The organism is Rhizobium sp. C4 (genome assembly GCF_021026315.1).
Taxonomy (GTDB): domain Bacteria; phylum Pseudomonadota; class Alphaproteobacteria; order Rhizobiales; family Rhizobiaceae; genus Ensifer_A.
In genome coordinates this window covers 1-56,828 of sequence record NZ_JAJNCX010000005.1, presented here as the reverse complement: position 1 = coordinate 56,828, position 56,828 = coordinate 1, and the positions used below count along the sequence as shown (strand labels likewise).

Annotated in this window: 52 protein-coding genes, 2 pseudogenes and 2 riboswitches (1 of these 56 running past the window's edge); of the genes and pseudogenes, 33 read left to right on the top strand and 21 right to left on the bottom strand. The window is 63.9% G+C overall.

The features are described 5' to 3' along the window. The 6 genes from LQK84_RS10655 to LQK84_RS10630 form a co-directional block, all read left to right on the top strand. Nucleotides 1-485 carry the 3' portion of an ABC transporter ATP-binding protein gene (locus tag LQK84_RS10655; RefSeq protein ID WP_330166406.1) on the top strand. 343 nt of this gene lie to the left of the window's left edge, so only the last 485 of its 828 coding nucleotides appear in the window; its start codon lies off the left edge, out of view; the stop codon is at nt 483-485. After that, nucleotides 482-1,243, top strand: coding sequence for an ABC transporter permease (locus LQK84_RS10650; protein WP_230828697.1), 762 nt, complete (start codon nt 482-484; stop codon nt 1,241-1,243). The genes LQK84_RS10655 and LQK84_RS10650 overlap by 4 nt, the downstream gene beginning before the upstream one ends. After that, nucleotides 1,240-2,013, top strand: coding sequence for an ABC transporter permease (locus LQK84_RS10645; RefSeq protein ID WP_230828696.1), 774 nt, complete (start codon nt 1,240-1,242; stop codon nt 2,011-2,013). The genes LQK84_RS10650 and LQK84_RS10645 overlap by 4 nt, the downstream gene beginning before the upstream one ends. Nucleotides 2,014-2,050: 37 nt before the next feature. Further along, the gene (locus tag LQK84_RS10640; protein WP_230828695.1) at nt 2,051-2,995 is read left to right on the top strand and encodes an ABC transporter substrate-binding protein; all 945 of its coding nucleotides are present in this window, start codon (nt 2,051-2,053) and stop codon (nt 2,993-2,995) included. 69 nt (nt 2,996-3,064) lie between these two features. Continuing rightward, nucleotides 3,065-3,838: a cyclase family protein gene (locus tag LQK84_RS10635; RefSeq protein WP_230828694.1), complete on the top strand. Its 774-nt coding sequence runs from the start codon at nt 3,065-3,067 to the stop codon at nt 3,836-3,838. Between the two features lie 51 nt (nt 3,839-3,889). Then, complete coding sequence (locus LQK84_RS10630; RefSeq protein ID WP_230828693.1) at nt 3,890-4,873, top strand: fumarylacetoacetate hydrolase family protein; 984 nt, start codon at nt 3,890-3,892, stop codon at nt 4,871-4,873. A 1,000-nt stretch (nt 4,874-5,873) separates the two neighbouring features. Here LQK84_RS10630 and LQK84_RS10625 read toward each other — a convergent pair. Continuing rightward, the gene (locus LQK84_RS10625; protein WP_230828692.1) at nt 5,874-6,278 is read right to left on the bottom strand and encodes a type II toxin-antitoxin system VapC family toxin; all 405 of its coding nucleotides are present in this window, start codon (nt 6,276-6,278) and stop codon (nt 5,874-5,876) included. Beyond that, nucleotides 6,275-6,508, bottom strand: coding sequence for an AbrB/MazE/SpoVT family DNA-binding domain-containing protein (locus tag LQK84_RS10620; RefSeq protein WP_230828691.1), 234 nt, complete (start codon nt 6,506-6,508; stop codon nt 6,275-6,277). The genes LQK84_RS10625 and LQK84_RS10620 overlap by 4 nt, the downstream gene beginning before the upstream one ends. Before the next feature lie 124 nt (nt 6,509-6,632). Beyond that, nucleotides 6,633-6,763: riboswitch (TPP riboswitch) on the top strand. Between the two features lie 88 nt (nt 6,764-6,851). Here LQK84_RS10620 and thiC point away from each other — a divergent pair. The 6 genes from thiC to LQK84_RS10590 all read left to right on the top strand — a co-directional run bounded on the left by thiC (nt 6,852) and on the right by LQK84_RS10590 (nt 12,679). Beyond that, entirely contained in the window at nt 6,852-8,660 is a 1,809-nt protein-coding gene (gene thiC / locus LQK84_RS10615; RefSeq protein ID WP_230828690.1) for a phosphomethylpyrimidine synthase ThiC, read from the top strand. Between the two features lie 544 nt (nt 8,661-9,204). Next, nucleotides 9,205-10,173 (top strand): glycine oxidase ThiO, encoded by a 969-nt coding sequence (thiO, locus tag LQK84_RS10610; protein ID WP_230828689.1) that lies wholly within the window; start codon nt 9,205-9,207, stop codon nt 10,171-10,173. Further along, complete coding sequence (gene thiS / locus LQK84_RS10605) at nt 10,170-10,367, top strand: sulfur carrier protein ThiS (protein ID WP_230828688.1); 198 nt, start codon at nt 10,170-10,172, stop codon at nt 10,365-10,367. Before thiO ends, thiS begins: the two co-directional genes overlap by 4 nt. A gap of 1 nt (nt 10,368) precedes the next feature. Next, a complete protein-coding gene (locus tag LQK84_RS10600; protein ID WP_230828687.1) occupies nt 10,369-11,142 on the top strand; it encodes a thiazole synthase in 774 nt (257 codons plus the stop codon). After that, nucleotides 11,139-11,744 (top strand): thiamine phosphate synthase, encoded by a 606-nt coding sequence (locus LQK84_RS10595; RefSeq protein ID WP_230828686.1) that lies wholly within the window; start codon nt 11,139-11,141, stop codon nt 11,742-11,744. Before LQK84_RS10600 ends, LQK84_RS10595 begins: the two co-directional genes overlap by 4 nt. Further along, complete coding sequence (locus tag LQK84_RS10590) at nt 11,714-12,679, top strand: hydroxymethylpyrimidine/phosphomethylpyrimidine kinase (RefSeq protein WP_230828685.1); 966 nt, start codon at nt 11,714-11,716, stop codon at nt 12,677-12,679. The genes LQK84_RS10595 and LQK84_RS10590 overlap by 31 nt, the downstream gene beginning before the upstream one ends. Here the strand turns inward: LQK84_RS10590 and LQK84_RS10585 are convergent. Both LQK84_RS10585 and LQK84_RS10580 read right to left on the bottom strand, forming a co-directional pair. Then, nucleotides 12,667-13,176, bottom strand: coding sequence for a gluconokinase (locus tag LQK84_RS10585; RefSeq protein WP_230828684.1), 510 nt, complete (start codon nt 13,174-13,176; stop codon nt 12,667-12,669). The genes LQK84_RS10590 and LQK84_RS10585 overlap by 13 nt on opposite strands. Before the next feature lies 1 nt (nt 13,177). After that, a complete protein-coding gene (locus tag LQK84_RS10580) occupies nt 13,178-13,942 on the bottom strand; it encodes an SDR family oxidoreductase (RefSeq protein WP_230828683.1) in 765 nt (254 codons plus the stop codon). A 139-nt stretch (nt 13,943-14,081) separates the two neighbouring features. Here LQK84_RS10580 and LQK84_RS10575 point away from each other — a divergent pair, with 139 nt between their 5' ends. From LQK84_RS10575 to LQK84_RS10555, 5 genes are all read left to right on the top strand, one after another. Further along, nucleotides 14,082-15,008 (top strand): SMP-30/gluconolactonase/LRE family protein, encoded by a 927-nt coding sequence (locus tag LQK84_RS10575; RefSeq protein ID WP_230828682.1) that lies wholly within the window; start codon nt 14,082-14,084, stop codon nt 15,006-15,008. A gap of 148 nt (nt 15,009-15,156) precedes the next feature. Further along, nucleotides 15,157-16,908, top strand: a complete 1,752-nt coding sequence (locus LQK84_RS10570) for an alkaline phosphatase (protein ID WP_230828681.1) — start codon at nt 15,157-15,159, stop codon at nt 16,906-16,908. A 79-nt stretch (nt 16,909-16,987) separates the two neighbouring features. Further along, the gene (locus LQK84_RS10565; protein ID WP_230828680.1) at nt 16,988-17,455 is read left to right on the top strand and encodes a hypothetical protein; all 468 of its coding nucleotides are present in this window, start codon (nt 16,988-16,990) and stop codon (nt 17,453-17,455) included. A gap of 6 nt (nt 17,456-17,461) precedes the next feature. Continuing rightward, on the top strand, nt 17,462-18,145 hold the full coding sequence (locus tag LQK84_RS10560; protein ID WP_230828679.1) for an ABC transporter ATP-binding protein: 684 nt from the start codon (nt 17,462-17,464) through the stop codon (nt 18,143-18,145). Then, nucleotides 18,142-19,464 (top strand): ABC transporter permease, encoded by a 1,323-nt coding sequence (locus tag LQK84_RS10555; RefSeq protein WP_230828678.1) that lies wholly within the window; start codon nt 18,142-18,144, stop codon nt 19,462-19,464. Before LQK84_RS10560 ends, LQK84_RS10555 begins: the two co-directional genes overlap by 4 nt. Nucleotides 19,465-19,524: 60 nt before the next feature. Here the strand turns inward: LQK84_RS10555 and LQK84_RS10550 are convergent, their stop codons facing one another. The 8 genes from LQK84_RS10550 to amaB form a co-directional block, all read right to left on the bottom strand. Continuing rightward, nucleotides 19,525-21,039 carry a bifunctional aminoglycoside phosphotransferase/ATP-binding protein gene (locus tag LQK84_RS10550; protein ID WP_230828677.1) on the bottom strand — a complete coding sequence of 505 codons (1,515 nt, stop codon included), beginning with the start codon at nt 21,037-21,039 and terminating at the stop codon, nt 19,525-19,527. 90 nt (nt 21,040-21,129) lie between these two features. Further along, nucleotides 21,130-21,612 carry a nucleoside deaminase gene (locus tag LQK84_RS10545; protein ID WP_230828676.1) on the bottom strand — a complete coding sequence of 161 codons (483 nt, stop codon included), beginning with the start codon at nt 21,610-21,612 and terminating at the stop codon, nt 21,130-21,132. Continuing rightward, the gene (locus tag LQK84_RS10540; protein WP_230828675.1) at nt 21,609-22,874 is read right to left on the bottom strand and encodes an amidohydrolase family protein; all 1,266 of its coding nucleotides are present in this window, start codon (nt 22,872-22,874) and stop codon (nt 21,609-21,611) included. Before LQK84_RS10540 ends, LQK84_RS10545 begins: the two co-directional genes overlap by 4 nt. Beyond that, nucleotides 22,871-24,448 (bottom strand): gamma-glutamyltransferase family protein, encoded by a 1,578-nt coding sequence (locus tag LQK84_RS10535; protein WP_230828674.1) that lies wholly within the window; start codon nt 24,446-24,448, stop codon nt 22,871-22,873. Before LQK84_RS10535 ends, LQK84_RS10540 begins: the two co-directional genes overlap by 4 nt. Further along, nucleotides 24,448-25,644 carry an amidohydrolase family protein gene (locus LQK84_RS10530; protein ID WP_230828673.1) on the bottom strand — a complete coding sequence of 399 codons (1,197 nt, stop codon included), beginning with the start codon at nt 25,642-25,644 and terminating at the stop codon, nt 24,448-24,450. Before LQK84_RS10530 ends, LQK84_RS10535 begins: the two co-directional genes overlap by 1 nt. A 206-nt stretch (nt 25,645-25,850) precedes the next feature. Continuing rightward, complete coding sequence (ribB, locus tag LQK84_RS10525; protein ID WP_230828672.1) at nt 25,851-26,507, bottom strand: 3,4-dihydroxy-2-butanone-4-phosphate synthase; 657 nt, start codon at nt 26,505-26,507, stop codon at nt 25,851-25,853. Nucleotides 26,508-26,635: 128 nt separating this feature from the next. After that, nucleotides 26,636-26,797: riboswitch (FMN riboswitch) on the bottom strand. A 118-nt stretch (nt 26,798-26,915) separates the two neighbouring features. Next, on the bottom strand, nt 26,916-28,202 hold the full coding sequence (locus tag LQK84_RS10520; RefSeq protein ID WP_230828671.1) for an NAD(P)/FAD-dependent oxidoreductase: 1,287 nt from the start codon (nt 28,200-28,202) through the stop codon (nt 26,916-26,918). Then, nucleotides 28,192-29,691, bottom strand: coding sequence for an L-piperidine-6-carboxylate dehydrogenase (gene amaB / locus LQK84_RS10515; RefSeq protein ID WP_230828670.1), 1,500 nt, complete (start codon nt 29,689-29,691; stop codon nt 28,192-28,194). The genes LQK84_RS10520 and amaB overlap by 11 nt, the downstream gene beginning before the upstream one ends. A 143-nt stretch (nt 29,692-29,834) precedes the next feature. Here amaB and LQK84_RS10510 point away from each other — a divergent pair, with 143 nt between their 5' ends. Continuing rightward, nucleotides 29,835-30,716: a LysR substrate-binding domain-containing protein gene (locus LQK84_RS10510; protein WP_230828669.1), complete on the top strand. Its 882-nt coding sequence runs from the start codon at nt 29,835-29,837 to the stop codon at nt 30,714-30,716. Nucleotides 30,717-30,722: 6 nt separating this feature from the next. Here the strand turns inward: LQK84_RS10510 and LQK84_RS10505 are convergent, their stop codons facing one another. Both LQK84_RS10505 and LQK84_RS10500 read right to left on the bottom strand, forming a co-directional pair. Next, complete coding sequence (locus LQK84_RS10505) at nt 30,723-31,160, bottom strand: response regulator (RefSeq protein WP_230828668.1); 438 nt, start codon at nt 31,158-31,160, stop codon at nt 30,723-30,725. Then, a complete protein-coding gene (locus tag LQK84_RS10500) occupies nt 31,157-32,647 on the bottom strand; it encodes a sensor histidine kinase (RefSeq protein ID WP_230828667.1) in 1,491 nt (496 codons plus the stop codon). Before LQK84_RS10500 ends, LQK84_RS10505 begins: the two co-directional genes overlap by 4 nt. A 364-nt stretch (nt 32,648-33,011) precedes the next feature. Here LQK84_RS10500 and LQK84_RS10495 point away from each other — a divergent pair, with 364 nt between their 5' ends. The 7 genes from LQK84_RS10495 to LQK84_RS10465 all read left to right on the top strand — a co-directional run bounded on the left by LQK84_RS10495 (nt 33,012) and on the right by LQK84_RS10465 (nt 37,488). Further along, nucleotides 33,012-33,350, top strand: coding sequence for a DUF883 family protein (locus LQK84_RS10495; RefSeq protein ID WP_230828666.1), 339 nt, complete (start codon nt 33,012-33,014; stop codon nt 33,348-33,350). Between the two features lie 4 nt (nt 33,351-33,354). After that, nucleotides 33,355-33,786 carry a hypothetical protein gene (locus tag LQK84_RS10490; RefSeq protein ID WP_230828665.1) on the top strand — a complete coding sequence of 144 codons (432 nt, stop codon included), beginning with the start codon at nt 33,355-33,357 and terminating at the stop codon, nt 33,784-33,786. Between the two features lie 150 nt (nt 33,787-33,936). Then, nucleotides 33,937-34,734: a response regulator gene (locus LQK84_RS10485; protein ID WP_230828664.1), complete on the top strand. Its 798-nt coding sequence runs from the start codon at nt 33,937-33,939 to the stop codon at nt 34,732-34,734. Between the two features lie 90 nt (nt 34,735-34,824). After that, nucleotides 34,825-35,814 carry a sensor histidine kinase gene (locus tag LQK84_RS10480; RefSeq protein ID WP_230828663.1) on the top strand — a complete coding sequence of 330 codons (990 nt, stop codon included), beginning with the start codon at nt 34,825-34,827 and terminating at the stop codon, nt 35,812-35,814. A gap of 97 nt (nt 35,815-35,911) precedes the next feature. Next, a complete protein-coding gene (locus LQK84_RS10475; protein ID WP_230828662.1) occupies nt 35,912-36,910 on the top strand; it encodes a zinc-binding metallopeptidase family protein in 999 nt (332 codons plus the stop codon). 57 nt (nt 36,911-36,967) lie between these two features. Next, complete coding sequence (locus LQK84_RS10470; protein ID WP_230828661.1) at nt 36,968-37,270, top strand: hypothetical protein; 303 nt, start codon at nt 36,968-36,970, stop codon at nt 37,268-37,270. Then, nucleotides 37,267-37,488, top strand: coding sequence for a hypothetical protein (locus LQK84_RS10465; protein WP_230828660.1), 222 nt, complete (start codon nt 37,267-37,269; stop codon nt 37,486-37,488). Before LQK84_RS10470 ends, LQK84_RS10465 begins: the two co-directional genes overlap by 4 nt. A gap of 252 nt (nt 37,489-37,740) precedes the next feature. Here LQK84_RS10465 and LQK84_RS10460 read toward each other — a convergent pair whose 3' ends face one another. After that, the gene (locus LQK84_RS10460; RefSeq protein WP_230828659.1) at nt 37,741-37,908 is read right to left on the bottom strand and encodes a DUF1328 domain-containing protein; all 168 of its coding nucleotides are present in this window, start codon (nt 37,906-37,908) and stop codon (nt 37,741-37,743) included. 166 nt (nt 37,909-38,074) lie between these two features. Here LQK84_RS10460 and LQK84_RS10455 point away from each other — a divergent pair, with 166 nt between their 5' ends. Then, nucleotides 38,075-38,287, top strand: a complete 213-nt coding sequence (locus LQK84_RS10455) for a NepR family anti-sigma factor (RefSeq protein ID WP_230828658.1) — start codon at nt 38,075-38,077, stop codon at nt 38,285-38,287. A gap of 3 nt (nt 38,288-38,290) precedes the next feature. Further along, a complete protein-coding gene (locus tag LQK84_RS10450; RefSeq protein WP_230828657.1) occupies nt 38,291-38,854 on the top strand; it encodes a sigma-70 family RNA polymerase sigma factor in 564 nt (187 codons plus the stop codon). Between the two features lie 3 nt (nt 38,855-38,857). Here the strand turns inward: LQK84_RS10450 and LQK84_RS10445 are convergent, their stop codons facing one another. Further along, a complete protein-coding gene (locus tag LQK84_RS10445) occupies nt 38,858-39,229 on the bottom strand; it encodes a hypothetical protein (RefSeq protein WP_230828656.1) in 372 nt (123 codons plus the stop codon). A gap of 234 nt (nt 39,230-39,463) precedes the next feature. Between LQK84_RS10445 and LQK84_RS10440 the strand changes: the two genes are divergently transcribed. Both LQK84_RS10440 and LQK84_RS10435 read left to right on the top strand, forming a co-directional pair. Next, the gene (locus LQK84_RS10440) at nt 39,464-40,189 is read left to right on the top strand and encodes a Crp/Fnr family transcriptional regulator (RefSeq protein WP_230828655.1); all 726 of its coding nucleotides are present in this window, start codon (nt 39,464-39,466) and stop codon (nt 40,187-40,189) included. Between the two features lie 130 nt (nt 40,190-40,319). After that, nucleotides 40,320-40,862 (top strand): PRC-barrel domain-containing protein, encoded by a 543-nt coding sequence (locus LQK84_RS10435; protein WP_230828654.1) that lies wholly within the window; start codon nt 40,320-40,322, stop codon nt 40,860-40,862. A 62-nt stretch (nt 40,863-40,924) separates the two neighbouring features. On the opposite strand, the gene LQK84_RS10430 is transcribed toward LQK84_RS10435, so the two are convergent. Beyond that, nucleotides 40,925-41,899: a sensor histidine kinase gene (locus LQK84_RS10430; RefSeq protein ID WP_230828653.1), complete on the bottom strand. Its 975-nt coding sequence runs from the start codon at nt 41,897-41,899 to the stop codon at nt 40,925-40,927. On the opposite strand from LQK84_RS10430, the gene LQK84_RS10425 reads away from it, so the two are divergent. Both LQK84_RS10425 and LQK84_RS10420 read left to right on the top strand, forming a co-directional pair. Continuing rightward, nucleotides 41,879-42,196, top strand: coding sequence for a hypothetical protein (locus LQK84_RS10425; protein WP_230828652.1), 318 nt, complete (start codon nt 41,879-41,881; stop codon nt 42,194-42,196). The genes LQK84_RS10430 and LQK84_RS10425 overlap by 21 nt on opposite strands. A 63-nt stretch (nt 42,197-42,259) precedes the next feature. Then, nucleotides 42,260-49,993, top strand: coding sequence for a beta strand repeat-containing protein (locus LQK84_RS10420; protein WP_230828651.1), 7,734 nt, complete (start codon nt 42,260-42,262; stop codon nt 49,991-49,993). Nucleotides 49,994-50,093: 100 nt separating this feature from the next. Here LQK84_RS10420 and putA read toward each other — a convergent pair whose 3' ends face one another. Further along, nucleotides 50,094-53,765, bottom strand: coding sequence for a trifunctional transcriptional regulator/proline dehydrogenase/L-glutamate gamma-semialdehyde dehydrogenase (putA, locus tag LQK84_RS10415; RefSeq protein WP_230828650.1), 3,672 nt, complete (start codon nt 53,763-53,765; stop codon nt 50,094-50,096). Nucleotides 53,766-53,967: 202 nt separating this feature from the next. Here putA and LQK84_RS10410 point away from each other — a divergent pair, with 202 nt between their 5' ends. Then, nucleotides 53,968-54,441 (top strand): Lrp/AsnC family transcriptional regulator, encoded by a 474-nt coding sequence (locus LQK84_RS10410; RefSeq protein ID WP_230828649.1) that lies wholly within the window; start codon nt 53,968-53,970, stop codon nt 54,439-54,441. A gap of 132 nt (nt 54,442-54,573) precedes the next feature. Beyond that, entirely contained in the window at nt 54,574-55,596 is a 1,023-nt protein-coding gene (locus LQK84_RS10405; protein ID WP_230828648.1) for an LLM class flavin-dependent oxidoreductase, read from the top strand. Between the two features lie 84 nt (nt 55,597-55,680). Here LQK84_RS10405 and LQK84_RS10400 read toward each other — a convergent pair. The 3 genes and pseudogenes from LQK84_RS10400 to LQK84_RS10390 form a co-directional block, all read right to left on the bottom strand. Next, a pseudogene (locus tag LQK84_RS10400) lies at nt 55,681-55,761 on the bottom strand (ATPase); the annotation flags it as partial. Nucleotides 55,762-55,829: 68 nt separating this feature from the next. Beyond that, nucleotides 55,830-56,405: pseudogene (locus LQK84_RS10395) on the bottom strand (glycoside hydrolase family 30 protein); the annotation flags it as partial. A 1-nt stretch (nt 56,406) separates the two neighbouring features. Beyond that, complete coding sequence (locus tag LQK84_RS10390) at nt 56,407-56,598, bottom strand: hypothetical protein (RefSeq protein WP_230828647.1); 192 nt, start codon at nt 56,596-56,598, stop codon at nt 56,407-56,409. Nucleotides 56,599-56,828: the final 230 nt, after the last annotated feature.

The window sequence follows — 56,828 nt, the reverse complement described above, 5'->3', positions numbered from 1 at the left end:
CGTCGCAGAATATCTCGCTGGCGCTGGAAGCCGCCGCCACGCCGCGGGCGGAACGCAAGGATCGCATCGCCCATCTTCTCGAAAAGGTCGGTCTGTCGAAACACGCCGACAAATATCCGTCCGAAATGTCCGGCGGCATGCAGCAGCGCCTGCAGATCGCCCGCTGCCTGGCGCAAAATCCCTCCGTCATCCTGATGGACGAGCCCTTCGGCGCGCTTGATGCGATGACGCGGCAGAAGCTGCAGGACGAAATTCTCGCCATCGTCTCGGAGTCCAACGTGACGGCCTTCTTCGTCACCCATGACCTCGAGGAGGCCATCTATCTTGCCGACCGCGTGATTGCGCTGGAGCCCAATCCCGGCCGCATCGCCGAACTGATCGACGTGCCGCTTGCCCGGCCGCGCAACCAGCTGACGACCCGCGAGGAGCCGGAATTCCTGGCGCTCCGGCGCAAGCTGTTCGATTTCGTCCTGAGGTACGAATGATGAAGGCGCTGAAAGGTTTCGCATTGCCGGTCCTGCTGCTCGTCCTCTGGCAGATCTGGGCCACCGTGGCCGGCATCCATAGTGACACGCTGGCAGCACCCGTGGATATTGCGGTCGCATTCGTGAAAGGTTTTTCGGACGGCACCATCCTCAGCGCCACCGGAATGACCCTGACGGCCGCGGCCGGCGGGCTTCTGATTGGCGCCGGGCTTGGCATCGTTTCGGGCTTCGTGTTCGGCCTGCTGCCGCCGCTTTCGCGGCTTTCCCGCGTCACCGTCGAAGTCCTGCGGCCGGTGCCGGCGGTCGCGATCCTGCCGATCGCGCTGCTCGTCTTCGGCTTCGGCTATGCCATGGAAATGGCCATCATCGCCTTTGCCTGCTTCTTCCCCGTCATGCTGCTGACCGAAAGCGCGATCCGGCAGATCACGCCCAGGCTGATGGAGGTCGCCCGCGTCATGCGGCTGACGGCCACGCAGCGGACCTTCAAGATCGTCTTCCCGGCCGTGCTGCCGCGCCTCTTCCTGGCGCTGAGGCTCGCCGCCGGCATCGCGCTCATCGTCTCCGTCACGGTGGAGATCTCCGCCAATCCGCAGGGGCTCGGCTATAGCCTGATGATGGCCGGCCAGTCGCTGCGCCCCGCCGACATGTTCGCAATCCTGTTCTGGATCGGCCTGATCGGCTGGGCGCTCAACTGGGTCCTCGTGCGCACCGAGCTGAAGCTCTTCCCCTTCCACGCACTCCGGAGGGCTGCCGAATGATGCGTCCGATCAATCTGCTCTGGCTTGCGGCAAGCTTTCTGGTGACGCTCGCGCTTCTGGCGCTGTGGCAATGGATCGCCAATCACGGCTATGTCTCGAAGGTCTTCCTGCCCGGCCCCGACCGCGCCTTCGCCGCGCTGACGCGGGATTACAGTTCCGGCAAGCTTTTCACGGAAGTGGGTCAGACGGTGCTGCGCATGGCGCTCGGCTGGCTGGTGGCCTCCGCCATCGGCATCGGACTGGGCGCTGCCATCGGCATCTCGCCCTTTGCCCGGACCTGGATCGCGCCGACATTCGAGTTCATCCGCCCGCTGCCGGCCTCTGCCATCGCGCCGGTCGCGATCGTCTTTCTCGGCATGACCGACAACATGATCCTGCTGCTGATCGCCTTCGGCTCGGTCTGGCCGATGCTGCTGACCACGATCCACGGCTTTTCCAACGTGCATCCGCGCCTCGATGAGGTTGCCCGCGTGCTCAGGCTCAACCGGTTCGAGCGCGTCTACAAGATCGCCCTGCCCGCCGCCATGCCCGACATTCTGGGTGGTTTGCGCCTCGGCCTGACCATCGCGCTCATCCTGGCCGTCGTCGGCGAAATGATCACCGTGCAGGGCGGGCTTGGCAGCCGCATCCTGCTCGCCGCCCGCGGCTTCCGCGCCCCGGACATCTTCGCCGGCGTCATCATGCTCGGGCTGATCGGGCTTGCAACCAACGTGGCGCTGACGGCGCTCGAACGGCGCCTGCTGCGCTGGCAACCCGCACCGGCGACCTGAACATGACCTTACATTTTAATACTCGGGAGGAACTGACATGAAACGAACCATCGCAGGGGCCATGCTGACCACGGCGGCGCTGGCGCTATCGGCCATATCGGCACTGGCTGCTGACAAGATCACGCTGATGTATACGGCATCTGCCCCCAATCTCGCGGCCTTCATCGCCAAGGACCAGGGCTTCTTCGAGAAGCACGGTCTGGATGTCGACCTGAAGCTGGCGCAGAACGGCTCCCTCATCGTCTCCGCGCTGGTCTCCGGCTCGGCACAGGTCGGCATTCCGACGCCCGTCGTTGTCTTTCAGGCGATCGATAACGGCGTCGACCTGCAGGCGATCGCCTCGACCAACGTATTTCCGGATCCCAGCGCTGCCGGGCTTGTCGTGTCGAAGACAAGCGGCATCAAGGGACCGAAGGACCTTGGCGGGAAGAAGATCGGCGTGCCGGGCGTCGGTGGCCTTCTGGATGTGGTCATGCGCGAATGGGTCGACCGCAACGGCGGCGATTCCAGCAAGATCAACATCGTCGAGATCACGCTGCCGCAATCGGCCGATATCCTCAAGGCCGGCCAGGTCGATGGCGTCGCCAGCGTTGATCCGTTCGCAAGCCGCGCGGTCGAGGCAGCCGGCGGCACGCTGATTGGCAACTATCTCGACATCATTCCCGACGGCACGGTAGCCAGCATCTACACGGTGCAGACCGAATGGGCCACCGCACACAAGAAGGATGTCGCGGGTTTCCAGGCGGCGCTTGACGACGCCATGGGCTACATCAAGACGCATGACAAGGAAGCGCGCGAAAGCCTCGCCAAGTACACGACGCTGCCGCCTCCGGTCGTCGCCGGCCTGAAGTTTCCGAACTTCTCGACGCATCTCGACCCGGAAAAGAGCTTCAAGTTCTGGAACGAGCTTGCCAAGCATCGCGGCCTGACCACCAAGGACATCGACCTGAAGGCCTTCACCGTCCGCTATCCGGGCGAGTGATCCACCATCCACCGGGCCGCGCCGGGGCAAGCCTCCGGCGCGGCCGCATTCCATCTCCAGGAGCATGACATGGCCCGCAGATTCATCGACATTTCCGTCGCCCTCAAAGCCGGCATCAGGTCCGATCCGCCGGGCCTGCTGCCGCAGATCGTCTATCACGACCATGACTACGGCGCGCTGGAGTTCGAGCAGATGTCGGGCGTTCCGGTCGACAAGCAGCTCGAGGGCAAGGGCTGCGCGGCCGAGGACGTCGTGATGACCACGCATTCCGGCACCCATCTCGACGCGCCCTGGCACTATCACCCGACCATGAATGGCGGCGAGCGCGCCTGGACGATCGACGAGGTGCCGCTGGAATGGTGCTTCGGACGCGGCGTCAAGCTCGACTTCCGCGACAAGCCGGACGGCTATGTCTGCACCGCAGCCGATGTCGAGGCCGAACTGAAGCGCATCGGCCATGAGCTTCAGCCGTTCGATATCGTGCTGGTCAACACCGCCGCCGGCACACGCTATGGCGAGGACGACTATCTCGCCCGCGGCTGCGGCATGGGCCGCGAGGCAACGCTTTATCTCACCAGCCGCGGCGTCCGCGTCACCGGCATCGACGGCTGGAGCTGGGACGCGCCCTTCATCCACACCCGCCGCAAGATCGAGGAAACGGGCGACTATTCGCTGTTCTGGGAAGGCCACAAGGCCGGCGCCGAACAGGCCTATTGCCACATGGAGAAGCTCTCGAACCTCGAGAGCCTGCCCTCGACCGGTTTCACGGTGTCCTGCTTCCCGGTGAAGGTCGAGAAGGCCTCCGCTGGCTGGTGCCGCGCGGTCGCCATCATCGAGGATTGAGCGCCGGCGCGCCCTGAAGACTGACCGAATTGAAGACAGGAGAATGCATCCATGAAACTTTCCACCCTCGCCAATGGTACGCCCGATGGCCGGCTGCATATCGTCTCGCGCGACCTCAAGTTCGCTGCCCCCGCCCGCGCCGCGTCCACGATGCAGGCCGCGCTGGAAGCCTGGGACGCGGTCGAGGCCGACCTGAAGGCCGAATATGAGGCTCTGAACCGCGGTGAGGCCGCCGAGGCCTTCGCCTTTGCGCCGGCACAGGCGCTCGCCCCGATGCCCCGCGCCTGGCAATGGCTCGATGGCTCGGCCTTCGAGAGCCACGCCAATCTCATGGCGCTCGTCTTCGGCATCAAGGCCTCCGAAAGCGACGGGCCGGCCAAGCCGCTTATGTATCAGGGCGTTTCCGACCGTTTCTACGCGCCGACGGCCGATGTGCCCTTCCGCTTCATGGAAGACGGCATCGACTTCGAGGGCGAGTTCGGCGTCATCGTCAGCGGCGTTCCGAACGGAACCAATGCTGCCGATGCCTCGAAATACATCCGCCTCATCGTCCAGATCAACGACTGGAGCCTGCGCAAGATCGCGCCGGCCGAGATGAAGACCGGTTTCGGCTGGGTCCATGCCAAGCCGCCCTGCTCCATGGCCCCGGTTGCCGTCACCCCGGACGAACTGGGCGACGCTTGGCGCGACAACCGCGTGGCGCTGCCGCTTCACGTCACCTGGAATGGCGAGAAATTCGGCTCGCCCGATGGTTATGCCATGGCCTTCGGCTTCAACGATCTCGTGGCGCATGCCGCCTATTCCCGCGACCTCGTTGCCGGCACGATCATCGGTTCGGGCACGGTCTCCAACGAGAACTACCGCGAGGTCGGCTCCACCTGCATCGCCGAACGCCGTGGTATCGAAATGCTCGATCTGGGCGCAGCCAAGACCTCCTTCATGGCCTTCGGCGACACGCTCCGCATGGAGGTCTTCCTCCCTGACGGTTCGCCGGTCTTCGGGGCCATCGACCAGAAGGTGGTCAAGGCGGGGTAAGCGGCACATTTCCGGCAACGTGCCCCTCGCCCCCCCTGATCCTGAGGTGCCGCCCGCAGGGCGGCCTCGAAGGATGCGCTTGTGGCGCGGGGCCCTTGAGCGTGTGGCTTTGACCCTTCGAGGCCTGCGCTTTGCGCAGGCACCTCAGGGTGAGGTGGGACGAGTGCCACACCCAATCTCCCCCCTTGCGGGGGAGATGCCCGGCAGGGCAGAGGGGGGTATGGTGCGTCATATTCTGCTTCCATCTACGTTCTCGCCTGTGGCACCCCCCTCTGTCAGCTTCGCTGACATCTTCCCCGCAAGGGGGGAGATTGGCGTCGTGCCGCTTGCTCCACCCTCATCCTGAGGTGCCGCCCGCAGGGCGGCCTCGAAGGATGCGCTTGTGGCACGGGACCCGGAGTGTGTGGCTGGGACCCTTCGAGGCCTGCGCTTTGCGCAGGCACCTCAGGGTGAGGTCTCAATTTTAGGCACGCAAAAAGCCCCGGGAAAAACCTTCCCCGAGTTATCCTCCGGTCTATCGCTCTTGCCCCTATCTTTGGGCGCAAACTTCCGGAGAGCCACGCTGACGCGCCGCCCTGATGGGTAGTTTAAAAATACGGCGGAGCGCCAGCGCGACCCGTCGAGATCTGCAAGGCAGGGCCTCATCCGACCCTGATCCTCAAACGCGGGCCGCCTCGCTAAGCCGTCTGCGGAGGCAGACAGGTTCTTTGGCGCAGCCAAGCCGCCGAGCCATTCGCGGCCCATCGGGGGAGTCGTTTCGATAGACGTGTCAGGTCCATCGCCGCCCGCGTCCCCTGATGACATCCTCCGCACGTTACGGGGAACATCACCAGGCTCTCCTCCCGCCTGAGCCAGTCGTCGCTGACCCATCCGGTGGCAGGAGGGGTGTAGGATAAGGGGGAAATTCGGAGGCGGGGAAATTGTGGGATGAAATTTTTCTTCGGAAGTGTGCGGCCCCGGACGTCTCACACCAAACCTTCAGGAGGCATGCGCGGCACGCCTACCCTTCAGGCGTTACCAGCGAAACATCCGGAAAATACGTGCGATAGCGTCGGGCATCGCGGGTCAGCAGAGAAAAGCCCTCAACCGCAGCGTGAGCGCCGATGAAGAAATCGGAAAGCACCCCCGTTCGCGTGCCACCACGCTTGCGATATGCTACGAAGGCCTTGGCGGCCAGAAACAGGGCGGGCTTGGGGATCGAGCGAAGCTCGAGGCCTGCTCTGGCGATAAAATCGTCAACGTCTTCGATCCGCCCATAGCGGACCGCCAGTTCCGCGTAGACGATGTCATTGATCAAAACGGGACCGGCATCCGCAGCGGCGGCGAGTTTCGAGAGCGACCACAACGCCCAGCGCTCGTCACGGGTCGCGACATCCAGCAAGACATTCGTGTCGACGAGGATCACGTTTCACCGCGTGTCATTTCCATGATTTCGTCGGTGCTTGGCCCCGGACCAGCATGTCCGAGTAAATCCCGAAACCGGCTCGGAATTTTCTTCTCCCCATCCCCCACAAGCTCGATCGTGCCATCGGCATGACGCCGGAAATCGACCTCGCTGCCGGGACCGACGCCGAGCTGGTCGAGCACATCCTTGGGGATTGTCACCTGTCCCTTGTCCGTCACGATGATGCTCATGGGAAAGCTCCGCGCTTCGTTTCGAGCCCTTAAAATAGGCCGCCCCGACCTCCCATGCAAGCGCCCTCACCCGACCGCCCGTCAAACCGGCTTGACGCATTCCGTCGAAGCACCCTAACATAAGCGCATTCACCAGGGGGGTCCCGCAAGGGGCTGAGATTCTGCTGGGCGATCCCGAACAAGGGAAAGCAGCGCAGTGACCCGTTGAACCTGATCCAGTTCATACTGGCGTAGGGACGGTGCGAGCGCTGCGAGAGACGGAGTCCATCCCGGAATCCGTTTGGCGTCTTTCCATCATTCCGGCTTCGAACTGGGTCTCCAATGTCAAACCTTGGAGCCTCAAATGAATATTGCCGCAACCAACATCACCCCCGTCGTCACACAAGGGCCGCTGCCCGCCTCCCAAAAGGTCTTCCACGCCGGCGAAATCCACCCGTGCGTCATGGTCCCCATGCGCGAAATCTCGGTTCATCCGACCGCCGGCGAGCCGCCGGTGACGGTTTACGATGCCTCCGGTCCCTATACAGACCCGGCGCAGGTGATCGATATCGACAAGGGCCTGCCGCGTCTGCGCGAAACCTGGATTACCGCGCGCGGCGACACGGAAAGCTATGACGGCCGCGTCGTGAAGCCGGAGGATAACGGCTTTGCACAAGGGGAACGGCTGACGCCGGAATTTCCGAATCTGCCGAAGCCCCGCCGGGCGCTGGCCGGCAAGGCCGTGACACAGATGGCCTATGCGCGCGCCGGCATCATCACGCCGGAAATGGAATTCGTCACGATCCGCGAAAATATGGGTCGAAAGGCGGCCATTGCGTCTCATGGCGGCGAGAATTTCGGCGCGGCGATCCCGGACTTCGTGACGCCGGAATTCGTCCGCGAGGAGATCGCGCGGGGACGTGCCATCATCCCCTCCAACATCAACCATCCGGAGGCCGAGCCGATGATCATCGGCCGCAATTTCCTCGTCAAGATCAACGCCAATATCGGCAATTCCGCCGTCACCTCCTCCATGGCGGAAGAGGTGGAGAAAATGGTCTGGGCGACACGTTGGGGCGCCGACACGGTCATGGACCTTTCGACGGGGCGCAACATCCACAATATCCGCGAATGGATCATCCGCAATTCGCCCGTGCCGATCGGCACCGTGCCGCTCTATCAGGCGCTGGAAAAGGTCAATGGCATTGCCGAAGACCTCTCCTGGGAGGTGTTCCGCGACACGCTGATCGAACAGGCCGAACAGGGCGTCGACTATTTCACCATCCATGCCGGCGTGCGGCTCGCCTATATCCCGCTCACCGTCAACCGCGTGACCGGCATCGTTTCGCGCGGCGGCTCGATCATGGCCAAGTGGTGTCTGGCGCATCATCGCGAGAGCTTCCTTTACGAGCATTTCGAGGAAATCTGCGACATAGCCCGCGCCTACGACGTCTCCTTCTCGCTCGGCGACGGGCTTCGCCCCGGCTCGATCGCGGATGCCAATGACGCGGCGCAATTCGGCGAACTGGAAACGCTCGGCGAACTCACCCAGATCGCTTGGGGTCGGGATTGCCAGGTGATGATCGAAGGCCCCGGCCATGTGCCGATGCACAAGATCAAGGAGAATATGGACAAGCAGCTGGCCCATTGCGGCGAGGCCCCGTTCTACACGCTCGGGCCGCTGACGACCGATATCGCGCCGGGTTACGACCATATCACCTCGGCCATCGGGGCTGCGATGATCGGCTGGTTCGGCACGGCCATGCTCTGCTACGTCACGCCGAAGGAACATCTGGGTCTTCCCGACCGCAACGACGTGAAGACCGGGGTCATCACCTACAAGATCGCGGCGCATGCCGCCGATCTCGCCAAGGGTCATCCGGGCGCACGGCTGCGCGACGACGCCCTCTCCCGTGCCCGCTTCGAGTTCCGCTGGGAGGACCAGTTCAACCTCTCGCTGGATCCTGAAACCGCGCGTTCCATGCATGACGAGACGCTGCCCAAGGAGGCCCACAAGGTCGCCCATTTCTGCTCCATGTGCGGCCCGAAATTCTGCTCCATGCGGATTTCCCACGACATCCGCGCCGAGGCGCAGAAGGAGGGCATGGAAGCCATGGCGGCGAAATTCCGCGAGAGCGGGGAGCTTTACATGCCGGTGGAGGGTGAGGCGTGAGCGGGATGGGCTTGGGGCAACTCCCCCTCTGGCTGCCGCCATCTCCCCCACAAGGGGGGAGACGGACAAAGGCACGGCCGCGCCTCGCCCTCGGCGTTGCATCAGGGATTGAGGCACAACGGTCACTCTCCCTCCCCCTTGTGGGGAGGGTTGGGGAGGGGCGATCCTTGCTCCGACGTTTCCGCACGGGGCATACCCCCCTCTGCCCTGCCGGGCATCTCCCCCGCATGGGGGGAGATCGGCAAGAGACGATCGCTCGCCCCATGGTGGCGCAGCGATTGCAGACGGGAAAATGGAAACGCGACGACCGCTCCGGATCAATCTCCCCCCTTGCGGGGGAGATGGCCGGCAGGCCAGAGGGGGGTACCACGATCGCCCACCCCCTCTTCCGTCATCCCGGCCGCGCGATCTCCATCGCGCGAGAGGACTTCCCTGTCCTGAAAGGGTCTTTCAGCTCGCCGACGCGGGCTGGCTGGATGCCGGATCAAGTCCGGCATGACGGAGAGAATGGGTGCGCGCGGTCTTTCACAAGGAGGGCAGTGCCATGAACATCCTCATCAAAGGCGCAGGCGTTGCCGGCCTCACCGCCGCCTTTGCCCTCACACGAAGAGGCTACTCTGTGACCCTCCTAGACCCCAATGCCCCCGGCATGGGTGCATCCCATTACGCCGGCGGAATGCTGGCGCCCTGGTGCGAGGGGGAGACGGCCCCGCAGGTCGTGATCGAGGCGGGCATCGAGGCCATCGGCTGGTGGGACGAGGTGCTGCCGGGTCTGGTCGAACGCAAGGGAACGCTTGTCGTTGCCCCCGCCCGCGATCAGAGCGAGCTGGAACGCTTCGCCCGCCGGACGACGCGACATCAATGGCTGGACGAGGCAGCGATTGCCGAACTCGAACCGGCACTGGCCGGACGCTTCCGGCGCGGGCTCTTCTTTGCCGATGAGGCGCATCTTGATCCGCGTGCGGCGCTTGCCGGGCTCGCGGATGCAATGCTCCGCATGGGCGTACGGCTCGTCGCGCAAGCCGACGAAGGCGACTTTGCCCGGATCATCGACTGCACCGGCCGTTCCGCGATTAAGCGCGGATCGGGGCTTCGCGGCGTGCGTGGCGAGATGCTCTATCTGAAAACCTACGAAATCGCCCTCTCCCGCCCCGTCCGGCTGTTGCATCCGCGCATCCCGCTTTACGTCGTGCCGCGCGACAACGGGCGCTTCATGGTGGGCGCGACGATGATCGAAAGCGAGCATGACGGGCCGGTCTCCGCCCGCTCGCTGATGGAATTGCTCAACGCCGCCTATGCGCTCCACCCCGCCTTTGGCGAGGCGGAGGTGATCGAAACCGGCACCGGCATCCGCCCGGCCTATGCCGACAATATCCCGCGCCTTGCCGGCTCCGGCCGGCATCTTTCCATCAACGGCCTGTACCGCCACGGCTTCCTGATGGCCCCCGCGCTTGCCGAAGAACTGGCAGACCGGCTTCAGGCGGAGCCGCAACGAAGGAGTGCAATCGCATGAAACTCATCATCAATGGCGAACAGCAGGAGATCGAAGCCGGCACGCTCTCGGCCCTTCTCACCGCCCTCGACTATGAGGGCGACTGGCTGGCGACTGCCGTCAATGGCGATCTCGTGCCGCGCACCGAACGCGAGCAGGTAACGCTCGCCGATGGCGACCGCATCGAAATCCTCGCGCCGAAACAGGGAGGCTGACATGCTGACACTCTACGACACCACGCTCACCTCCCGACTGCTGCTCGGCACGGCGCGCTACCCCTCGCCGGCGATCATGGAAGCGGCAATCCGCGCCTCGGGCACGCAAATCGTCACCGTGTCGCTGCGCCGCGAGACGGCCGGCGGCGGGCGCGGCGGGCAGTTTTTCGAGGTCATCAAGGGGCTTGGCGTCCATGTCCTGCCCAACACGGCCGGCTGCCACACGGCAAAGGAGGCCGTGCTGACGGCCCGGATGGCGCGCGATCTCTTTGCCACCGACTGGGTGAAGCTGGAGGTGATCGGCCATCACGACACGTTGCAGCCGGATGTCTTCGCGCTGGTCGAGGCCGCGCGGGAGCTTTGCGCTGACGGGTTCCAGGTCTTCCCCTATACGACCGCCGATCTGGTCGTTGCCGAAAAGCTGCTGGAGGCCGGTTGCCGCGTGCTCATGCCCTGGGCCTCGCCCATCGGCTCGGCGCGCGGGCTGGTCGATCCGGCAGCCCTTGTCTCCATGCGGGCGCATTTCCCCGATGTGCCGCTGATCATCGATGCCGGGCTGGGCCGGCCGTCGCATGCCGCTGAGGCGATGGAGCTTGGCTATGACGCCGTGCTCCTCAACACCGCCGTTGCGGGCGCTGCCGACCCCGTCGCCATGGCCCGCGCCTTCGCCGCCGCCCTCGAGGCCGGCCATGCAGGCTACCACGCCGGACTGCTGGAGCCGCGCGACATGGCCGTGCCCTCCACCCCCGTCATCGGAAAGGCGGTCTTCGCATGAAACTCGATCCCTTCTATCTCATCGTCGACAGCGCCGACTGGATTGAGCGGCTGATCCCGCTTGGCGTCAAGCTCGTGCAATTGCGCATGAAGGACCAGCCGGAAGAGACACTGCGCGCCCATATCCGCCGCGCCAGGGCCAGCTGCACGGTCCATGACTGCCAGCTGATCATCAATGACTTCTGGCGGACAGCGATCGAGGAGGACTGCGATTTCGTTCATCTCGGACAGGAGGACCTGGCCGAGGCCGATGTCGCCGCCATTCGCGCCGCCGGGCTGAAACTTGGCCTTTCCACGCATGACGAGGCAGAGCTTGATACGGCGCTGGCGGCAAAGCCGGATTATGTGGCGCTTGGGCCGATCTACCCGACAATCCTCAAACAGATGAAATGGGACCCGCAGGGGCTGGAGCGCATCCGCATCTGGAAGGACAAGGTCGGAGCGCTACCGCTGGTCGGCATCGGCGGGTTGAAGCCGGAGCGGCTGGACGGCGTTTTCGCGCAAGGGGCCGACAGCGCCGCCGTCGTCACCGACATCACGCTGAACTCCGATCCGGAAGCCCGCACGCGGGAATGGATCGCCAAGACGGAACGCTGGCGGTGAGCGCCCGCGTCCTCATCGTCGCGGGTTCGGATTCCTCCGGCGGCGCGGGCATCGCGCGCGATGTCGAGACGGTGACGATGTTCGGCCTCAAGGCCGCCGTGGCGATCACTGCGGTGACTGCGCAATCGAACCGGCGGGTGACGGCGGTTCAGGCCATGGAGCCGGCGCTGGTTATGGCGCAGATAGAGGCGGCGCTCGAAGGCGGCGAGATCCGCGCGGTGAAAATCGGCATGCTCGCCAATGCCGGCATCGTCGCGGCGGTGGCCGATATGCTGGAGCGGCATCCGCACCTCCCCGTCGTGCTCGACCCGGTTCTGGCCTCGACCTCGGGCAGGACATTGCTGGAACCGGAGGGCGTGCGGCTGATGATTTCGCGCCTGCTGCCGCGCGGCGATCTGGTGACGCCCAATGTGCCGGAACTGGCGATGTTGACGGGTTTGAAGGACACAAACGCGGCCATGGAGAGGCTGCTCGCGCTCGGCATCCGCGCCGCCCTGATCAAGGGCGGCCACGCGAACGATCCTGTGGATGAGACAGCATTGAGGTCTGAGACAGCGCCGCAATCTCCCCCTTCTACCCCCGGGGAGACGTGCCGAGCAAAGCGAGGCGATGAGGGGGCCGCTTGCTCCGAGCGCGTGGCTTCCCCCTCATCCGGCCCTTCGGGCCACCTTCTCCCCAAGGGGAGAAGCGGGAGTTTGCAGCGCGCTCCAAGGTCAGCATCAAACATTGGCATTTGCAGCGACTTGCTCATCCGTCCCGATCTGCCGGCTCTCGCCTTCGAAAGCCCCCGCTATCCCGGCACGCTGCGCGGCACGGGCTGCATGCTGGCCTCGGCGATTGCCTGCGGGCTGGCTGCCGGGCGGGATCTTGAAGCGTCGATCCGGGTGGCGAAGGTCTATGTGACCCAGGCCTTTCGGGAGGTTCAGCGCGGCTGACGCGCGGAAATCAGGTCGGCCACACGTTCCAGCGCCGGATGCAGCGGCTCGGCGCAGTCGACCGGGATCGCGTTCTCGTCGGGGCCCGGCGTTTCCAGCGTCGCGAGTTGGCTGTCCAGCAGCGAGGCGGGCATGAAATGGCCTGGGCGGCGCTGCATGCGCGACAGAAGCAGCTCGCGGCTGCCATGGAGATGGACGAAGATGACACCCTCGCCTGCCTCGCGCCGCAGGACATCGCGATAGACCCGCTTCAGCGAGGAGCAGGAAACGACCGCGCCGCCGTCAGGCGCCGCCAATGCCTCACCAACACGGGCAAGCCAGGGCCACCGGTCCTCGTCGGTCAAAGGTGCACCGCTTGCCATTTTCGCAACGTTTTCCGCCGGATGCAGCGCGTCGCCCTCGATGAAGGGCAGGCCCAGACGATGCGCGAGCGCCTCGCCCAGAGACGACTTGCCGCAGCCGCTCACACCCATGACGACAATGCGCAAGCCTGCCATCTCAGAGGCTCGCCGTGATACCGCCATCGACATGCAGCGTCTCGCCGTTGACGAAGGAGGATGCCTTCGAGGCGAGGAAGACGGCAGCGCCGATCAGTTCCTCGACATCGCCCCAGCGCCCCGCCGGCGTGCGCTTTTCAAGCCAGGCATTGAAGTCGGGATTGTCCATCAGCGCCTGGTTGAGCGGCGTGCGGAAATAGCCGGGCGCGATCGCGTTCACCTGCAGGCCGTAGCGTGCCCAGTCCGTGCACATGCCCTTGGTGAGGTTCTTCACCGCCCCCTTGGTCGCCGTATAGGGCGCGATCGAGGGGCGTGCGAGTTCGCTCTGCACCGAGGCGATGTTGATGATCTTGCCCTCACCCCGGGCGATCATGAAGCGGGCCACCGCTTGGCCCACAAGGAACACGCTCGTCACATTCGTCTTGAACAGCAGTTCGAACTTGTCCGCCGGGAAGTCCTCGAGCGGCGAGCGATACTGCATGCCCGCATTGTTGATCAGGATATCGATCGGGCCGAGCTCCCGCTCGATCCGTTCAATGCCGGCATCCACTGACGGCTTGTCGATGACGTCGAAGACGGCAGGCTCGGCGCGGTAGCCCTGTTCCGTCAGCTTCCGGCAGGTCTCTTCCACGCGGGCGGCATCCCGGCCGTTGATGACGACGGAGGCGCCCTGACGGGCCAGACCCGCGGCCAGTGCCAGACCGATACCCTGGCTGGAGCCGGTGATCAGCGCGCGGCGCCCGGATAGATCAAACAAGTCCGACATGGCTTCCTCCCGTGGCATTGATCTGGGGAACTGAGGCGCGAACCCGCCGCGAACACTCCCGCCCAGACGATGGCTTTTTGTTACCGATCCGTCTATCACTTCGTCAATCGGTGGAACGAATTATGCAGGGAGGCATAGCATGTCCGGAGAGATCGAAGGGACGGGGTTCGAGATTCTGGATCCGCGGTTCGGGGATTGCATTGTCGGCCATGCCAGGGTCGAGCGTCTGTGGACCGGGGGCCGCTGGCTCGAAGGACCTGCCTGGTTCGCCGCCGGTCGTTATCTCGTCTTCTCCGACATTCCCGAAAACCGCATGATGCGCTTCGACGAGACGAGCGGCGTGGTCAGCACGTTCCGCCAGCCGTCCAACAACTGCAATGGCAACACGGTCGACAATCTCGGCCGGCTCGTCACCTGCGAACATCTCGCCCGGCGCGTGACGCGAACCGAATTCGACGGCTCGGTGACGGTTCTGGCGGACCGTTTCGAGGGCAAGCGGTTCAACTCGCCAAACGATGCGGTGGTCAAGTCGGACGGGACGATCTGGTTCACCGATCCGAGCTACGGGATCTTGAGCGATTACGAGGGCGAGCGGGCAGACGAAGAAATCGGCGGCTGCCATGTCTACCGGCACGACCCGGCGACGGGCACAACCGTCAAGGTTCTCGATGATTTCGCAATGCCCAACGGCATCGCCTTTTCACCCGACGAAAGCCTGCTCTATGTCGCAGACACCGGAGCATCGCATCAGGAGGACGGGCCGCGCCACATCCGCAAATTCGCCGTCGGACCGAACAATGCCCTCACCGATCTCGGCGTCTTTGCCACCTGCGCGACGGGCCTCTTCGACGGGTTCCGCCTGGACCGTGCCGGAAGGCTCTGGACGAGCGCCGGCGACGGTGTCCACTGCTATGATCCGGATGGCACGCTGATCGGCAAAATCCGGCTTCCCGAAATCGTCTCCAACGTCACCTTCGGCGGCCCCAAGCGCAACCGCCTGTTCATCACGGCGACGACGTCGCTCTACGCAGTCTACCTGACTGTCAACGGAGCGAAGCTGGGCTAAACAAGTCGCAATGCGCGGTAATGTTATAGTATAACTGAGCGTCATTGCGAAATCCGGAAGTAAACGGAATGATTTCCCGAGCCTTCATGTAACTGTCATGCGCCCCCTTTAACCGGACGGGTGTGAAACAGCGTATCAGGAGGGACCCATGCGCAAGCTTCTCACTACACTCGCCGCAGCAACCATGCTGGCCGGTGCCGCCCAGGCAGCCACCGTTTATCCGCTGAGCCGGGCGACGATCCTCGTCGGCTCGCCGTTCGACTTCAAGGTCGAGTTCAATTCCGTCGTGAAGCCGGAAGACGTCAAGATCACCGTCAACGGTCAGGACTACGCGACCGTTCTCGGCAAGGGCGATTTCGTCGCCGAGGAAAAGGGCAAGGACGACAAGGTTCTCGGCTCCGCCGTGATCCTGCGCAACGCCAAGATCGCCAAGGCCGGCAAGTATGAAGTGGCCGTCACCGCCGGCTCCGAGACCAAGACCGTCACCTGGGACGTCTTCGAAACGGCAGCCGCGCCGAAGGCCAAGAACATCATCTTCATGCTCGGCGACGGCATGTCCGTCGCGCATCGCACCGGTGCCCGCCTGATGTCCAAGGGGATGACGGAAGGCAAGGCAAACGGTCGTCTGGCCATGGACGATCTCGAACACATGGCCTTCATCGGCACCTCGTCCACCAACGCGATCGCGACCGACTCCGCCAATACCATGTCGGCCTACATGACCGGCCACAAGACGGCGATCAACGCGCTCGGCGTCTATGCCGACCGCACGCCGTCGAGCCTTGACGACCCGAAGGTCGAAAACATTGCCGAAGCCGTCCGCCGCACGACCAAGAAGTCTATCGGCATCGTCGCGCTGTCGGAACTGGAAGACGCAACGCCGGCTGCCGTTGTCGCCCATACCCGCCGCCGCGCCGACAAGGCCGACATCGTCGGCATGCTGTTCGATGTGAAGCCCGACGTCGTTCTCGGCGGTGGCTCGGCCTACTTCCTCTCCAAGGACGTTCCCGGCTCGAAGCGCAAGGACGACAAGGATTATGTGAAGATCTTCAAGGATGCAGGCTACGCGCTCGCCACCGACAAGGACGAGCTTCAGGCCGCCGCTGGCACCAATACCGGCAAGATCCTCGGCCTCTTCCACACCGGCAACATGGACTATGCCGTTGACCGCATGCAGCTGAAAAAGGGCACCGTCGACAAGTTCCCGAAGCAGCCCGGCCTCGTCGACATGACCAAGGTCGCGCTCGACAGCCTGTCGAAGAACCCGGAAGGCTTCTTCCTGATGATCGAAGGCTCCGACATCGACAAGGCGAGCCACCCGCTCGACTGGGATCGCGCCGTCTTCGACACGATCGAGTTCGACCATGCCATCGCCGTTGCCCGCGACTTCCAGAAGAGCCATCCGGACACGCTGATCGTCGTCACCGGCGACCATACCCATGGCGTTTCGATCATCGGCACGATCGATGACACGAAGGAAGCGACCGAAGGCCGCGAGCGCGTCGGCACCTATGAAAAGGCCGGCTTCCCGAACTACGAAGACAAGGATGGCGACGGCTATCCGGACTCGATTGCCGTCAGCAAGCACCTCGCCATCTTCGGCAACAATGGCCCGGACCACTACGAGACCTTCAAGCCGAAGCTTGACGGCCCGTTTGAGCCGGCGGTGAAGAACGACAAGGGCCAGTATGACGCCAACCCGGCCTACAAGGACATTCCGGGTGCCATGCTCGTCCCCGGCAACCTGCCGCGCGACGAAGACACCGGCGTTCATGCCGTGGATGACGTCGTGCTCCAGTCTGCCGGCCCCGGCGCCGAAGGCTTCAAGGGCTATATGGAAGAAAGCGACGTCTACAAGGTGCTCGCCGATACCTTCGCCATGGCCCCAGCCGCCAAGTAACCTCAAAACCCAAGCAGACCCCGGGCGGCAAGCGCCCGGGGTCTCAAGGATAGAGCGATTGAAATCTCCGGAGGTTTCGATGACGCAAGACATTTCGAACCGACATCTGGCAAGGCGCGGCTTCCTGAGCCTCGCGGCAGGTTCGGCATTTTGCGTGCTGGCGCGCCCGGCATTCGCCGTCGACACGATTGCCTTCGGCGAGCTCTACAGCAAGTTCGGCGTGCTGGGCCTCGAATATTCCGACAAGGTCAAGGGCCTGAACGGCAAGCCGGTCTCCATGGAAGGCTTCATGGCGCCGCCGCTGAAGGCCGAGGCGAATTTCTTCGTGTTGACCGAAATCCCGATGGCGCTCTGCCCGTTCTGCTCGTCCGACGCCGATTGGCCGGACAATATCGTCGTCATCTACCTCTCCGGAAAGCAGACATTCCTGCCCGGCGGAACCCGTATTTCCGTCGACGGCACGCTGGAAATCGGGTCGTGGACCGATCCCGAAACCGGCTTTCTCAGCCGCCTGCGCATCCGCAATGCCCGTTTCCGCGAGGCTTGAAAACCGATGATCGATCTTTCCATCAAAGCGCTTGAAGTCACCTTTCCAGGCCTTGCGACCCCTGCTCTCTCGATCGATGAATTCCGCCTCGCAGCAGGAGGCAAGCTCGCCGTCACCGGGGCCTCGGGCTCGGGCAAGAGCACGCTGGTCAATATCCTGACCGGACTGGAACGGCCCCGAACCGGCGCCGTCCGCTGGGGCGGGACCGACATTGCCAGCCTGTCTGAGAGCCGGCGCGACCGCTGGCGCGGTGAGACGATCGGCCTTGTCATGCAGGATTTCTACCTCTTTGAGGGGCTTTCCGCCCTCGACAATATTCTTCTGCCGGCCCGCCTGGCCCGGGCCGCCACTGCCGAGATGACGGAACGGGCGCGCGAACTCCTGCGGATCGTCGGGCTTTCGCGACCCGAACAGAAGGTCGAAACCATGTCGCGTGGCGAAATGCAGCGTGTTGCCGTTGCCCGCGCGGTGGTGCGCAGACCCGCCGTCATCATTGCCGACGAGCCGACCGCCAGCCTCGACAGCGAGAGCGGCGCGCAGGTGGCGGATCTCATCATGACGCTGGCCGAACGCGAAGGCTCGACGCTGATCGTCGTCTCGCACGATCCGGCGCTGATCGGACGCTTCGACAAGCGCATCCGCCTTGTCGGCGGCCGCATCGCCGCTGAAACCATCGAGGCCGCCGCATGATCCGCTTCATCCTCGCAGATCTCAACCGCTTCCGCCTCGGCGCCTTCTTCATCGCCGCCATCGTGGCGCTCGCCGTGGCGCTTGGCGTTGCCGTCACGCTTCAGGAGCGCGCGCTGCGGCTGGGCTCGGCCCGCGCGGCAGAGAAATTCGACCTCATCGTGGGTGCTGCCGGAAGCGAAACCCAGCTCGTTCTCTCCTCCGTCTTCCTGCAACCCTCGGCGCTGCCGCTGATGCCGGGCAAGGTGTTGAGCGATCTGGAAGCCGATCCGCGCGTTGCCTGGGCCGCCCCCATAGGCTTCGGAGATTTCTTCGGCTCCTCCCCGATTGTCGGCACCACGACAACGCTGGTCAAGAACATCTCCGCCGGCGTTTCGGAAGGCGCGGTCTTTGCCCGCGAGGGCGAGGCGGTGATCGGTGCGGATGTGATGCTGCCGATGGGCGCAACCGTCAAGCCGATGCATGGGACGCTGGGCGAAGGCGGGCATACGCATACCGAACTTGCCTACACGGTCGTTGGACGGCTGAAACCGACCGGCAGCGCCTGGGACAAGGCGATCCTCGTTCCGATCAAGGCCGTCTGGGATATCCACGGCCTCGGCCATCATCATGACGATGGCGATGCGGACGAACATGACCATGATCACGCCGCCGCCGACCAGAATGCCGCCAAGCCGGCAGGCACAGAAATGGCAGAGCATCACGACGGGCATGACGATCACGACGAGCACGACCATCACGCCATCGACCCCAATGAGGCGATCAACGAGCAGTGGCAGGGCGAATTGCCGGGCTTGCCGGCTGTCGTGGTGAAACCGAAATCGATTGCCGATGCCTACAAGCTGCGCCAGCAATATCGCAAGGACGCGACGCTCGCGGTCTTCCCGGCAGAGGTTCTGACGAAGCTCTATGCGACGCTCGGCGATGTGAAGAAGGTTCTCTCGGCTGTGGCCGGCGGCGCGCAATTGCTGGTCGGCGCGGCGCTTATTCTGGTTATTGTGATGCATATCGGCCAGCGCCGCAAGCAGATCGGCGCTCTGCGGGCCTTTGGCGCGCCGCGCGAGGCCGTGTTCGGCATTGTCTGGCTCGAACTGTTCGGGCTGGTCGCAGCGGGTGTCGTTGCGGGCATCGGGCTTGGCTATCTCGCCGCCCGCGTGATTGCCGCCCGGCTTGCCGCAGACAGCGGCTTCCACATGCCCGTCAGCTTTGCGGCAGAAGACGGCGGCGCGCTGGCGCTTCTGCTTCTTGCCGCCGCCTGCCTCTGCTTGCTGCCCGCCATCATCGCCTATCGCCAGCCGCCGGCCAGCGCCTTGCGGGGATAATGTTGCGGTGCTGATGCGATGGCGACGACGGAACCGAAGACCCGTTTCGCCGAACCGGCATCATTTCAGGGCCAGAACGTCCTCGATCACCGCATCAACCGTTCCCGTGGCATCGACCTTGTGCCACCGGACATCGCTGACGCCTTTAGCCAATTGCTGTTCCAGCACATCCGGCGTCGCATCCGATTGTCCGCCCTGGCGGGCTGCGACACGGGCGCGCAGCGTCTCGGCCGGTGCATCCAGCCAGATGCCGGTGAAGGACACGCCGGCGCTTGTGGCCGCGTCTCCGATCGCCGCGCGTCGCTCGGCGCGGTCGTGAACCGCATCCGCGACCACGCTCGCCCCGGCCTTCAGCACGGCGCCGGCGCGCGCGGCCATCTCGGCATAGACGCGCGCCGACATGTCCGGGCTGTAGGCTGTCGCATCGAGATGCGTTTCGGGAGAGACGCCATGCAAGGCCTTGCGCACCCGGTCGCTCTCGATCAGCCGCGCGCCGGGCGGCGGCCCGAGATGCGCCGCGAGCCCATCAGCGACCGTCGACTTGCCCGATCCGCTGAAACCGCCGATGGCGACCAGTTTCGGTCCGCTTTCGTACAATGTATGGAGTGCGAGGTCGCAATAGGATCGCGCCGCCGCCGCGAGCCGGTCATCGCCACCGGCTTCATCCGCCTGCGTCGCCGTCACATGGGAGCGCACGGCCGCGCGCAGGGCGGTGAAGAATGGCAGAAGGGCGAAACCCTCCTCCTCGCCCGCCGCATCGCAATAGCGGTTGGCGACGAGATTGGCATGGTCCTTCAGGCCGCGATGCCAGAGGTCCATCACGAGGAAGGAAAGATCGTAGAGAACGTCGATGGTGGCGATGCGGTCGTTGAAGTCGATGCAGTCGAAGAGACGCGGCTTGCCTTCGAGCAGGCAGAGATTGCGCAGGTGCAGATCGCCATGGCAGAGCCGGATCTTGCCGGCCTCGGCACGGCGGTCGAGATGCGCGGCAATGCCTTCGAGACGCTTCCGAAACAGGCCATCGATGGCAACTTGTTCGGCGTCGGAAAACACCGTGCTCGTCGCAAAGCCGGCCTTGTTGATATCGAGAACGCCGGCAATGTTTGCTGCCCCACCCTCGCCCGTCGCCACCGGCGCGCCGGCGTGAAAGGCCGCAACCATCCGGGCAAGCTCGGTCATCAGCGCGGGTGTCAGCTCGCCCTCCATCGCCATACGGTCGAACAAGGCGGACTGGTCGAAGCGTTTCATTTCGACCACCGCGTCGACGATCGTACCGGAAGACCCGAAGGACAGGCTGCCGTCGTCGTCGCGGCAGATAAGGCGAACGCCGAGATAAAGCTCCGGCGTCGTGCGGGCATTCAGTGCCCGCTCCTTCTCGCAGGCCGCGACGCGAAGCTCCGGCGTGGAGAAATCGACATAGGGCAGCTTCACCGCCCGCTTCATCTTGAAGGCGCGCTCGCCCACCAGAAAGATGCGCGAGATATGTGTTTCCATCACCTCGACCGGCCCGGCAAGGCCGTAGGATGACGCCTGGCTCAGAAACGTCGTGACAGCCTTCTGGTCGTCGGTGATCATGCATCCTCCGGTGCCAGCCTGTCTCAGGACGTGAACAGGCCTTGCAGCCGGAAATCTGGCAGAGCAGGCCTCTCCCCGCCTTGACGCACGTCAAGCCTTGCCGTGACGGCGGAAGTGAAGCGCGCGAACGGCCTCGGCCAGTTCCGGCGCCGGCCCGTCGACCGCAATGCCCGTCACGATCTCCTCGATCGCAATGCGGCGCACCGAGGCTTCCGGCAACTCCATCTCGGCGAGCCATTCACCGAGCTGTTCGGACGAGCTGGCATAGACGATGCGGCCAAGCCCCACCCAGCCGTGGGCGGCGGCGCACATCGGGCAGTGCTCGCCGGATGTGTAGACGGTGGCTGTCGCGCGATCCTGAGGCGACAGGTTCTCCCCCGACCAGCGCGCCAGCGTGAATTCCGGATGCCGGGTGCCGTCTCCGGTCGTGTGAATGCGGTTGCGGTCTTCGGCCAGCACCCGCCCGTCCGCGCCGACAAGCACGGAGCCGAACGGCTCGTCGCCCGCCTCCACGGCCTCGGCGGCGAGCGCCACGGCGCGGCGCAGATGCTCCAGATCGGTTTCAGTGATCATGCCGGTTTCCCCTTCGTGTCGGGCCGGAAGATCCGCGTCCGGCCATTGTCGAAACTCCTGACCCCGTCCTTCCAGCCGGCGAGCACGCGCGCCACTTCGCGCACGGCCGTCTTGGCGCCATCGGCATCCAGCAGGACCACGGTCGCCGGTGCACCTTCGACAAGCCCATGCGTCCTGCCCAGTTGTCGCGCCGGATTGGCGGCGATCATGTCGAAGACATGCGCGATATCCGGGTCGCGCGAGAGCTGGGCGACATTTGCAAAGAGATTGGCCATGCGGATCAGCGAAGCGTCCCCGAAGGGCGTGAACGGGTTCATGACATTGTTGGTCGCAATCGAGGTGACGACACCCTGCCGGGCGAGCAGATGCGCCGGCGCCACGCCGCGCGGCACCAGCTTGTCGCGGCCGCGCCCGTTGAGGAATAGATCGGTCGCCGGCAGGACGGTCAGCGCAATGCCCGCCCGCGCCAGCCGGCCGGCAATGGCCTCAATCTTCGTCGGCGCCATGGCGGAAAGATTGGTGACATGGCCGATGGACACCCGCCCCTGCCAGCCGTGCCGAAGGGTTGCCTCGACAACTTCCGGCAGATCGGTGTGGCGGGGGTCGAGGTCGAAATCGAGGTGGAAATCGACCGCAACGTCGTGCTTCACCGCCAGCTCGAAGATCATCTCGATATGCCGCTCGGGGTCAGGATCGGTATAGGGGCAGCCGCCGATGAGATCGGCTCCGTCGGTCAGTGCTGCATCGAGCATCTGCACCGTCGCCGGCTCGTTCGTCAGCCCCTCCTGCGCGAAGGCGCAGATCTCGATATCGATGGCGAAGGCATAGTCCGCCTTGATCCGCTTGATCGCCTCGAAGGAGCGGAAGCCGGCGCGCGGGTCGATCTCGACAAAGGTCCGCATCCGTACCGTGCCATGCGAGATCGCCTTTTCGACGACGCGGGCGGCGCGGGCATAGACATCCTCCGTCTCGAAGCCCGCCTTGGCATAGGCCGTCTGCAGCACCGCCTCCGGCAGCGTGCCCTCGCAGATCGTGCAGCGATCGAGAATGCAGGCCTTGTCGAGATGGATGTGGCTGTCGACGAAGCCGGCAAAGGCGAAGGCGCCCTCGCCGTCATGCGTTTCCACCGCCTCGCAGCGGATCGATCGCGCCATCCTGCGGATGCGTCCGCCGGAGACCGCAATGTCGATCAGCGGGCCATCGTCTTCCGTCCGCACATTGCGGATCACGAGATCGAAGCGTTCTGTTTCTTCCGCCGTCATAGGCCGATTGCGCCTCCGTCGCTGCGCGGATCATGCGCGCCTTCGATTGTACCATCCGCGCGCATGCGAATGACGCCCGCCTGCCCGCCGAGCGGGCTGAGCGCCGGGATGGCCGAGACTTCGTGCCCGCGCGCGGCGAGACCCGCCAGCACGTCTGCCCCGGCATTTTCCTCGATCTTCAGGCTGTCACGGCTGTCGGAAAATGTCTTCCCCAAAAGGAAGCGTGGCCGTGAAAGTGCTGCGGCCGGGTCGAGCCCGTGGTCGATCATCAGGCTGAGGATCAGCGCCAGCGTCTGCGGCTGGCCGTCTGCGCCCTGCGTTCCATAAACCAGATGCGGCCGGCCGTCCTTGAGCGCCAAACCGGGGTTGAGCGTATAGAACGGCCGCTTGCCCGGCGCATAGCAGTTGGGGCTCTGCGGATCGGTGCTGAAGGCTGCCCCCCGGTTCTGCCAGAGAATGCCGGTGTCGCCGACCACCACGCCGCTGCCCCAATCGAAATAGATGCTCTGCAGGAGCGAGGCGACGCGCCCCTCACTGTCGACGGCGGCCAGAAGCGAGGTATCGCCATGTTGATAGACGTGAGGCCAAGGCAAGGCTCGGTCGGCCTCGACAGTCTTCGCTTTCGCCTCAAGCCGCGCAGCATCGAGCAAGTGCTGCGACGTGTCGGGCACAAAGCCCGGATCGGCAATCACTCCGCGATCCAGGAAGGCCTGTTTCACCGCCTCAACCAGCAGATGATAATGCAGCGCGTCACCCGCCACCGTCTCGCTGACGGCCAGAGACCGCAACACGCCCATGATGCCCAGCGTCGTCACCCCTTGCGTCGGCGGCGGCGGGGCGAGAAGCTCGACATCGCGATAGGAGAGCCGAAGCGGCTCGACCATTTCCGTCCGCGTCGCGGCAAGGTCAGCGGCGGTCAGCGGCGAGCCGGCATCGGCAAGGCCCTTCGCGATCCGGCTGGCCAGTTCGCCCTCATAGAAATCGCGCGCGCCGCGCTCGGCAATCGCCTTGAGCGTCGCGGCAAGCTGCGGCTGGCGCTGCAAACCGTTGCGCAGGAAAAGCGGCGCAAAGCCGGACCAGTCGGCAACCTCGTCCGCCCTAAACTCAAGCCAGAAGCGCTGCGACGGGCTGACGGGAAAGCCGGCGTCCGCAAGCTCGATCGCATCCGCAAGCAGGTTGCCGAGCGTTTCGCGCCCGCGCCATTCGGCCGACGAGAACGCCAGAAGCTTGTCCCAGCTATCGACCAGCGCTGCCGTCGTCAGCGTCGATTGCGGTCCCCGCAGCGGGATCGTGCCTTCCGGTCGCGCATTCGCCGCCGCCTGGCCAATGCCGAGAAAGGTGCTGGCCTTTCCCTGGCTGTCCGAAACCATCCAGACCGCATCGCCGCCGAGGCCGCAGAAATGCGGATAGGTCACCGCAAGGGCAGCGCCTGCCGCAACCAAAGCCTCGATGGCATTGCCACCCCGCGCCAGAACCCTGGCGCCCGCTTCGCTCGCCAGCCAATGCGGCGTTGCAATCATCGCAGTCTTCGAGACCGCATTGCCACCCGCCGGCTGCCTTGAAAACTGCGGCATCAGCGGATCACCGCGCCGTTTTCGGCCACCAACCGGCCCGCCTTGAAGACCCGGCGCGGCTTCGGCACGCCGACCACCGCCTCCGGCACATGGGCCGCAGGCAGCGTGACGAAATCGGCCTTGTCGCCGACCGCAATGCCATAACCTTCCAGCCGCAACGCCCTGGCGCCGCCGGCGGTCACGACTTCGAAGGCGGAGGCGAGTTCGGCATCGGTGAAGAAGCCGGAGCGATAGGCAATGATCTCGGCCCGGCGCAGCATGTCGCCATCGCCGAAGGGCCACCAGGAATCGCGGATATTGTCGCTGCCGCTGAAGACGTTGACGCCCTCGCCGCGGAGCAACGCCACGGGCGGAAAATTGTGGTGGCCCGGCGCGTTGGTCATGATCGAAACGCCGCTCCTGGCGATCAGCCCCGCCATCTTCAGCGCCGCATCGCGCGGCAGATCGCCCAATCCATAGGCATGGCTGACGGCGACATGACCCTGCATGCCGAGCGCAACGGTCCGCGCGCAGATCTCCTCGATGGTCATCGCGCCAAGCTGGCTGCCGTCATGCAGATGGATATCGACATCGACGCCGCGTCTTTCGGCAACGCCGAAGACGACGTCGAGATGGCCCTTGATGTCACGATCGAAGGAGAGCGGATCGAGCCCGCCGACCAGATCGGCCCCAAGGCCGATGGCGGCATCGAGCAGGTCCGGCGTGCCGAGGCTTTTCAGGATGCCGCTCTGCGGAAAGGCGACGAGCTGGATATCGATCAGATCACGATAGTCTTCGCGCACCTTGAGGATCGTTTCCAGCGATTTCAGCCCGACAGATCCATCGACCATCACATGGCTGCGCATCTGCGTCGAACCGTTGGAAATGCACAGATCCAGCTGGTTGCGGGCGCGCACGTCCATGGGGGCTGCCTGCGCCATGTTCTCGGCCTGGAAGGTGACGCGCTCATGCACATCAAAGCCGTCCGTGCAGGGTTTGTAGGGTATCCATTTGTCGCCCCAGAAGCTCGTGTCGAGATGGATGTGCCCCTCGACAAAGCCGGGAACGAGGAGCGCACCGGCAATGTCCACCGTTTCCGCCCCGGCACCTGTTCCGGCGGGCAGGATCGAAGCGATGCGGCCATCGCGCACGATGATGTCATTCAGCGTGCCGTCCTGCAGCAGCGCGTTCTGGAAAAGGGTATCTCGGGACGTCACAGGCACCTATCCTCATTCCGCCGCCGGCCATGGGGCCAGCGGATGCATCGATATCAAGCAATATTGATGCCAGTGCCAACCCGAAAGAACCAGAGGAGAGGACGCGTAACCACAACGCCCCTGCAACCAGCCTCAGCGGGTGGAAGGGGCGTCGATATGTCAGCCGGCCATGTCAGTGCGGCAGCGCGGAAGCATCCGCGCCGATGTCAGACCGCTTCGAGCAGGGCTTCGTCACGGGTAGAGGCGGCAATCAGGTTCTTCGCCTTGATATAGGCGATGAGGTCCTCGATCGCGATCAGCTTCAGGCCGTGCTTCTGTGCGAAGATTTCGAGATCCGGCAGGCGCGCCATCGTGCCGTCATCCTTGGCGATTTCGCAGATCACGCCCGAGGGCTTGAGACCGGCAAGACGGCAGAGATCGATCGCCGCTTCCGTATGGCCGGGACGGCGCAGAACGCCTTCCGGGACGGCGCGGAGCGGGAAGATATGGCCGGGGCGAGCGAAGTCGGCGGGCTTGGCCGTCTCGTCCACCAGCGCCTGGATGGTGGCGGCGCGGTCGGCGGCGGAAATGCCGGTCGAGGTGCCCGGAATATAATCGACCGAGACGGTGAAGGCCGTCTGCATCGATTCCGTGTTGCGCGGCACCATCGGCGGAATGTCGAGCGCGTCGAGACGTTCGCCCGTCATCGGCACGCAGATCAGGCCGCGTGCGTGGTTCATCATGAAGGCGATCTTTTCCGGCGTCGCATGTTCGGACGCGAAGACGATGTCGCCTTCGTTTTCGCGGTCATGGTCATCCACGACGACGATCATCTCGCCGCGTCCGATGGCTGCCACCGCGTCTTCGATTTTTGCAAAAGTCATTTCCATGCCTTTCAAGGGTTATGCCGAAACCGGCACTATCAAACGACCACTTTCGCAAGTGAGCGCACGAATATCCCTTGGGCGAATAGCAACGGTCACACCTCACCCGGGAAGGGCAAAGGTTTCCGCGCGATTCTCTTCCATCCGGACTATACCGTCGGCTCCGGCATCTCACCGGATCTGCTGACCTTCCACCGTTCGGGCACACCCTCGTGATGGAAGCGCTCGCGGGCTCCGGGATTTCTCCCGATACCGCCGGTGGGGAGTTTCACCCCGCCCTGAGAACATGACAAAGATAAGATGGACTTACCGGCTTTTGCAAGTGCTCACCGCCGGTAAAATCGTTTCAACCTTGAAATATGATGCTCAAACATACACGGCCCAAGCAAATCCGTTCCGTCTGCATGCTCAGCTGGCAGCAGCCCGAACCGGCAGCGCATGCGTCACGGTCGCGCCGAATTCATAATAGGCGGCGCGGGCCGAGGCGAAGCGTTCGCTGTGGCTTTGCACCGCCTTGACCGGCAGGGCATCGGGATTGTTTTCGAGAAGCGCAATCGCTGCCTGCGTGCCGAAAACGGTTCCCGGACCGATGCCGCGTCCGGAATAGCCGAAGCTCGCATAGGCGTTGGGCCCAAAGGCGACGATCTTCGGAACATGGTCGCTGGTCATGGCGATGCGGCCGCGCCAACTGTGCTCGAAGGACAGATCGCCGATTTCGGGGAACAGCGCCTTCAGCTTGCGCCGCGCCCAGCCGGCATGGAAGGGCGCGCCCAAGCCCTCGCTATCCCCCATGCCGCCGACAATCATGCGGTCGGCATGGTCGGTGCGGAAGGAGGACATGACAAGCGCCGTATCCCAGCAGCCTTCGCCGCCGGCGAGAATTTTCTCCCGCGCAGCCGCCGGCATCGGGACGGTGGCAAACTGGCAATAGCCCACCGGAATGAATTCCGGCTTGAACGGCGTTTCGATGCCGAGATGATAGGCATTGGTGCCGATGAGCAGCGACTTGGCGGTCACCACGCGGCCGTTGCTGCTCGCCACCCAGCGGTCGCCTGCGCGGGCGAGTGTCGTCACCGGCGAGCGCTCGAAGATGGCAGCACCCGCCGCTTGTGCCGCACGCGCAAGACCGCGCGCATAGGCGAGCGGCTGGATCGTGCCGGCGCGCGGATCGAAGAGCGCGCCGTGATAGACATGGGTTCCCGTGCGCTTCGCGGTCTCTGCGGCGTCGAGCAATTGCAGCGGCGCGCCGTGGCGATTGCCCTGGCGGAAGCGCTCGGCGAGGTCCTTGAAGCCTGCTTCCGAATGGGCGAGATGCAGCGTGCCCTTGCGGGTCGCTTCGCAATCGATGCCTTCGCGCTCGATCAGTCCGTAGACGCGGCCAGGGGCCTCACCGAGGTCGCGGATGAGGCGTTGGCCTTCCGCTTCTCCCATCTGTGTGATGATCTCGTCCGGCGGCAGCCAGAGGCCGGCATTCGCCAGCCCGACATTGCGGCCCGAGCCGCCATGGCCGACCGTCTCGGCCTCGAGCAGGCAGACGGACGCGCCGCGACGCGCCGCTTCAAGCGCTGCCGAATTGCCGGTAAAGCCCCCGCCGATCACCAGAAGATCGACGGAGAGATCACGATCGAGGCTACCAGCCGAGAAGGTTTCCCGGCTTGATGCCCGCCACAGATTGGAACCGCGGTCAGATGTCAAATTTCACTCCCTGGGCCAGTGGCAGTTTGGAGGAATAGTTGATGGTCGAGGTCTGGCGGCGCATGTAGCCCTTCCAGGCATCCGAGCCGGACTCACGTCCGCCGCCCGTTTCCTTCTCGCCGCCGAAGGCACCGCCGATTTCAGCACCCGAGGGGCCGATATTGACGTTGGCAATGCCGCAATCGGAACCGGACGCGGAGAGGAAGGTCTCGGCTTCGCGGATATTGAGCGTGAAGATGCAGGACGACAGGCCCTGCGGCACGTCGTTCTGCAGCGCGATGGCCTCGTCCAGCTCGTCATAGGTCAGCACGTAGAGGATCGGCGCGAAGGTTTCGGTCTTCACGGTCGCCGACTGGGCAGGCATTTCGACCAGCGCAGGCGCCGCATAAGCACCGGCAGGAACGCCGGAGGTCACCACCTCGCCGCCATGCACCTTGCCGCCTTCGGCCTTGGCATTGGCGAGCGCCTTCTGCATGGCATCCAGCGCGCCCTTGTCGACCAGCGGGCCGATGAGGACGCCGGCTTCGCGCGGATCGCCGATCTTGAGCGAGGAATAGGCCTTGGCCAGACGCGCGACCAGATCGTCCTTGATCGAGCGGTGAACGATCAGGCGGCGCAGCGACGTGCAGCGCTGGCCGGCCGTGCCGACAGCGGAAAAGACGATGGCGCGCACGGCCATGTCGAGATCGGCAGACGGGGCGACGATCATCGCATTGTTGCCGCCAAGTTCGAGGATCGGGCGGCCGAAACGCGCCATGACCTTCGGGCCGACGATGTGGCCCATGCGGGTCGAGCCGGTCGCCGAAATGATCGGCACGTCACGCGAGGCAACCAGCGCCTCGCCGACCGCTGCGCCGCCGATGACGAGCTGGCAGAGACCTTCCGGCGCATCCGCACCGAAGCGCTCGATGGCGCGCATCATGATCTTGTGGGTGGCGATTGCCGTCAGCGGCGTCTTCTCGGACGGCTTCCAGATCACCGGATCGCCGCAGACGAGCGCCAGCGCTGCATTCCAGCTCCACACGGCGACGGGGAAGTTGAAGGCGGAAATGACGCCGCACGGACCCATCGGATGCCAGGTCTCGGTCATCTTGTGGCCGGGGCGTTCGGACGCGATGGTGAGACCGTAAAGCTGGCGGGAAAGACCGACGGCGAAATCGCAGATGTCGATCATCTCCTGAACTTCGCCAAGGCCTTCCGAGGTGATCTTGCCAGCTTCGAGCGTGACGAGAGCGCCGAGTTCCGTCTTGGCCGCCCGCAGCTCTTCGCCGAGCAGCCGCACGAGTTCGCCGCGGCGCGGCGCCGGCACGTCGCGCCAGGCCTTGAAGGCGGCGACCGAGCGGGCGATCACGTCCTTCATCTCATCGGCGCTCGTTTCATGCACGCGGGCAATTTCCGCGCCGTCGATCGGCGAGCGGACGGCGAGCGTGCCGCCCGTCAGTTCGGCCGAGGTCAGACCGCAACCTTTAAGAATATCGTGATGCGTCATCCGCTGTCTCCACTTATGCGCAACCGGCGAGGGAATGAAGCTCAGAGCCGCCGGTCGCATGATTTTCCATTTTTGACAGGATAGCGTGAAGCAGGCTATGAAATGAGCGAAGAATTGGAACATTGGTTGGAGAAAAACGAACAATGCTGGCACCGCGCCGCTTCCTGCCGTCGATCAGTTCGCTTCTCGCGCTGGAGGCTGTGGACAGGCTGGGCTCGGCCACGGCTGCGGCAGAAGAACTGGCCCTGACCCATTCCGCCGTCAGCCGGCAATTGAAGGTTCTGGAAGAGCAGATCGGCGTGACGCTGCTGCGCCGGGTCGGCAAGGGACTGGCGCTGACGCCATCGGGTGCGGATTATGCGCGCTCGGTGCGCGATTGCCTCAACGATCTGGCCCGCGCCAGCCTCAAGATCCGTGCCGGCGGCGCGCGCAGCAGCCTCAATCTGGCTGTCCTGCCCGCCTTTGGCATGCACTGGCTGGCTCCCCGCCTCAAGGCCTTTGCGGGGCGCTATCCGGATGTGACCGCAAACCTGACGACGCGGCTCTCGCCCTTCGACTTCGCCCGCGAGAAATTCGATGCGGCGATCCATTATGGCGGGCAGGACTGGCAGGGCGTCGACTATCTGGAACTGTCGCGCGAACGGGTGATCCCGGCGGCAAGTCCGGATCTGCTGCAGGGCGGGCCAAAGACCGCGGAAGAGCTGCTTTCGATGCCGCTTCTCCATCTCGAAAGCCGGCCGGGCGCATGGGAGGAGTGGTTTTCCGCGCAAGGGGCCGAGTCCGACCGGCTGCGCGGCATGCTCTTCGACCAGTTCACCACCATGGCGGAGGCCGCGGCCCTCGGCTTCGGCGTCGCGCTGCTGCCGGAATATCTGGCCGAGAGCGAGTTCAGGCGTGGCAGGCTCCGTCCGGCCTTTCCGGATTACCTGCCGCTCTCCGGCCGCTACTATCTCGTCTGGCCAAACAGCCAGCCGCCCAGCCGGCCGCTCGCCTCGCTCATCGCCTTTCTCAAGGAAAAGCCCTGAGCGGTCTCAGGGAACCTCGATCACCGAGAAGAACAGGCCGAGCTGGCGGATCGCATTGGCGAAGCCTTCATAGTCCACCGGCTTGGTAATGTAGACATTGGCGCCGAGATCGTAGCAGCGCTGGATCTCCCGCGCATCGTCCGTCGTCGTCAGGATCACCACCGGCAGGCGCTTGGTGAACGGATTTTCCTTGATCTGCTGCAGGATATCCGTGCCCGACATGTCGGGCAGGTTGAGATCGAGCAGGATGAGCAGATAGCGATCGGCCGAAACCGTGCCGCTCATATCCGGGCCCAGAATGTATTCCAGCGCGGAGGTTCCGTTCATGAATGGCACGATCTCGTTGTGCACACCGGCGCGGCGAACATTCTTCTCGATGAGACGTGCATGGCCCTCATCGTCCTCGATCATGACGATCGTGACTTCTCTACCATTGGCTTTCATGCGGAAATACTCCTTAAAACTTGGCTGAGGTCGGAGGGCGTGGTCAGGATGAAGGCTGACCCCTCGCCCGGCACCGAGCGGACATCGATTTCGCCGCCGAGATTGCGCGCCAGCGAGCGGACATGGGCAAGGCCGATGCCTTCGCCCACTTGGTCCTGCGGACCGGCGCGGCGGAAGAGTTCAAACACGCGTTCCAGATCGTCAGCCTCGATCCCGCGGCCATTGTCCTCGACGATGATATCGACAAGGCGACCACGCCGGACCGCTTCGATCCTGATCTTGAGCGGCCGCTTGGGACTGCGATACTTGATGGCGTTGTCGACGAGGTTGGCAAGGATCTGCTCGATCGACATGCGGTCGCTGAACAGCTTCAGGGATGGCAGGGCCAAATCAACCTCGCCTCCGGCCTCGTCGATGCGGTGCTGCTGGCTGGAGACGCAGCTGTTGGCAATATCGCGGATATCGATGGGTTCGGGCTTCAACTGCCGCCGCCCGTCGCGCGAAATCTTGCGGATTGCGTTGATCAGGCCATCCATGCGCGAGGTCGACGAGCGGATGAAGCCGAGCGCCTCGGGCATGTCCTGCTCGACGGCAATGCGGGCGTCCTGGATAGCCTGCTGGGAAACCGGAGCGCCATCCGCCAGCACATAGGCGCTCACGTCCTTGATCGACCTGTCCAGCTCGCTCGCGAAGCCCATGATGTTGACCAGCGGCGCGCGCAGGTCATGCGTGACGATATAGGCATAGCGCTGGATTTCCTGGTTTGCCCTGACGACATCCTGCGTGCGCTCCACCACCCGGTGTTCGAGCTCCTCGTTCAGCTTCATCAGCTCGCGGCGCGCCTCGGTCAGCGAGCGGACATGGCGCATGATGATGTAGATCGCGCCGCCCAGAACGACGAAAATGGCGATGAAGGCTGCAATCATGATGAACTGGAGCCATTCGGAGATCGCGGCATGCTTGCCGACATTCGTGCGGATGGCGGTATCGGAGGTGCCGATGATCGCCTGCATCTTGTCGCGGATCTTCGTCATCAGCTCCTGGCCGGAGCCCGCGCGCACCGTGCTACGCGCAGCAGCGATGTCGCCCATCTCGGCAAGCTCGACCGTGCTGTTCAGTTCGCGCATCTTTGCATCGATCAGACCGATGAGTTCGGCCACGTCATGCGTACGGTTTGTCTGCTTCCCCAATGCCTTGGAAAGCCTCTCCTCGGCCTGCGGGATCTGCCCGACTGCATCCTGATAGGGTTTCAGAAACCCTGCATCCTGCGTCAGCAGATAGCCGCGCTGGCCGGTCTCGGCGTCCTGCAGCAGACTGAAGAGATCTGACGAGGCCGTGCGCACTGTTCGCTCCACCACCAGCCGGTCGAAGGTCTCCCGGGTCTGGGTGATCAGCACCATCGCTGACAGCAATACGGAGATGAGGAGACCCGAGCCGCAAAACAGCATAACGAGCGAATTGCGCACAAACGGCTTGTTGATCGTCATGGCTGGACCTGCGGGAGGGACTTGAACGAAGGGCGGGCAAGGAGAAAAAGCCGCGCCTCGACGATGAGGCGCGGCACAGTTGGGCCGTCATGAGGGGACTTGGGATGGGGGACGGCCGATTTCGGGGCTGAAAGACGCTTCAAGATACTCCACACATCCAGTGTCTGTTTACCGCACGGGCCTTTTACCAACGGGCTTTGGATCGCAGGCTGCCGCATACAAGGTTCGCCGGGAAAACGCGCAACTGTGCATCGGGTTCCCGCCCTCGGCAAAAAAAATCTTCATGCCCGTTTTGTGATCTTCGGAACTTTCGGAACACCGATGCGTTGATTGGCCGAACAGTCAAGCCAGAAGGAGAATTCGAATGGCAACCGCGACATCGATCTTGAAGGACGCAGGCAAGGAAGCCCGCGAAAATGCAAGCGATCTGGAAACCCGCGTCGAGCAGCTGACCGCACAGCTGGCCGAACTCGCCAAGAGCGTTTCCGGCTACGGAAACGGCACGATGGAGACCATCGCCAACGAAGCCCGCCGCGTCAAGGATGACGTGACCGACCGCTCCCTCGCCCTCGCATCGGCTGCGAAGGACACGGTGATCGCCGCAGAAAGCGATATGGAACAGCGCATCCGCGAAAATCCCCTGACCGCCATCGCCGTCGCCGCCGGCATCGGCTTCCTGGCTGCCATCCTGACCCGCAGGTGAGCCCGTGGATTATCTGATCAGCCAGATCGCACAGGCCGCCGCGCGCGGCCTGGAGCCCTCCACAGGGCGCCTCCAGCGCAATGTCGTCGGCGCAGCCGTCACCGCCATGTTCGCGACGATCGCCCTGCTCTCGCTGTTTGCGACGGGCTGGTTTGCGATCTACGAGCACCAGGGTCCTGTTGTCGCCAGCGCCTACATGACGCTGGCAGCAGTGGTCCTGTCCCTGCTCGCCTGGGCGATCATGACGATCCTCAACAGGCGCGCGCAGCGTTTGCTGGAGGCGGAACGCCGCAGGCTCGCCGCAGCGGCACCTGCCCGAAGCGGTAGCACATTGTTCGCACTGACGGAGCTGCCGGGGCTGATCAGAACAAGCCCTGTCATCACCGTGCTTTCGGTCGCGGGGATTGCATATGCTCTCGTGAAGTCGCGGCGGTGAATGTTTCGCCGCGACATCTGCCCCGTTCCAGACGCTTTCATGTCCTGAAGTTCCACCCGCCGGAAAAAATTTCGCAATCGACGGAACCAAGCGACTTTACATGCGTTATAGGTCGGCAGAGCGCAGTTTTAGACTCCATGGAGTGACTATATGTCCTTGACCGCCCGTGTCGCGATCCACCTTCCTCTCCTGAGACGTTTCGCCCGCGCGGTGACCGGCTCGCAAACCTCCGGTGACGCTTATGTTGCGGCCATGCTGGAGGCACTTATTGCAGATATTTCCATCATGCCGAAGGAGGAAGACGACAAGGTCGCCGTCTTCAAGCTCTTCATCAGCGTCTATGACCGGCTCGACGTGACGCCGAAGCCGATCGAAACGCCCTTCGCATGGGAACAGCGCGCGGCACATAATCTTCTGAACCTGCCAAAACGCGAGCGCATCGCCTTCCTTCTGATGGGGCTCGAGGGCTTTTCGAGCTCGGCAGCAGCGTCTGTCCTGAATGTCGGCGAAGCCGAATTCAGCAGGCTGATCGACGAGGCCTCGCGCCAGATTTCCGAACAGGTCGTGACCGACGTCATGATCATCGAGGACGAGCCGCTGATCGCGCTCGACATCGAGCAGATGGTCGAGGAGCTTGGCCACACTGTCACCGGGATTGCCCGCACCCACAAGGAAGCGGTCAAGCTCTATGCGGAGACCAAGCCGAAGCTTGTGCTTGCCGACATCCAGCTCGCTGACGGAAGCTCCGGCATCGACGCGGTCAACGACATCCTGAAGTCGGACAGCAGCATTCCGGTCATCTTCATCACCGCATTCCCCGAACGCCTGCTGACCGGCGAGCGTCCCGAGCCCGCCTTCCTCGTGACCAAGCCTTTCAATCCCGACATGGTCAAAGCCCTGATCAGCCAGGCCCTGTTTTTCAATGAAAGACAGAGGGAAGCGGCGTGAAGGCAAACGGCCTGATTTAAGACGTATTGACCTGTCGGTCCGGCACGTGTCGGCATGACATGCGCCGGCCGAAAACGGGGTAATTTTATCGTGAAGCGATTGTCATGGGTTGAGCCGGGAGAGATCGACGCGCTGGCGCGCGACTTCTTCATCCATGCACTCGTGGACATGGGTGCCTGTTACATTCTCTACGACCAGAGCGGGCTGTGCATCTGCATCACCAGCCTGCCGCCGCGGTGGCAGCGAAACTACTCGGAACGGCCCACCGATCTCGTTCTTTTCGGACCCGAACTGGCCAGCCGGCTCTCGGCGATGCGGGCCCGGCTCGTCAATCCGGGCGACAAGGCCGATCTGGAAATCGCCATAGGCGACGAGAGCATCTACGAGTTTCGCAGCCACATGGTCGCCATCCCCGGCAAGGGAAATTACGTCATCATGTCGATCGCTGACCGGAGCGAGGAACGGCAGCGCGCGAAGACGCTTCACTCGCTGCTTCTCGAGGTCAGCCATCGTTCCAAGAACCTGCTCGCGATCGTTCAGGGCATTGCCTCGCACACGGCGCGGTTTACCGGCAATCTCGACGACTTCCTGGCGAAGTTCCGCGGCAGGCTTTATGCGCTCGCGCAATCCCAGGATCTCGTCACCGCATCGAGCTGGCGCGGCGCCGATTTTCTGGAACTGGCGAAGGCCCAGATCGGCCGCTACACGGCGGCCAATCCTGACGCCATCACGCTGGAGAGCGAGCCGATCAACCTGACGCCGAACGCCGCCACCCATCTCGGCCTGGCGCTGCACGAACTGGTCGTGAATGCCATCACCAACAGCGAGATCCTGACCGAGAAGAACGCCGTGCTCGTCCAGTGTCACCGCATCGACACGCCGGAGGGGCAGCGGATCAAGTTCCGCTGGGTGGAGAAGCTGCGCCCCAACGTGATCGAACAGTCCGACTGGACACAGCATTTTTCCAGCACAGTCCTGCAGAGGATCGTGCCGGCTGCCCTTGGCGGCTATGCCGTCAACAGGGTTGAAGACAACTGCATCAGCTACGAGCTGACCTTCCCGCTCGAAGGCAGGCCGTAGTCGCATACGACCCGGGCGCACGAGAGCAGGCGCACACGCGCCCTCCCTGCCCGATCGGTCGCCGTCCCCGTTTCAAGCTTAGGAAAGACCGTGGTCCATGAACAGGTTCACCTGCGACAACTGCACATCCGTCGTCCATTTCGATAACGCGCTCTGCCTGCATTGCGGCTTCGCGCTCGGTTTCGAAAAACAGACGCTCGCCATGCGCGCCTTCAGCGAGACACCGCCCCAGGGCTACGTCACCTGCGCCAACGCGCAGGCCTGCGGCTGCAACTGGCTGGCACCCGCCACCGAAGGCCTGAGCTTCTGCTTTGCCTGTTCGCTGAACCAGATGGTGCCGGATCTTTCCAACCCGGCCCATGTGGACCGCTGGACCAAGCTCGAAGCGGCCAAGCGGCATTTCCTCTACGGCATCCTGAAGCTCGGCCTGCCGATCGTGACGCGCCACGAGAACCCCGACGAGGGTCTCGGTTTCGAACTGCTGGCCGATGCGCCAGATGTCGGCCATGTGATGACGGGGCATGAAAACGGCCTCATCACCATCAACATCGCCGAGGCGGATGCCTCCGAACGCGAGGCGGCGCGCGAGGCCATGGGCGAAGCGCTTCGAACCCTGATCGGCCACTACCGCCACGAATCCGGCCACTATTACTGGAACCTGCTGATCCGGGACGGCGGCCGGCTGTACGCGACGCGCGCCATCTTCGGCGACGAGAGGCTCGATTATGCGACTGCGCTCGAAACGCATTATGCCAACGGCGCCCCACCGGACTGGCAGGAGAATTTCGTCAGCACATATGCCTCCAGCCACCCCTGGGAAGACTTCGCCGAGACCTGGGCCCATTATCTCCATATCGTCGACGGGCTGGAGACGGCCTATGCCTACCATGTCCAGACCGAGAGCACCGGCTGGCGTTTCGAGCAGGGCAGCGACATTCCGCTCGACCGCATCATCGCGGCCTGGGTCGAACTGACGATCGGGATCAACGCGATCAACCGCAGCCTCGGCCAGCAGGACCTCTACCCCTTCGTCTTTACCGAGCGGGTCATCGAGAAACTCGACTTCGTGCATCGCCTGATTACGGCCAAACACTGACGATCGGAACAAACTTCCGCCTCAAACGTTAAACGGTCACAGACGTTGGAGGCGAACATGAGCAATGTCGCAGCAATATTGGTTTTGGTGGCATGCCCCCTGAATTCGACCCATTGCGTTTCGGACCCGGTGCGCATCTCCACCTATGAGCGCGCCCAGGAGTGCGAGAAGAGCATGCCGGGTGAAATCCGCAGGCTGAAGACGCCCGGGATGCGTATCCTCGGTTCGTGCAACACGTTCGACGCGAGCCTGATGGCGAAGATGAAGCCAATCGACGTGACCAACAGGATCGATCCTGCCAAGGTGAAACGCACGGATGATGCGGGAACGGCTGTCGGATTTCAGGACAAAATCAGATGAGGCACCACGCGGGGGAACCATCCAGGCACATCTTCTGGGACAAGGACAACGGCCACGACGGCAGCGCCGAGTGGTCGTCCGACTGGGCGGCGACGGCGGGAGAGCTGGACAGCGGTCTGCCCCTGCATTCGGGCCGTGCGCTCACCTGGCTCTCGGCTGCACAGGCGATCATCCAGGTTTCCGGCCTGCTCTTCATCATCTACACCTGTCTGCAATAATTCTGAGGCATGACGGGACCATCGCATATCCGCTACGCAGCGGCTCCATAAGGTGGGGCCGCTGCATGCGTGCGGCCGGCTCTCTCTCTCAGTCGCCGGACCGGCGATAGCATGCCTGCCGCCCCATAGCCGACACTCTTCCCGATACCCTGCACCGCTCGATCGTATTTGTGGAAACCGAGCAGGCGTGAACCAGAAATGGAAAAGCCCGGGGGAAACCCGGGCTTCTCAGGATCTCTATGATCGTCTGCCTTACCGCGCGCGGCGGAAGCCGCCGAAGACCAGCGACGCGAGGAACAGGATCAGGAAGACGAAGAAAAGGATCTTGGCAATACCGACCGAAGCGCCGGCGATACCACCGAAACCAAGCGCGCCGGCGATGATGGCCACGACGAGAAACAGAAGAGCGTAGTAAAGCATGTGAGTTCTCCCTAGTTGTCGGAAGGATGAACGCGCCAGCGGGAGAAGAGTTCCATCACGAGTAGCCATTTACGCGCTCCTCGTGAAATGTAAAAAAAAGTGGCGGGGCACGGAACATCCGGTCCCGCGCCGCGTTTAAAGCGATGTCGCACACTGATCGGTATTGATGATGAACAACCCAAACTCTGAAAATCCGAAGAAACGGCTGAACGGCGGTCTGCCGCCGGCCGATGTCGTTCAGGATGGAATCGCGCTGCGCCTGCGCGAGCTTTATTCGAACATCGAAAATGAAGGGATTCCGGACAATCTCCTTCATCTCCTTGAAAAGCTGGACGAAGCCGAGCGCGCCCAGACGGCCAAACAAAGTCCAGAGGTTTGATAGATGGCCGACGCCGAGAACCATCAGCTTGAGTTCAAGCGCGAACTTCTCAAGACCCTGCCGAGCCTGCGCGCCTTCGCAATTTCCCTCACCGGCACCTATGACAAGGCGGACGACCTCGTCCAGGAAGCCGTTGTCCGTGCCTGGTCACGCCAGGACAGTTTCGAGCTCGGCACCAACATGAAGGCCTGGCTGTTCACCATCCTGCGCAACGAATTCTATTCGCAGATGCGCAAGCGCGGCCGCGAGATTTCGGATGCCGAAGGCACCTACACGGAACAGATGTCGGTCCACCCGAACCAGATCGGCGCACTCGACATGAAGGACTTCCTTGAGGCACTGAACAAGCTGGCCGAAGATCAGCGCGAAGCGATCATCCTCGTCTGCGCCTCCGGCTTCTCCTACGAGGAGGCCGCCAATATCTGCGGCTGCGCCGTCGGCACGATCAAGAGCCGGATCAATCGCGCACGCGGTCGCCTCCAGGAACTGCTGGGGATCGACGGCGAGAGCGATTACGGCCCCGAGCCCCACATCGCGGCGGTGCTCAGGCATACGGTTTCCGTCTGATTGTCAGCCGGACCGTTTGCCGACGAGCAGCCGTTCTACATAGGTGCGCATGTCGGTGTCGTTGAAGGGCTTCCTGACCAGCGGAACATCCGGAAAGGCTTCCGCGACATCCGCGAGGTCGTCGGCCGCAGTCAGGAACATCATCTGCGCGCCGGAGCGGCGCGCCAGGGACCCATAGTGAAAATCCTCGCCCGGATTGCCCGCAAATTCGAGAACGACAATGTCGAAGGACTTGTGGGCCAGGGCATCGGAAAGCTGATCGCGGCGGCAGATTTCGACTGTGCAATCAAAGCCTTCCGTGAGGATCCTCTCGGCTTCCAGGGCGATGAATATCTGGTCTTCGGCGATGAGAATCGCAGGACGGTTGTCTACCATGACGAACGTGAACTCACCTATTTCATGGCTCCCCGAAGGAGCTCCACGGTGGCCAGACCGCCCGGTGAGGACGGCAAGTTCTGGCGGCATTGCCCCAGATGCCGTGAAAGCAACCGCGACGTCATTTAAAAAAGACATGTTTCAAACGATCTCCTCAATTCAGGATAACAATTTACCGATATGAACAACCAAAAGTCGAAGGGTGATCAGATGGATACATCGGTAAGTCATCACATGATCAGGTGTGATGCCTGCGTGCTGAGACGGATGAGCGGCTTCCGCTCGATGTCGGCGGAGGAAGCCAAGCTGATCTCCGGGTTCAAATCCGGCGAGATGCGTTGCGAAACCGGCATGACGCTCATTTCCGAAGGGACGCTCAATCCATATCTCTACACGGTTCTGGAAGGCTGGGGCTTCCGCTACAAGTCGCTGGAAGATGGACGGCGGCAGATCCTCAACTACCATGTTCCCGGCGATCTCATCGGCCTGCAGGGCGCCCTGCTCCAGGAAATGGACCACAGCTTCGAGGCGCTGACGCCGATGCGGCTGTGCATCTTCGAACGCAGCCGATTCCTGACGATCTTCGAGAAGTCGGCGGACCTTGCCTTCGATGTGACATGGCTTGCCTCGCGCGACGAGCGGATCCTGGACGGGCATATGCTCAGTCTTGGTCAGCGGACGGCCATGGAGCGCGCCGCCTATCTTCTGGTTTTTCTCTACTACCGCGGTCTGCGCTCGGGACTTTTCACCTCCTCCAATGCGCAGATCCCGCTCAGCCAGAGCCTCATTGCCGACACCCTGGGGCTCTCTCTGGTGCATACCAACAAGACGCTCAAGCGGCTGGCGCAGCGCAAACTCATCGTCTGGCGCGGCCGCGCCTGCGAGATTCTCGACCCGGAAGGCTTGTGCTCGGTGGCCGAATGGACACCGCCGGAAGCGAGCCCCCGGCCGCTGATCTGAGGAGACCGCAGCAGGATTTTCTCGGAAAATCTCGGAACCACATCGTTTGGCAGGCGTTCCATTGAGGTAACCAGTCGATTGACGACCCGTCGCTTGACCGGAAGGACAACAAACGAAAAGGAGACATCCGATGTTCAAGACCCTGATTGCGTCGACCTTTCTCGCGGCCTCCATCGCCGTCCCCGTCATGGCTGCCGATTCCGGCACCTCTGGCACGAACATGAACAACAGTGGTGCCACGCCGATGACGACGACTGGCACAGTCACCACCGGTGCTGCCACCACGGGCGCAGCCGGAACGACCGCTGCGGCGGGTGCCGCCGGGACCGTCATGTACGGCCAGAACGTCACCGCCTCCAACATCATCGGCGCGACCGTGATGGATGCGGCCAACGCCAGCATCGGCAAGATCGATGACCTCGTGCTGAGCGGCCAGGGCCAGGTGACGAACTATGTCGTTGATGTCGGCGGCTTCCTGGGCATCGGCTCGAAGCGCGTTGCGCTGACGCCGCAGGACGTCACGATCACGGCCGACGGAAGCGGCAATCTCCAGGCCAAGACACAGCTGACGAAGGAAGCGCTCAATGCGCGCCCGGACTACACCAAGCCTGAAGTCCCCGCAGCCAAGAACGACACAACGGGCGGCACGACTGCCCCCGCTCCCAAGTCGTAACGAATGAAAGAGGCCGGTGCACTGCGCCGGCCTTGTTCCTTTCAGCGTCGTTCGACGACGTTTCAGCCTTCCAGAAGAACCAGCACTTCGGCCACCGTCCCCCGATCCGTCGGCGGATACTGGATCCCGTTTCCGATTGAGTCCGCCATGGAGCGGACGATGCGCGTGCCGAGGCCGGTCTTGTGGTTGCCCGGTTTCGCCTCCGAGGACGACGCAAGACCCGCGCCGTCGTCCTCGACGGCGAGCCGGGCATTGGTTGCGTCCACACGCTTGAAGATGATGCGGATTTCGCCCGCCTCGCCCTCGGGATAGGCATATTTCAGTGCGTTCGTCACCAGTTCCGTCACGATCATGCCGACGGAAACCGCCTTGTCGGCGGCAAGTTCGATCTCGTCCAGATGCGCCGAAATCCGCAGGCGCGATTCGGGTCCGCTCACCGTATCCGAGAGATCGCCGACCAGCGCCCCGATATAGGGCTTCATGTCGACCGTGCTGATCTTGTCGTTGGAATAGAGACTGCGATGCATCCCGGCGATCGCTGAAATCCGGCTCTGGGTTTCCTGAAGCACCTGCCGCGTTTCTTCATGCTGGGCGGCACTTGCCTGCAGCCTCAGCAGGCTGGTCACCAGCGCGAGGCTGTTGGCAACGCGGTGGTTCATCTCGGCCAGCAGCGCCTCGGCCCTCTCCTTCGCCCGCCGTGTTTCCTCGTCCGCCAGTTCCTTCGCCTTGCGAAGCCTTGCATTGGCGACCGTGTTGACGACCGCATCGGCCAGCAGCGACAGGAAATCCTCGCTGGCATTCTTGATCACATAGTCGGAGGCACCATTCTTCAGCGCCTCGACGGCAATGCGTGCCTCGCTGGAGCCCGTGACATAGACAACGGGCGTCGAGATGCCAAACTCGCGAAAGCGGCGCAGGATGTCGAGGCCCGTCATGTTGGACAGGTAATGGTCCAGAACAACGACGTCGAACACCTCGTTTTGCAGCTTTTCGAAGGCGTCGTCCGGATCATGCGCATGGATGACCTCGTGATTCAACCGGCCGAGATTGCGACGGACCAGATGAGCGAGAGGAACGTCGTCATCAATGTAGAGTACGCGCGTATCCATATCCACTCATCATCAATTCAGCCGATTGGCGAGACGTTCGGCAATCCGGCTTCAGTGTTATCGCGCCGCGAAAAGTCTGAAAAGTACAAAAAGCAGACGGCCGATTCTTTGACAGATATCAGAATTCAAATCGCTGATCTCAAGTCTACAAGACTTCTCCAGCGAAAAGTATTTTTGGCAGTCTCCCTCGCCATCCAACAGCTTCAAGCAAGCCAGCCTGAATAGGGTCTCCCCATGCTTGCAGACAAATGACTTGTCGACGACGATGGATGAACACCGGGCCAAAGCATGACATCGACTGCCTCTACCCTGACCCCCAGCCAGATCAGAACCATGTCGACCGCGGCGATTGCTGCGTGGACGACAGAGGATGTGGCGTCCCTGTCGAGCCAGCAGATCGGCTTCCTCTCGTCGGAACAGATCGCGGCCCTTGATGCCGAAGACGTCAACGTCCTGTCCTCCAGCCAGCTGCGGGCGATCACCAACAGCGCCATTGTCGGCCTCAGCCTCGACCAGCTCGCCGTTCTCGACACGACGGACATCGAGAGCCTGACGCAGGGACAAGTAGCGTCGCTGACGACGCGGCAGTTGGGCGGGCTCGCCCGCGACCAGATAGAGGCCTTCACCTCCAGCCAGGTCGCTGGCATGAACTCGCGGCAGATCGCGGCGCTGACACCGGACGACATCGCCGTCTTCTCCACCGCCGACATCGCCGCCATCTCCTGGACCGCGATCGGCGGGCTGAGCGCGGCAGCACTCGCGCGCCTCAGCGGTCCGCAGACGGCCGCAATTTCGACCGCAGCACTTTCGGTCCTGACGTCGACCCAGCTCGGCGCCCTGTCGACCGATCAGATCGCCGCGTTGACGCCGGCACAGATCGGGTCGATGAAGGCCCCACAGTTCAATTCACTCTCCACCGAAGCGATTGCCGCTTTGTCGACCGGCCAGATCGCCGCGATCGACACGCGCATGATCAGCGGCCTGTCGTCGAACGTGGTGGCAGCCATGTCGACCGACCAGATTGCCGCCCTGACGGTGCAGCAGGTGAAGCTGCTTGGCCCCGGCCAGGCTGCGGCCCTCGGCGCCGATGCCCTGGCGACCTTCTCCTCCGACAAGATGGCGGCACTCTCGAGCCGGGCGCTTTCCGGCCTTTCGACGGCAGTCATCGCCTCCCTGACCGGCGACCAGATTTCGGCCCTCTCTCTCACGTCGATCAGCGGTCTTTCCTCGGACCAGATGGCAGCCCTGTCGGCTGACCAGGTTGCGGCCCTGTCGGCGTCGCAGGTCGGCGCACTGAACGGCGGACAGATTGCAGCACTCTCCAGTGACGACATCCAGCGCTTCTCGCCGGAAGATATGGCAGCCATCAACGCCGACGCGGTTTCCGGCCTGTCCTCGACATTGATCAACGCGCTTTCGACCGATCAGGTCGCGGCCTTGTCGACGGTCGCGATCACGCGGCTGAAAACCGATCAGGTCGGGGCGCTGTCGACCGACCAGGTCGCGGCCCTTTCGACCGATCAGGTCTGGCGGTTGACGTCGATCCAGATCTCGGCCCTCTCGTCCACCCAGGTTGAGGCGCTGAGCACGGCGCAGATTGCCGCCATTTGCGGGACTGCGATCCCGGGGCTCAGCAGCGCCCAGATCCAGGCCCTTTCAACCGACCAGATCGCGGCATTCAACATGCTGCAGATCCGCGGTTTCAGCGCGAGGCAGATCACGGCCATCGGGCCGGACGGCGTCGCCGTACTCACCACACTGACCCTCTCCGCCCTGACGCCCGCCGGCATCTCCGGTATCAGGACGGACGCGCTGGCCATCCTCACCCCCGAACAGGTCACCGCCTTTTCGCTCGCCGCGATGCCCGGCCTCAGCCAGGCGCAGATCACGGCACTGACGTCCGAGCAGTTTGCAGCGCTCTCGACTGGCCAGCTTGCCTCGCTGACGCGCAACCAGATCCCGGCGATTGATGCCGAAGACCTCGCCACGCTGCCCCCCGGCAAGATCGCAGCGCTCAGCACCAGCGCCGTTGGCGGCTTGACCACGGCGCAGGTTTCGTCGCTCTCGACCGATCAGATTGCTGCGCTGACCATCTATCAGGTCGCCAACCTGACTTCGATTCAGCTCTCCGCCCTCAGCGGCGAAGCCATCAGCGTGCTCGGGACGGCAAAGATTGCCGCTCTGTCGAGCGCCGCCATTCCCGGCCTGCCGACTGCGGCCCTCACGGCCATGGGAACGGACCAGATCGCCGCGATGAGCACCCGCGCGATCGCTGCGCTGACAAGCGCGCAGATCGCCGCCATGTCGGCCGAACAGATCGGCGCCATGTCGCCAACCCAGGTGGCGGTTCTTTCCTCGGCGCAACTGTCGGCCTTCGGCACGGATGACATCGCTGCCCTTTCGACGGCCGATATCGCGGCGCTGGCAAGCCAGAGCATCATCGGTCTTCCGACGGCCACCGTCGCGGCCATGGCGGACGAGCAGGTGGCCGCACTCAGCACAGGATCGATCGCCCAGATGCTGGCGACACAGGTCGCCGTGCTGAGTTCGGGACAGGTCCATGCCCTGACGACCGCCCAGATGGCGGCGATTGCCAGCAGCCGCATCTCGGCACTGACGACCGACAAGATCGCCATGCTGTCGACCGACAAGATCGCCGCGTTGAGCGCAGCAGGCATTTCAGGCCTCACGACCGATCAGCTCGCCGTCTTTTCGACCGCGCAGGCGCAGGCGCTGACGTCCCAGCAGGTCCGCGCGCTCTCCTCGCTGCAACTCGGGGCCATTTCGTCTGCCGGCATCGCCACCTTCTCGACTGCGGACATCGGAGCCCTTCTTGCCGCCACCGTGCAGGGTTTGAACAGCGATCAGCTGTCCGCCCTCACCTCTGCGCAGATCGCAGCGTTCTCGACGGCAGCGATTGCGGCGCTGCGCACCACCCAGATCAACGCGCTCAGCAGCGCACAGATCGAAGCGCTGACCGCCACGCAGATCGCCGTCATGTCGACCGATCAGTTTTCGGTCCTTGACGCCAGCGACATCGCCACCTTCTCCACCGCAGATATCGCTGCGATCCCGACCGCCTCGATCGGACGGATCCCCACCGAGGCCATCGCAGCCCTCTCCAGTGCACAGATCGCAGCCATCAGCCAGTCGGCCGTTGCGCGCCTGACCTCCGACCAGCTCGGTGCACTCAGCACCACCCAGATCGGCGCGATGACGACGGGCCAGCTGGTCATGCTGTCCTCGGCGCAGATCAAGGCGCTGTCGCTTGATGACATCAGCGCGCTGACGACCACGCAGATGGCGGCGCTTGGAACGCTTGCGATCAGCGGACTGACGTCCGACCAGATCTCGGCACTCACCAGCGACCAGATCATGGCGCTGGGTACCCGGCAGATTGCAGCCCTCACCTCGGCGCAGGTTTCCGTGCTCAGCACCGACAATCTGGCGCTTCTCTCCACCGTCCAGATGGCGGCACTCAGCCCCATCGGCATCACGGGCCTTTCCAGCCGGCAGATCGCGTCGCTGACGACGGCGCAGGTCGGGGCGCTGATCCCGACGCAGGTTTCGGCACTCAACTCCGCCCAGATCGCAGCGCTGAACACGCAGGCGCTGGAGACTTTTTCCACAAAGGACATCGCCGCCATCACACCGGCTGCGATCGTCGGCCTTTCCACCGACGTCCTGGTCACGCTCTCAAACGCGCAGATGGCGGCACTCAGCACCCTGGCTGTCGCCGGTCTGTCCACCGTGCAGGTCGATGCGCTGACCAGCGACCAGCTGGCGATCCTCGATACGCGCCAGATTGCGGCACTGAAGTCGGACCAGATCGCCGTCCTCACCTCAACCGACCTTGCCGCGCTGACGACCAGCCAGATCGCCGCGATCAATTCGAAGGCACTGACAGGCCTGTCGACCCGACAGGTGGTGGCACTGACGACCGATCAGGTCGCAGCGCTCACGCCCACGCAGGTCGGCGCCCTTTCCTCCGACCAGCTTTCCGTTCTCAGCAGCGAGGCGCTGGCAACCTTCTCGACCAAGGACATGGCCTCCATCGCCCCGACGGCGATCGGCGGGATTACGACGGATGTACTCGCCTCGCTGTCGACGGCGCAGATCGCCGCGATCAGCACGCGCAGCATCGCCGCCATGTCGACGCGCCAGATCGACAGCCTGACCGCCGACGAGATGGAAGCGCTGACCTCGTCGCAGGTCGGGGCGCTCACCTCCTCGCAGCTCGCCGTTCTTGATGCCTCCGACATCGCGACATTCTCCACGAGGGATATCGCAGCGATCGGCTCCGACGCCATCGCCTCGCTCTCGACGGCTGCCATCGCCGGCCTGACCGCAACCCAGATCGCCTCGCTCAGCACATTCGGCATCCAGGGCCTCTCGACCCGTCAGGTCGTCGCCCTGACGACGAGCCAGATCGAGGCGATGACCGCGACCCAGTTTGCGGCCTTTACCTCGCGGCAGGTCTCGGTTCTCTCGACGGATGTCATCGGCATCCTGTCGACGGCACAGATCGGCGTTCTCTCCTCCGGCAGCGTCGCCGGCCTGACGACCCAGCAGCTGGCGGCTATGACGACCGACCAGATGGCGGCGCTCAATCCCGACCAGATCGGCGCCATGAACTCGACGCAGCTGTCGGTGCTTGATGCGGCCGACATGGCGACCTTCTCGTCGAAGGACATGGCCGCCATCAGCTCGACGGCCATCCGCGGGCTTTCGACCGATGTGATTGCCCAGCTGAGCACCGACCAGATCGCCTTCCTCTCGACCGCCGGCATTTCGGGCCTGTCGACGCGCCAGATCGCGGCCATGGACACCGCGCAGATCGAGGCGATGACGCCGATCCAGATTGCGGCGCTCAGCTCCTCGCAGATCGCGGTCATGAGCTCGGACGCGATTGCCACCTTCTCGACCGCTGACATGGCGTCGCTGACCGCAGCGTCCGTCGCCGGTCTCTCCACCGCCGTGGTGGCCACGCTCTCCACCCGCCAGATCGCCGCCATCAACTCGACCGCGATCCCCGGCCTGACGACGCAGCAGGTCGGCGCGCTGACATCGACCCAGGTCGCCGCCCTGACCAACAGCCAGCTCGGCGGCATGACCGCCGGCCAGATCACGGCCATCGGTGCCGTCGACATCACCGCACTGTCGCCCGAGCAGATCGCCGCCATCAGCTCGGCAGGGATCGCCGGACTGACGACCGCGCAGATCGGCGCACTCAACACCGCCCAGATCAACGGCCTGACGACACTGCAATATGCGACGCTGACCTCGCGGCAGCTTTCCGCCTTCACCACCGCCGATATTGCGGCCATTGCGCTGGAAGACATCGCGGCCATCAGCTCGGCCGGCATTTCGGGTCTCAGCACGGCCGCCATTGCCGCGCTTTCGCAGGACCAGGCCGCCGCGATCAGCACGGCCGCCATTGCGGGCCTGACCACGGCGCAGATTGCCGCCTTCAGCAGCGCGCAGTTCCAGGCCATGTCCACCGGACAGTTCGCGGCCCTGAACGCGCGGCAGATCGACTCGCTCGGCACCGCCTCGGTCACATCGCTGACGGCCGAACAGATCGCCTCGCTGAACACGGCCGTGATTGCCGGGCTGACGACGGCGCAGGTCGCCGCGCTGACCAGCGTCCAGATCGCCGCGCTCACCTCGACGCAGATCGGCGCGCTCACCTCGGCGCAGGTCGCCGTGCTGCAGACGGATGACTTCGCCGCCATGTCCACCGGCGATGTCGCGGCCCTGTCCTCCTCCGCCATTGTCGGGATCGCGACGACCGTGCTGGCGGCGCTGCCAACGGAACAGATCGCTGCACTCAGCAGCACCGCCCTGCCTGGGCTGACAACGGCGCAGATCGCGACGCTGACCACGAGCCAGATTGCCGCGCTCACCACCGGCCAGACCGCATCGATGACCTCGCGCCAGATTTCGGTCCTGTCGCTGGCGGATATCGCCGTGATGTCGACGGACCAGATCGCCTCGCTGGCAACAGCCAGCATCAGCGGGCTCACCACAGACCAGATCGCCGCCCTCTCCACCGCCCAGGCGGAAGCGCTGACGTCTGAACAGGTGGCAGCCCTCAGCTCGCGCCAGATCGCCGCCATCGAAACGCAGGATCTGGAAACCTTCTCGACGGTCGATCTCGCCGCCATCAGCGCCAACGGCATTGCCGGTCTTTCGACCACGGTCATCGCCAGCCTGACGAGCGACCAGATCGCCGCATTTGGCACCGCAGCGATTGCGGCTCTGTCGACGACACAGGTGGCGGCACTGACGAGCAACCAGTTCAATGCGCTGACCACGACGCAGATCGGCGCGCTGACGGCAAGGCAGGTTTCCACCCTGCCGGTCTCGGCCATTGCCGGACTGACAACGGCACAGACCGCCGCGCTCTCGACCACTGCGATCTCCGGCCTTTCGACCGCGCAGGTGGCCGGCATGACCGCCGACCAGATCAATGCGCTCTCCTCCGCCCAGATCGGCTCGCTGTCTTCCGATCAGCTGGCCGTCATCAGCTCCGCCAATTTCGATCTTCTGTCGACCGGCGACATCGCCGCGATCAACTCGGGCGCGATCGCCGGACTTTCGACAGCCATCGTCGCCTCGTTGACCCGCGAGCAGATCGCCGCCATCAGCGCCTCGGCGATTGCCGGCATGTCGACAGCCCAGATCGCGGCGCTGAGCGTCGACCAGGCCGATGCGCTGACCAGCACGCAGATCGCCGCATTGAGCTCGCGCCAGATCGCCGTGCTCGGCGCGGATGATCTCAACACCTTCACGACCGCCGAGATGGCGGCCATCAGCGCCACCGGGATTGCCGGTCTCTCGACCACCGTTCTGGCCTCGCTCTCAACCACGCAGATTGCCGCACTCAGCACCGCCGGCGTGTCCGGCATGACCACCGCGCAGGTCGCAGCACTTTCGACCGACCAGCTCCACGCGCTGAGCAGCACGCAGATCGCCGCACTCACGTCGGATCAGGTCGCCGCACTGACGACCGCCGACATCAATGCGCTCACCACCAGCCAGATCACGGCGCTGAGCGCCACCGGCGTCTCCGGCCTGACGAGCACGCAGCTGGCCGCCATGCGCGTCGAACAGTTTGAGGCCTTCTCGTCCACGCAGATCGCGTCTCTGACATCGCAGGCACTGGTCGGCCTGACGACCGCCGACCTGCAGACGCTGTCGACCGGCGAGCTTGCCTCGATCAGCTCGGCGGGCATTGCCGGCCTGCCGGCGGCCTATATCGCCTCGCTGTCCGCCGCCGAAATCGCAGCGCTCGGCACGAAGGGCGTATCCGGCCTGACATCGACGCAGGTCGCCGCCATGAGCCCGGCACAGATCGATGCCATGTCGACGGCGCAGCTGGCCGCCTTGAGTGCGGACGGCCTTGCCGGCTTCTCGACGGCCGATTTCGCCGTGCTGAGCAATACCGAGATCGGGCTGCTGAGCCCCACGGCCTTCAAGGGTCTTTCGACGGCCATCATCAACGGCCTGACGACCGGCCAGATTGCAGGCCTTTCGACCGGCCAGGTGGGCGCACTGACCTACAACCAGATCGTGGCGCTCGGCACCGCGCAGGTTCTGGCCCTGACGACGAGCCAGCTCGGCGCGCTGAACGCCATCCAGGCCGCCGGCTTCGGGACGGACGACGTCGCGCTGCTGTCGACACAGGCCCTTCAGGCGCTGACCAGCGGTGCCGTTTCCGGCCTCGGCACGCAGGTGATCGCCCAGCTCACCACGGAGCAGGCCGATGCGCTGAGCTCCGGCCAGATCAGCGGGCTGACCTCGCAGCAGGTCGCCGCGCTGACACAGGCCTCGCTTGCGACCTTCACATCGGGCGAGATCGCCGCGCTGAACTCCAGCGGCGTCAAGGGTCTGTCGACAGACGACATCAACGCCCTGACAAATGCGCAGCTTGGCGCGCTGGTCGATACGCAGATGGGCAATCTCAACCCCGATCAGGTCGCCGCCGCCATTTCCGCCTATCTCAGCCGGAATTCATAAGAAAAACCGGACAAAGCCGCTTCACGGCTTCGCCCGGTTCCTTTCAAAATCAACGACTTGCAACGAAAAGGCGATCTGAAGGTTCAGATCAGCCCTGCCCTCACCCGATCGTCATGAGGCTGGCATTGCCGCCGGCGGCGGCCGTGTTCACCGAGGTCGAGACCTCTTCGAGCAGCCAGTTGAGGCAGATCGCATCGGTGTCGGTCAGAAGCTCGTCGGTCGTGGCAGCCTGCACCAGAACAAGCGGCCCGGAAAGGCCGGCAATCTTCTGGTTGACCGTCTGCACACGATCGCCATTGCCCTCGATCAGCGCCCCGGCAAAGGGTCCTGCCGCATTCCAGTCGAAGGCCCAGCCGATGCGCGACGCAACGGCAGCGGGCAAAGTGCCAAACTGCGCTTTGAGCCCCGAAGCCTCATCGACAATCGCCGAATTGCCCGTTGCCAGCACTGCCGCCAGCTGCCGCTTCAGTCCATCGAGCGTTTGCGGGACCACCAGGATGCGGCCGCGCGGATGCAGGCCATAGACATTGCGCTCGCCAACCGGCCCCTGCAGCTCGGTAGCCAGCCCGAGCGCCGAATGCTCCGCCATCTCCCGGGCAGCCTCGGCACCGGCGTGATCCTGCCGCTCATCCAGCCAGCGGGTGAATTCGGTGAGCTCCGGATCGGTATGCACCGAATGATGCTGCGGCGGCACGGGAGCCTTCTGCACCAGCCGGCCGAGATAGAGCGGCCCGCCGGCCTTGGGTCCCGTGCCGGAAAGCCCGCGCCCGCCGAAGGGCTGGACGCCGACGACCGCGCCGATGATGTTGCGGTTGACATAGATATTGCCGACCCGCACGCGGCTCGTGACATGGGCGATCGTCTCGTCGAGACGGGTATGCAGGCCGAAGGTCAGGCCGTAGCCGGTCGCGTTGATCTCATCGATCAGCCGGTCGAGATCGGCGCGGCGATAGCGGATGACATGCAGAACGGGGCCGAAGACCTCGCGCTTCAGCTCCTTCAGCGATGGCATTTCGATGATCGTCGGGGCAACGAAGGTTCCCTTGCGGGCGTCCGCCGGCAAGGCGACCTGCTCGACGGGCAGACCCAGACCGCGCATCCGCTCGACATGCGCCTCGATAATGCCCTTGGCCTCCGCCGTGATGACGGGACCGATATCGGTGCCGAGGCGATCGGTGCGGCCAAGCGTCAGTTCGGCAAGCGCCCCTTTCAGCATGTGCAGCACGCGGTCGGCGACATCCTCCTGAAGGCAGAGGATGCGCAGCGCCGAGCAGCGCTGGCCGGCGCTGTCGAAGGCCGACGCGATGACATCGCCGACAACCTGTTCGGCGAGCGCCGAGGAATCCACGATCATCGCATTCTGTCCGCCGGTCTCGGCGATCAGCGGGATCGGCTTGCCACTTGCCGAAAGCCGTTCGGCCAATTGCGCCTGAATGAGGCGCGCGACTTCGGTGGAGCCGGTGAACATGACGCCCGCCGTCTCCGCAGCGCCGACAAGGGCTGCGCCCACGCGGCCATCGCCGGGGACGAATTGCAGGGCCGCGCGCGGCACGCCGGCCTCATGCAGGAGCTTCACCGCCTCATGGGCGATGATCGGCGTTTCTTCCGCCGGCTTTGCCAGAACCGGATTGCCGGCAACGAGGGCTGCCGCAACCTGTCCCGTGAAGATCGCCAGCGGGAAATTCCACGGGCTGATGCAGACGACGGGACCGAGTGGTGCATGGGCCGCGCCCAGTGTCTTGCGGGCCTGATCGGCATAATAGCGCAGGAAATCGATGGCTTCGCGCACCTCGCCAATGGCGTTGGCGGCGGACTTGCCGGCCTCGCGCATGGCAATGCCCATCAGCATTTCGATCTTGGCCTGCATGAGATCGGCGGCACGGTCGAGGCAGGCGGCGCGCTCGGCGGGCGAGGTTTCGGCCCAGGCGACGGCATGGTCGGCGGCGACGCGGACAAGCCGCGCGGCCTCGTTGGCGTCGAGTTCCGTCACCTGCCCGACCACATCGCCGTGATCCGCCGGATTGAGAACCGGGCGGCTTTCGCCCTTCGCATCGCCTTCGGCAACCAGCGGGCCGACATTCCACGACTGCGACGCGCTCGTTTGCAAGGCAACCGCGAGCTCTGCAAGCTGGGCCTCATTGGAGAGATCAAGCCCCGAAGAATTCCGGCGGCTTGCACCATAGATATCCGATGGCAGCGCGATCTGGTCATGCGGCGCGCCGGGAACCGGCATCGCCTCGACCACATCGACCGGATCGGCCACCAGATCGGCAACCGAGACATTTTCGTCCGAGATGCGGTTGACGAAGGACGAGTTCGCACCGTTCTCCAGCAGACGTCGGACGAGATAGGCCAGCAGCGTCTCATGCGTGCCGACCGGCGCATAGATGCGCGCCGGACGGCCGAGCTTGGCTTTGCCGACCACCTCTTCGTAAAGCGGTTCGCCCATGCCATGCAGGCATTGGAACTCGTATTTGCCGGTTTCGAAATCGGGACCGGCGAGATGATAGATCGTCGCCAGCGTCTGCGCATTATGGGTGGCAAATTGCGGGAAGACGGCATCCGGCGCGGCCAGCAGCTTGCGGGCGCAGGCGATATAGGACACGTCCGTATGGACCTTGCGCGTGAAGACCGGGAAGCCATCGAGCCCGTCGATCTGGGCGCGCTTGATCTCGGCATCCCAGTAAGCGCCCTTGACCAGACGCACCATCATGCGGCGGCGGGAGCGGCGGGAAAGATCGATGATATAGTCGAGCACGAAGGGGCAGCGCTTGCCATAGGCCTGCACGACAAAGCCCAAACCGTTCCAGCCGGCCAGAGCCGGATCGAGGCTCAGCTCTTCCAGCAGGTCGAGCGAGAGTTCCAGCCGGTCGGCCTCTTCGGCATCGATATTGAGGCCGATATCATAACCCTTGGCGATCAGCGCCAGCGCGCGCACCTTGGGGAGCAACTCGCCCATCACCCGCTCCGCCTTGGCGCGGACATAGCGCGGATGCAGCGCCGAGAGCTTGATCGAAATGCCGGGGCCATCATAGATGCCGCGTCCGGCCGCTGCCTTGCCAATGGCGTGGATGGCGTTTTCATAGTCGCGATAATAGCGCTCGGCATCCGCCGCCGTGGTCGCGGCCTCGCCCAGCATGTCATAGGAATAGCGGAAGCCCTGCGCTTCCATCACACGGGCGCGCTCCAGGGCCTCGTCGATCGTCTCGCCGGTGACGAATTGCTCGCCCATCATGCGCATGGCCATATCGACGCCGCGCCGGATCACCGGCTCGCCGGCCCGCGCGATCAGGCGGGTGAGTGCCGCAGACAGGCGGCGATCGCTGACGGTGGAGGTGAGCTTGCCGGTGACGACCAGCCCCCAGGTCGCCGCATTGACGAAGAGCGAGCGCCCGCCGCCGATATGCGCCTTCCAGTCGCCGGTGGCGATCTTGTCGCGGATCAGCGCGTCGCGGGTGTCGGTGTCGGGGATGCGCAGCAGCGCCTCGGCCAGACACATCAGCGCCACGCCCTCCTGCGAGGAGAGCGAATATTCATGCACCAGCCCTTCGACGCCCGTGCCCCTGTGCTTAGCCCTGAGCGCCTTGATCAGCGCCGTCGCCGTTGCGGCCACCTGCCCCTTCATCTCCGCCGGCAGCTTGGCAGCAGCAAGCAGCGGCGCCATGCATTCCACTTCCGGCCGGCGATAGGCGGCGGTGATGGTGGTGCGAAGCTCACTCTGGGAACGAATGGCGGGGGCAAAGGCGGCAAATGGCGATGGCGAAACGGGCATGGCGATCCTTCCTCGAAGTCTCAGCGGAAAGGCGGTTTCGAGGGATGGTTTCATGGCTTGGTGAGCCTTGCAAGACCATCCGAAAGAACCGTGTTTCCGCCGCTGGGCAGATCTTGCTGATAACATGATGGCGCTTGATCACGCCGCCTAAAGAAGGCTATCATCCTAGGTGATTTCTCCAAATATTCCGGACATCACGCGCATGAAGACCAGATATGACGCCTCCTATGGTGATCTTGACAAGATCGATCTGAAAATCCTTGAGATTGTCGCGGATGACGGGCGCATCTCGATTACCGATCTCGCCAGCGCCGTGGGTCTGTCCAAGACGCCCTGCCAGCTCCGCCTCAAGCGGCTCGTGTCGGAAGGCTATATCGATGGCTTCCGGGCGGTCATCAATCCGCAGAAGCTCGGCCTCGACCACATCGCCTTTGCCGAAGTGAAACTCACCAATACGAGCGAGGAGGCCCTGAAGAGCTTCAACGAGGCAGTGAAGAAGATCCGCGAGGTGGAGGAATGCCACATGATCGCGGGCCGCTTCGACTATCTCCTGAAAGTCCGCACCCGCGACATTGGCCGCTATCGCCGGGTTCTGGGTGAGTTGATCTCGACGCTGCCTTATGTCGCCAGCACGTCGACCAATGTGACGATGGAAGCGGTGAAGGAAAGCTGGTGATGCACCTCGTCTCCAAATAGCGAACACAATGAACGCATCGTTCACCGACACAAACGGGACTTTGGCCGCCTGACGCATTATGTAGGGTGCAACAAGTCCAGTCCGGACCTTACGTTGTGAAGGACACAATCCATGAAGAAAATCGGTTTCCTCTCCTTCGGCCATTGGACGCCCTCGCCGCAATCGGCGACGCGCTCGGCCGCCGACACGCTGCTCCAGTCGATCGATCTGGCTGTGGCTGCCGAAGAGCTTGGCGCGGATGGCGCCTATTTCCGCGTCCACCATTTCGCCCGCCAGCTTGCCTCGCCCTTCCCGCTTCTGGCAGCCGTCGGCGCGCGCACCAAGTCGATCGAGATCGGCACGGGCGTCATCGACATGCGCTATGAAAACCCGCTCTATATGGCGGAAGACGCAGGCTCTGCCGACCTCATCTCGGGTGGCCGTCTGCAGCTCGGCATCAGCCGTGGCTCGCCGGAACAGGTGATCGAGGGCTGGCGCTATTTCGGTTACCAGCCGGACGAAGGCCAGACGGATGCCGACATGGGCCGCCAGCACGCCGAGGTCTTTCTCGAAGTCCTCAAGGGCGAAGGCTTCGCCCAGCCCAACCCGCGCCCGATGTTCCCGAACCCGCCGGGCATGCTGCGCCTCGAGCCGCATTCCGAAGGCCTGCGCGAGCGCATCTGGTGGGGCGCCGGTTCCGACGCAACCGCCCGCTGGGCCGCCAAGCTCGGCATGAACCTGCAAAGCTCGACGCTCAAGAACGATGAGACGGGCGAGCCGTTCCATGTCCAGCAGGCCAAGCAGATCCGCGCCTATCGCGAAGCCTGGAAGGAAGCCGGCCATACCCGGACGCCACGCGTCTCCGTCAGCCGTTCGATCTTCGCGCTGGTTGACGATCGCGACCGCGCCTATTTCGGCCGTGGCGGCAAGGAACAGGACTCGGTCGGCTATATCGACGACAGCACGCGGGCCATCTTCGGCCGCTCCTATGCCGGCGAACCCGAGGCGCTGATCAAGGAACTGGCCGCCGACGAGGGCATTGCCGAAGCCGATACGCTTCTGCTGACCGTCCCGAACCAGCTGGGCGTCGAGTATAACGCCCATGTGATCGAGGCGATCCTGAAGCATGTCGCCCCCGCACTCGGCTGGCGCTGATTGAAACGGAAAAGGCCGCGCGGCATCTGCCGGCGCGGCCTTTTCATGTCCCGTGACCTGAACCGCCGGTTCAGGCCCCGTCGCTTACCGCTCGAGCCAGGCCGCAAGCCCATCGAGCGTCTGCACGCCATAGACCACCGCCCCGAAGCCGATGACGAATTTGCGGCGCGCGGCAGGTCGGGTGCTGCCTGATGCGTGCGCTGCACCGCCCCTCGCCCGGCCCACTGGAAACCGACGCCACCGAGACGCGCGCGGGTTTGCGGATCGAGAAGCGAGGGCGCCACCCAGTCGTTGAAGCTCGCCCGCTCGATCGTGCCGAGCCAGATCGCCGCATCGATACCCAAGCGGTCGAACATCGGCCCGAGATCGTCGCGGATGAAGTGGCCGAGACGCTCGCCGGTCCAGCAGCAGGAGGGAAATTTCTGGTCCGAATCCGGCTCGTTCTGCACGTGAATGGCATCGATCCGGATGCCGAGATCGCGATAGGCCTCGACGAATTTCGACAGATAAAGCGCATGCGCTCTGCGATATTCCTCCTGCCAGACGAGCCGGCCGAAATTATACGCCTTGTGATCCTTCAGCCATGTCGGCGGGCTCCAGGGCGAGGCAAAGAGCGTGAAGTCGCGGCCATGCGCGGCGCGCGCGGCGCGGTAATAGGGCAGCAGATGGCGATGATCCCGCGCGATGGAGAAATGCTCCATCGCAAAATCGCCCGCGGTCTCGTTGTGGCTGTACCAGCTTTCGGCAAAATCGCTCGCCCCGATCGGCAGGCGATTGTAGTGAAAATCAAGCCCTTCGGGCGAGAACACGTCATGGATCAGCTGCTCGCGCGGCCGCGTCCGTCTTCTGCAGCGCAATCCAGGAGAGTTCGTTGAAGCAGGCGCCGAAGCCCTTGAAGTCTTGCGTGACGGTCGCGCGCGCAACAACGTCCACCGGCCCTTCTACCACGCGCACATCGCCCTCAACCCAGGCGGCATCCTTCGTCGAAATGCTGATCTGCATGCAAGTCCCCTCCCCGGCGGAACGCCGCCGCGCGCGTGTCTATGGCAACCGTGGCTTTCCCCTGCCAGAGCCACGCACCAGCCGTGAGACCACACGGAACAGGAAACTGAAAAACCCGGCCCGCTTTCGCGGACCGGGCTCGTTCGTTTTGGCCGTCGGTTTCCCGATCAGTCTTACTTCATCAAGGCATCGAGCGGGATCGGTTCGGAGATCGTCCAGCTGTCGATGAC

Coding starts and splice junctions, on each gene's coding strand:
- LQK84_RS10650 (WP_230828697.1), top strand. CDS start 482: ATGATGAAGGCGCTGAAAGGTTTCGCATTGCCGGTCCTGCTGCTCGTC.
- LQK84_RS10645 (WP_230828696.1), top strand. CDS start 1,240: ATGATGCGTCCGATCAATCTGCTCTGGCTTGCGGCAAGCTTTCTGGTG.
- LQK84_RS10640 (WP_230828695.1), top strand. CDS start 2,051: ATGAAACGAACCATCGCAGGGGCCATGCTGACCACGGCGGCGCTGGCG.
- LQK84_RS10635 (WP_230828694.1), top strand. CDS start 3,065: ATGGCCCGCAGATTCATCGACATTTCCGTCGCCCTCAAAGCCGGCATC.
- LQK84_RS10630 (WP_230828693.1), top strand. CDS start 3,890: ATGAAACTTTCCACCCTCGCCAATGGTACGCCCGATGGCCGGCTGCAT.
- LQK84_RS10620 (WP_230828691.1), bottom strand. CDS start 6,508: ATGAGCATCATCGTGACGGACAAGGGACAGGTGACAATCCCCAAGGAT.
- thiC (WP_230828690.1), top strand. CDS start 6,852: ATGAATATTGCCGCAACCAACATCACCCCCGTCGTCACACAAGGGCCG.
- thiO (WP_230828689.1), top strand. CDS start 9,205: ATGAACATCCTCATCAAAGGCGCAGGCGTTGCCGGCCTCACCGCCGCC.
- thiS (WP_230828688.1), top strand. CDS start 10,170: ATGAAACTCATCATCAATGGCGAACAGCAGGAGATCGAAGCCGGCACG.
- LQK84_RS10600 (WP_230828687.1), top strand. CDS start 10,369: ATGCTGACACTCTACGACACCACGCTCACCTCCCGACTGCTGCTCGGC.
- LQK84_RS10595 (WP_230828686.1), top strand. CDS start 11,139: ATGAAACTCGATCCCTTCTATCTCATCGTCGACAGCGCCGACTGGATT.
- LQK84_RS10590 (WP_230828685.1), top strand. CDS start 11,714: ATGGATCGCCAAGACGGAACGCTGGCGGTGAGCGCCCGCGTCCTCATC.
- LQK84_RS10585 (WP_230828684.1), bottom strand. CDS start 13,176: ATGGCAGGCTTGCGCATTGTCGTCATGGGTGTGAGCGGCTGCGGCAAG.
- LQK84_RS10580 (WP_230828683.1), bottom strand. CDS start 13,942: ATGTCGGACTTGTTTGATCTATCCGGGCGCCGCGCGCTGATCACCGGC.
- LQK84_RS10575 (WP_230828682.1), top strand. CDS start 14,082: ATGTCCGGAGAGATCGAAGGGACGGGGTTCGAGATTCTGGATCCGCGG.
- LQK84_RS10570 (WP_230828681.1), top strand. CDS start 15,157: ATGCGCAAGCTTCTCACTACACTCGCCGCAGCAACCATGCTGGCCGGT.
- LQK84_RS10565 (WP_230828680.1), top strand. CDS start 16,988: ATGACGCAAGACATTTCGAACCGACATCTGGCAAGGCGCGGCTTCCTG.
- LQK84_RS10560 (WP_230828679.1), top strand. CDS start 17,462: ATGATCGATCTTTCCATCAAAGCGCTTGAAGTCACCTTTCCAGGCCTT.
- LQK84_RS10555 (WP_230828678.1), top strand. CDS start 18,142: ATGATCCGCTTCATCCTCGCAGATCTCAACCGCTTCCGCCTCGGCGCC.
- LQK84_RS10550 (WP_230828677.1), bottom strand. CDS start 21,039: ATGATCACCGACGACCAGAAGGCTGTCACGACGTTTCTGAGCCAGGCG.
- LQK84_RS10545 (WP_230828676.1), bottom strand. CDS start 21,612: ATGATCACTGAAACCGATCTGGAGCATCTGCGCCGCGCCGTGGCGCTC.
- LQK84_RS10540 (WP_230828675.1), bottom strand. CDS start 22,874: ATGACGGCGGAAGAAACAGAACGCTTCGATCTCGTGATCCGCAATGTG.
- LQK84_RS10535 (WP_230828674.1), bottom strand. CDS start 24,448: ATGCCGCAGTTTTCAAGGCAGCCGGCGGGTGGCAATGCGGTCTCGAAG.
- ribB (WP_230828672.1), bottom strand. CDS start 26,507: ATGACTTTTGCAAAAATCGAAGACGCGGTGGCAGCCATCGGACGCGGC.
- amaB (WP_230828670.1), bottom strand. CDS start 29,691: ATGACGCATCACGATATTCTTAAAGGTTGCGGTCTGACCTCGGCCGAA.
- LQK84_RS10510 (WP_230828669.1), top strand. CDS start 29,835: ATGCTGGCACCGCGCCGCTTCCTGCCGTCGATCAGTTCGCTTCTCGCG.
- LQK84_RS10505 (WP_230828668.1), bottom strand. CDS start 31,160: ATGAAAGCCAATGGTAGAGAAGTCACGATCGTCATGATCGAGGACGAT.
- LQK84_RS10500 (WP_230828667.1), bottom strand. CDS start 32,647: ATGACGATCAACAAGCCGTTTGTGCGCAATTCGCTCGTTATGCTGTTT.
- LQK84_RS10495 (WP_230828666.1), top strand. CDS start 33,012: ATGGCAACCGCGACATCGATCTTGAAGGACGCAGGCAAGGAAGCCCGC.
- LQK84_RS10485 (WP_230828664.1), top strand. CDS start 33,937: ATGTCCTTGACCGCCCGTGTCGCGATCCACCTTCCTCTCCTGAGACGT.
- LQK84_RS10475 (WP_230828662.1), top strand. CDS start 35,912: ATGAACAGGTTCACCTGCGACAACTGCACATCCGTCGTCCATTTCGAT.
- LQK84_RS10470 (WP_230828661.1), top strand. CDS start 36,968: ATGAGCAATGTCGCAGCAATATTGGTTTTGGTGGCATGCCCCCTGAAT.
- LQK84_RS10465 (WP_230828660.1), top strand. CDS start 37,267: ATGAGGCACCACGCGGGGGAACCATCCAGGCACATCTTCTGGGACAAG.
- LQK84_RS10460 (WP_230828659.1), bottom strand. CDS start 37,908: ATGCTTTACTACGCTCTTCTGTTTCTCGTCGTGGCCATCATCGCCGGC.
- LQK84_RS10455 (WP_230828658.1), top strand. CDS start 38,075: ATGATGAACAACCCAAACTCTGAAAATCCGAAGAAACGGCTGAACGGC.
- LQK84_RS10450 (WP_230828657.1), top strand. CDS start 38,291: ATGGCCGACGCCGAGAACCATCAGCTTGAGTTCAAGCGCGAACTTCTC.
- LQK84_RS10445 (WP_230828656.1), bottom strand. CDS start 39,229: ATGGTAGACAACCGTCCTGCGATTCTCATCGCCGAAGACCAGATATTC.
- LQK84_RS10440 (WP_230828655.1), top strand. CDS start 39,464: ATGATCAGGTGTGATGCCTGCGTGCTGAGACGGATGAGCGGCTTCCGC.
- LQK84_RS10435 (WP_230828654.1), top strand. CDS start 40,320: ATGTTCAAGACCCTGATTGCGTCGACCTTTCTCGCGGCCTCCATCGCC.
- LQK84_RS10425 (WP_230828652.1), top strand. CDS start 41,879: ATGGATGACCTCGTGATTCAACCGGCCGAGATTGCGACGGACCAGATG.
- LQK84_RS10420 (WP_230828651.1), top strand. CDS start 42,260: ATGACATCGACTGCCTCTACCCTGACCCCCAGCCAGATCAGAACCATG.
- putA (WP_230828650.1), bottom strand. CDS start 53,765: ATGCCCGTTTCGCCATCGCCATTTGCCGCCTTTGCCCCCGCCATTCGT.
- LQK84_RS10410 (WP_230828649.1), top strand. CDS start 53,968: ATGAAGACCAGATATGACGCCTCCTATGGTGATCTTGACAAGATCGAT.
- LQK84_RS10405 (WP_230828648.1), top strand. CDS start 54,574: ATGAAGAAAATCGGTTTCCTCTCCTTCGGCCATTGGACGCCCTCGCCG.
- LQK84_RS10390 (WP_230828647.1), bottom strand. CDS start 56,598: ATGCAGATCAGCATTTCGACGAAGGATGCCGCCTGGGTTGAGGGCGAT.